This window comes from Glutamicibacter sp. BW80 (assembly GCF_002332385.1).
In the GTDB taxonomy this organism is placed as follows: domain Bacteria; phylum Actinomycetota; class Actinomycetes; order Actinomycetales; family Micrococcaceae; genus Glutamicibacter.
The window spans coordinates 1-56,885 of the sequence record NZ_NRGV01000025.1; the positions used below are offsets into that span (position 1 = coordinate 1).

The window sequence follows — 56,885 nt, forward strand, 5'->3', positions numbered from 1 at the left end:
TAGGCGAGTTTGGCTTGGGCTGCGCTGCAGCTGGCTTTGAGCCGTTCGAGGTCGTCGATGGTTTGGGTGAGGGTGGCTTGGTTGCCGTGTTCCAGGATGGTGGCTAGGCGGATGTTGAGGTCCTCGATGAAGGGCATGGGTTGGTCCAGGACGCCGGGGGTGGGTGGCCTGGGTGGGGGCTGGGTTTCGAAGTCTTTGTTGGCTTCGGTGTGTTCTTCGAACATATTTCCACTGTATAGGGGTGGTGTGGAGGGTTTGGGGCGGTGTTCACCAACTGTGGATAAGCGTGAAATTAAATAATTTTTTGGACGGCGACTGGCAGGTCAAGAAGAAGAGGGGCGCAACTTTTCCGTTGGAGCGTAGGGGGTAATTGAAGCCTTCCGCTCTGCGAGACGGGGGAGCGTGCTGGCGCTCTAAGCCTTTGGCGCAGGAAAGGGTTTCGTGGAAGTCCACATGGGGCTCGATCAAGTATTTATGCGAAGCAAAAAATGGCGTCCCGCTTTTACTGCTCAGAGTATTGCCGAGTTAGAGCAGGTTGCCATCAGGGTCGCAAGCGATGGATTCGTTGCCGCGACCCCTTCGGTATGCGTATTTAGGCCATCGCGTTGTTCGGAAAATATCCTGCAGGTTCTTTGATGACTCCAATTTCACTTGGTAGTGTTCATTCTAATGAATGGGCTTTAGGGTCTGGTAGGCGAAAGGGCGCCGTGGCGGAACAGAAGAAGACGTACAGCAGGAATTGGGCTATCGGAAGCATCGTCGGGTTGCTAGTCCTGGCGTTGAGCGCCTGCGGGTGGATGTACAGCGTGCAAAGCCGATTGCCTGCAAAACTTGCCGTTCACTGGAACGGCAGGGGTGAGGTTGACGAGTTTGCCACTCTTGCCAACGTGGCCATTTCGACCATGCTGCTGACGGTGTTTATTGGCGTTGCCATATGCTGGTCGGCGATCTTGCTCCGTGCGCATTCACTTATGCTTGCACGCATCGGATTGGGCTTCGGCGTCGCCTTGAGCACCATGGTTACCGGCCTGTTTCTCGCACTCGTGGCCGGGCAGCTTGATCGCCCGACCACAGAACATGCTGCGCTGTCCAGTCCGGTCATTGCCGGAGCTATTGTCGTTTCCGTTCTGGCTGGATTTGCAACCGTTATGGCCTACCGTCCCAAGGAGATCGTGCGCGAACAAAGCCTGGAAGCCGTTCGGGCGGATGAACTAGCCAATGATCCGGCTTCCGCGGCATCGCGAACCCAGGAGGACCGCGCCGCGCACCGCGTAGTCCACGAAATCCCGTTGCGGGTGGCACCGCTGCGCTATCTACTGGTGACGATTGCGCTGCTGGCGGTGCTTGTCGGCTGGTATATGGATCAGTTCTATCTCGTTTTTTCCTCGGTGATTGCGGGAGCCATCTGCTGGATCTTTTTCGCCGGGACCTTTGTGGTGGACGCGGCGGGAACCCGGTTCGTGGCCTCCGGCTTTTGGAAGGTCATGAAGCTGGACTATGGCGGCATCAAAGGCGTCCATATTAAAGACATCAAGGCGTTGGACTATGGTGGCTGGGGTTACCGGTCGGATATTTATGACAGGGGGTTCATCACCGGCGATGGTCCCGCGGTGCTGATCGATATGGGCTACCACCAGCAGCACGTCATCTCCATGCCCGACCTTAAAACTGCAATCGAAACCGCCGCGCTGATCAATGCCTACCGGGCGCTGGAGGCGGCGAAGAGCAGCAACTAGGCGGGCCCTGGCCTATTTCAAAGGCTCTGATCGAGCGTCACACTGCGCGCGTTGCGCGGAATTGGTGCAAGAAAGCCGCGATTTTCCGCGGGCAGACCGGTGGCAATCGGGGGCTCCGCGCTAGCCCCGCTGCTGGAAAGCCTTGCGGTATTCAGCCGGGGCCACTCCCTTGATCGCCCGGAATCTCTGGCGGAAAGAAACCGGTGTCGCATAGCCGACCGCCCGCGCGATCTCGGCAATCGAGTTGGTGCTTTCCTCCAGCAACGCGCTGGCCTCCTCGACGCGCCACCGCATCACCCATTGCTGCGGTGTCGTTCCCGTTTCGGCCGCGAAGCGTCGAAGAAAGGTCCGTTCGGTCATGCAGGCGTGCCTGGCATAGTCAGCGACCGTACGGGATTGGCTTGGATCTTCTTGCAGCAGGCTGCGCACGGCGTGAAGCGCCTGCCCATCGGCATCCTTGAGGGCTACCGGGGTGCGGACAAATTGCGCCTGGCCTCCGGCGCGGTGCGGGGCCATCACCATGGAACGAGAAACCGTTGTGGCGATCTTTCCGCCGCACAACTGGCGGATCAAGTGGATGCTTAAATCGATTCCCGCTGCCACGCCGGCCGAGGTCCAGAGGCGATTGCTGCCGACGAAGAGCGCCGATGGGTCCACGTCGACTTGCGGAAATCGTTGGGCGAATTCATCGGTCAAGGCCCAGTGCGTGGTTGCGCTCTGTCCATCCAGCAGTCCGGTCTGCGCCAGGACGAAGGCGCCCGAGCAGAGCGAAGCGACGATCGCCCCGCGTTGGTGCGCTGCGCTGATGGCTCGCAGGTATTTGGTATCTGGAATGCTGTCGGGATTGGCTAACCCGGGGATCAGCAAAACGTCCGCATTGGCTGCCCACGCGAGGGAGCCATCCGCAGCGCACCTAGCCCCGTCGGTCAGCTCTACGAGCCCCGATTCAGCGGAGCATCGACGAAGCTCCAGATCCAAGGGCGGCGACGAGATTCGTTCGGTTGCCCAGGTCTCGGCGACGATGGCAACGTCAAAAAGCCTGGATCCTGGCATTAGCAAAAGGGCTACGGTGAGCATTCCACAATTATTTGGCGGTAAATCATCGAACAGTGTCAAAACTGCCGCTCATGATCTGCGCCGTTCCGGCGGAAAAGTAGCAACCATGAATGAAATCAACATCGACCAATTCGCGCCATCGGCAAATCCCGCACTGATCATGATCGACGTGCAGCAAACTTTCGACTGCGCCGAGCACTGGGGGAGGCGAAACAACCCCGAGGCCGAATAGAATATGCAGCGGCTGCTCGCTTGCTGGCAAGAGCGCGGTTTGCCGATCGTCATCGTCACCCACATTTCCAAGCTCATCGATTCAACTTTCCACCCGCAGCACGCGACGTCGAAGCTGAAGCCCTTCCTGGCAAATGTCATTCCGAGCGTCAAGATCACTAAAACCGTGAATTCTTCGTTCTGCGGAACCCCGGACCTGGCAAGCTGGCTCAGCGGGCAGAACATCAGCCACATCGTCCTGTGCGGCATACAAACCAATATGTGCGTGGAGACCACGGCGCGGATGGCCGGAAACCTGGGCTTCAACACGCAGGTGGCCATCGATGCCTGCCATACCTTCGATCTCGCAGGGGACGATGGCTTGGAGATTAGCGCCGAACAGCTCACGCAGGTGAGCGCCACCAACTTATCGGGCGGCGGGTTCGCCTCGCTTGAGTCGACCGCGTCGATTATCGGGCGGCTATGACCTCTTTGTAAGCAGAAAACCTGAGCAGCTGTGGTGCCCGGCGCCGGGCGGGCGTAGCATGTGGACTTGCGCCACACGAAACCCGAAGGGACAGCGCCATGCCACGGATCAAGAAGTTCGACCATGTGGGAATCACCGTCGCCGATCTGGATGCGGTGACCGAATTCTTCGTGAGCCTGGGGATGCACGTCGCCGGGCGCGTGGACGGGATGGAGGGCGAGTTTCTGGAAACCGTCTGCGGGATCCCCGGATCGCGCACCGACGTGGTGATGCTGCTGGCCGAGGATGGTGCCACGGGGATCGAGCTGTCCAGCTTCGAGCGGCCCGACCACGGGCCCGGGTTGCCGGAGGCGATGGCCAACGAACTGGGCATCCGCAACGTCGCCTTTGAGGTGGAGGACCTGCGCGGCATGGTCGCCGGGCTGCAGGCCGAGGGCTATGAGCTGGTCGGCGGCATCGGCGAATACCAGGGCAGCTGGCAGATGGCCTACGTGCGCGGGCCCGAGGGGATCCTGGTCGCGCTCGCGCAGCCGATTTAAACGCCGCAGGCCCGCCGGCGGAGCATTCCGCCGGCGGGCCTGCTCGAGCAACTAGGCCTTGGCCTTCTTCAGCGACTTCTCGCTGACCGGGGCCTGGTCGCTGGCGCGCAGCTTGGCGAAGTACGCCATCGCCTCATCCTGGCGTTCGGCTTCGATGCCGCTGGAGATCTCCGCGCGCAGGTGCTCCTGGGTGTAGCCGAAGGCGTCGACCAGCTCCTGGGCGTGCGGGCGCAGGCGCGCGAGCAACCGGTTGATGTAGCCCGGCAGGGTGCGCGCGCGCTGCATGGACAGCCGCCCGTGCCCCAGGAACCAGCCCAGATCGTCTTCGATCACGCTCAGCGCGAAGACATCGCGCAGCCAGGTGAGCACCTCGCGGGTCGGCTCGTCGGAGATCTTCTCCAGCGCGGCGGTGAAGGCCTCCCAGCGCAGCAGCTCGCCGTGCGCGCGGGCGGCGGCGATGAGCAATTCCTGGTTCTCGTTGAAGGCGTTGGCGGCCTTGAGCTTGTCCTTGCCGGCGGCGCGCAACGCGGTGGCCACCTCGGCCACCTTCGCATTGATCCGGTCGGTGAGCAGTTCGCGCTGGTTCTCCGGATCCTTGAAGAAGTTCGCGCTCTTGCGCTCGTCGGAGATGTCCACGAAGGCCTGGCCGACGCTGCGCAGCCCCGAGCGGTGCAGCGCGGTGGTGCCCACCTGCTTGGCCACGTAGCGGGCCATCGCCCCGGTATCGAGCTTGCGGAATTCCGCGGCGTAGTCGGTGAGCAGACGCTTGCCCACCAGCTGCAGCAGCACGTTGTTATCGCCCTCGAAGGTCACGTAGACGTCCAGGTCCGCGCGCAGCTGGGTGAAGCGGTTCTTGGCGATGAAGCCGGCGCCGCCGCAGGCCTCGCGGGCCTCCTGGATGGTGTCCAGCGCATCCCAGGTGCTCAGCGACTTGAGCGCCGCGGCCAGGGTTTCCAGGTCCTGGCGGTCCTCGTCGGTGTCCTCGCGGCCGGAGAAGACCGCATCGAACTTGTCCAGCAGCTCGTCGTGGGCGAAGCTGGCCGCATAGGTGCGCGCCAGCCGGGGCAGCAGCCGGCGCTGGTGGCGCTGGTAGTCCAGCAGCGTGGTCTCCTCGGTGTCCGAGACGCTGTTGAACTGGCGGCGCTGGTTGCCGTAGGTCACCGCGATCTGCAGGGCCATCTTCGACGCGCCGGTGGCCGCGCCGTCCAGCGAGACACGGCCCTGGACCAGGGTGCCGAGCATCGTGAAGAAGCGCCGGCCCGGGGAGGAGATCGGGGAGCTGTAGCTGCCGTCGGCGGCGACGTCACCGTAGCGGTTGAGCAGGTTGCTGCGCGGGATGCGCACCTGGGTGAAGTGCAGCCGGCCGTTGTCGATGCCGTTCAGCCCGCCCTTGAGCCCGTCGTCCTCGCCGCCGATGCCTGCCAGGAACTCGCCGTTGGCGTCGCGGATCGGCACGTAGAAGCAGTGCACCCCGTGGTTGACGCCGTTGGTGATCAGCTGGGCGAATACGGTGGCGGCGGTGCCGTGCAGTGCGGCGTTGCCCAGAAATTCCTTCCAGGCCGCTGCGAAGGGGGTGTGGATGATGAACTCTTCGCTGGCCGGATCATAGGTGGCGGTGGTGGCCACCGCGGCGACGTCCGAGCCGTGGCCGATCTCGGTCATCGCGAAGGCGCCGGGTACCTGGAGGTTCATCGCACCGGGCAGCCATTTGGCGTGGTGCTCGGCGGTGCCCAGATGCATGATGGCTCCGGCGAACAACCCCCACTGCACCCCGGCCTTGATCTGCAGCGAGGGGTCCGCGGCGACGAGTTCCTCGAAGGCGGCGATGGATCCGCCGTGGTCATCCTGCCCGCCGAATTCCTTCGGGAAGGCACGCTGCACGGCCTTCTGCTCGACGAGGATCTTCAGCTGGCCGAGCACCTGCTCGCGGTGCTCGTCCATGGACCAGGCGGGGTCGCGCTGCAGCTTCGGGTCCGCGGCGCGGGCCCGGGAGGCCTTACGGATCTCGGCGTAGGGGCCGAGCAGCTGTTCGGCGAGGGCTTGGACATTGATGCTGGTCATAAGTGGGGCCTTTCGGATGCTAGGAGCGGGAGTTGGTGGAGATGCCGTGGGTGAGCCAGCTGCTCAGCGCCTCGGCTAGTTCATTCAGGCTCGGCTTGCCCGGGGCGTCGGGCTGGCGCAGCCAGAGCTCCCCGGCGGAGCGGATCATGCCCAGCGCCGCGCGCGGCCAGAGCGCGGTGGCGTTGGAGGGGGTGAGCGTGTGCGCGGCGAAGTGCGCGCTGAGCCGTTCGTTCATCAGCGAGGTGACTTCGTCGAAGAAGGCATTCAGCACCCCGGTGGAGCCGGTGGCCGCGCGGTCCGGGGCGGTGAGCACATCCGGGGTCTGCGCGGTGACGAAGAAGTACAGGTTCGGGCTGCCCTTGGCCAATTCCAAGTAGGCGGTGACCATTGCGCGCAGCGCCCCGGCCTCGTCGCCCTCGGCGAGCCCGGCGGCGATGATGGAGTCGCGGAAGTCGGAGATGACCACGGCGCCCAGCGCCTGGCGCAGGCCCTCCTTGTCACCGAAGTAGCGGTAGTACACCGGCTTGGAGGTTTTGGCGTGCGCCGCGATCTCCTCCATGGAGACCTGCGGGCCGAGCTTGTGCACCGCCTTGCGGGCGAGCTTGAGCAGCTCCTCGTGGCGCTGGCTGCGGTGCGCCTGCCAGCGGGCCGAACGCCCGTCGGTAGCCGAGTCGATATCTGGGGTGATCTTGTTCACGTAACCCAGAGTATCATGTACTCTTGGTTACAGTAATACTTCTCACAACCTCCAGGAGTTCCTTCATGGCCGACCAGCCAGTGCGCAATGCAGTCATCATCGGTGGCAACCGCATTCCCTTCGCCCGTTCGAACACCGCCTACGTCAACGTCTCGAACCAGGACATGTTCACCGCCGCACTGGAAGGGCTGGTGGCCCGCTTCGGCCTGCAGGGTGCGCGCCTGGGCGCCGTGGCCGGCGGCGCGGTGCTCAAGCACTCCAAGGACTTCAACCTGGTCCGCGAGTCGGTGCTCGGCAGCTCGCTGGACGCCGCCACCCCGGCCTACGACGTGCAGATGGCCTGCGCCACCGGCATGGAGGCCATCGGCTCGCTGGCCAACAAGATCAAGCTCGGCCAGCTCGACTCGGCCATCGGCGGCGGGGTGGACACTACCAGTGACGCGCCGATCGTCGTCTCGGAGGGGCTGCGCGCAGTGCTGCTGGAACTCTCCCGCGCGCGCAGCACCAAGGCCAAGCTGACCGCCCTGTCCAAGCTGCGCCCGGCGCATCTGGCCCCTTCGGCGCCGGGCACCGGCGAGCCGCGCACCGGGCTGTCCATGGGCGAGCACCAGGCGATCACCACCCACGCCTGGGGCGTCACCCGGGCGGAACAGGACGAGCTGGCGCTGGCCAGCCACCAGAATCTGGCCGCCGCCTACGAGCGCGGCTTCTTCGACGACCTGCTCACCGCCTTCAACGGCCTGGCCAGGGACAATAACCTGCGGCCCGACTCGAGCATGGAAAAGCTGGCCAAGCTCAAGCCGGCCTTCGGCAAGAACCTGGGCGAGGAGGCGACGATGACCGCGGCGAACTCCACCCCGCTGACCGACGGGGCCTCCGCGGTCCTGCTGGGCAGTGAAGAGTTCGCGGCGGCCAACGACCTGCCGATGCTGGCGAACTTCGTGGACTTCGAGGCCGCCGCGGTGGACTTCGTGCACGGCGCCGAGGGGCTGCTGATGGCCCCGGCCTACGCCACCGCCCGGCTGCTGGCGCGCAATAGCCTCACCCTGGGTGACTTCGACTTCGTCGAGATCCACGAGGCCTTCGCCGGCACCGTGCTCGCCACGCTGAAGGCCTGGGAGTCGGAGGAGTTCTGCCGCGAAAAGCTCGGGCTGGATGCGCCGCTGGGCTCCATTGACCGGGCTAAGCTGAACGTCAACGGCTCCTCGCTGGCCGCCGGGCACCCGTTCGCCGCCACCGGCGGGCGGCTGATCGCCAGCACCGCGAAAATGCTGCATGAAAAGGGTTCGGGGCGCGCACTGATTTCGGTGTGCGCCGCCGGGGGACAGGGCGTAGTGGCAATCTTGGAGGCACGAAGCTAAATGGCAGATAAGTACCTGGAACTAGTTAATAGCGGAATGACCAAGAAGCTGGCCAAGCTGCTCGGGCTGCCCCGTCCGCCGCGGCTGCGCCGCTACACCCCGGACACCGCGCTGCTGCCCGGCCCGGTGCTGGTGCTCGGCGCCTCCGCACGCGCCCAACAGCTGTGCGACACCCTGGTCTCCTGGGGGCTGGACGTACGCCGGCACGACGCGGGGCAGAGCAAACTCGGCGGGATCGTGCTGCTGCTCGATGAGCTCACCGACCCCGAACAGCTCTCGGAGCTGATGCTGAGTACCGGCGCCGCGCTGCGCCAGCTGGTCCCCGGGGCGCGCCTGGTCTCCTTCTCCCGTCCCGCGCTGGCCGAGAATGCTCCCGCGGTGGCCGCGGTGCGCCAGGGCATCGATGGTCTCATCCGTTCGCTTGGACGCGAAATGCGCGCCGGGGCCACGGCCAACGGCATCGTGCTGGAAAACGAAACCCAGCTGGACAGCCCGAGTGCGCTGGGCGCCCTGCGCTTCTTCTTCTCCGGGCGCAGCGCCTATGTGGACGGCCAATTCCTTCGCGTGCGCACCGAGTACGGGGAGCTTCCGGCAGATTTCCGTGCCCCGCTGCGCGGCAAGGTGGCGGTGGTCACCGGCGCCGCCCGCGGCATCGGCGCGGACATCGCCCGCACGCTGGCCCGCGATGGGGCGCAGGTGGTGCTGGTGGATATGCCGGCCGCCGGGGATGCGCTGGCCAAGGTGGCCAATGAGGTCGGCGGCACCACCTTGCAGCTGGATGTCACCGCCACGGACGCCGGGGCGCGGATCCTGGATCACGCCCTGTCCCGCCACGGCGAGCTGGATCTGGTGGTGCACAATGCCGGCATCACCCGGGACAAGCTGCTGGCGAATATGGACGCCGGGCGCTGGGACTCGGTGATCGCGGTGAACATCTCCGCCCAGCTGCGCATGAACGAGGTCTTCCTCGCCGCGAAGCTGCCGGGTCTGCGCGTGGTCTCGCTGGCTTCCACCTCCGGGATCGCCGGCAACCGCGGGCAGACGAACTATGCGGCGAGCAAGGCCGGGGTGATCGGCATGGTGCGCGCCAGCGCGGGGCTGTTCGCCGAGCACGGCGGCTCGATCGCCGCGGTGGCCCCCGGGTTCATCGAAACCGAGATGACCGCGAAGATCCCGCTGGGCACCCGCACGGTGGCGCGCTTGGTGCTGCCCTCGCTGATGCAGGGCGGATTGCCGGTGGACGTGGCCGAGGCCATCGCCTTCCTCGGCTCCGACGCGGCGGCCGGGCTGAACGGTTCGACCTTGCGCGTCTGCGGCCAGTCGCTGGTGGGTGCCTAGATGGGCGCCGAGCTAGTCACCGAAATCCCGACTATGGCCGCGGTCTATGCCCGGGCGGTGAAAACCCTCACGCGCAAGCCGAAAAATCCGGTGCTGCCCGAGGTGACGCTGATCTTCCAAGGTGCCCGAGCGGATCAAGCGAAACTGGCCGCCTACCGCCAAGCGGTGAGCGCGCCGGCCAACGGCAAGCTTCCGAGCCTGTACGTGCACTCGCTGGCCTTCCCGCTGGCGATGTCGCTGATGCTGCGCGGCGACTTCCCGCTGCCGCTGCTGGGCATGATCCACCTGGGCAACCAGGTCTCGGTCACCGAGCCGCTGGGCCAGGAGGAGGTCTTCGACGTCGAGGTGAATGCCGAAAACCTGGTGGCGCACGCCAAGGGGGCCTGCTGCGATCTGGTGGTGAAGATCGTGGTCGCCGGGGAAACCCGGCTCACGCTGCGCAGCACCTTTCTGGCCAAGGGCGTGACGCTGGGCGGAGACACGCCGGCTAAGGCCCATGAGCGCTTTGTGCCGCCGCAACGCACCGCCGCCTGGAAACTGGACGGCGGCACCGGACGGCGCTGGGCCGCGGTGGCGGGGGACTACAACCCGATTCACCTCAGCGCGCTGAGCGCCAGGGCCTTGGGCATGCCCGGGGCGATCGCGCACGGCGTCTATCTGGCCGCCCGCGCACTGGCCGCGATCGAGCCCGCCAGCGGGAACTACGAGTGGGAGATCGAATTCCGGACGCCGGTGGTGCTGCCGGCCGCGGTGGATTTGGCCTTTGTGCCCAGCGCAACGGGGTTCGCGGTGCAGGGCTGGAATCCGCGCAAGGGCAAACCGCACTTCGAGCTTCGGCTGGCCCGCGAGGTTTAGCGCCCGGTGGCGGCGGGCTCTAGCGGGGGAAGGCCTGCAATGCCATAATGTGCGTATGAATGCAGATAAGAGAGTTTGTGCGCTGCAGGTGGACAGCCAGTATGTGGAACTCGCGGTAGAGGTCTTCTCCATGCTCGCCGACGCCACCCGGGTACGGATCATCCTGGCCCTGCGCGAAGGCGAAATGGCCGTGGGCGCGCTGGCCGGCATCGTGGGCAAATCCCCGGCCGCGGTCTCCCAGCATCTGGCCAAGATGCGGCTGGCCCGGATGGTTTCCACCCGCCAGGACGGCACCAAGGTGCTGTACCGGCTGGAGAACGAGCATGCCAGGAAGCTGGTGGCCGACGCGATCTACCAGGCCGAACATGCCCTGGGCGGCGTGCCCGCGCACCACCGCGGCGAGCGAGGCACACCGTGAACACCACCGCTGACCACGTGCACACGCACCGCACCGGATTCAAGGGGTGGCTGATCGAGCTGTTCATGCCGCATAGCCACGATGCCGCCGATTCCATCGACGACGCCATGGAGGCCAACCGGGAGGGCATCCGCGCGCTGAAGCTGAGCATGGTGATCCTGCTGGCCACCACGGTGCTGCAGGTGATCGTGGTGGTCTTCAGCGGGTCCGTGGCGCTGCTGGCAGACACCATCCACAACTTCTCCGATGCGCTGACCGCCGTGCCGCTGTGGATCGCGTTCATCCTGGGCCGCAAGGCGGCGGGCAAACGCTATACCTACGGCTACGGACGGGCCGAGGACCTGGCCGGGCTGTTCATCGTGCTGGTCATCGCGCTCTCCGCGGTGCTCGCCGCCTGGCATTCAATCGAGCGGCTTGTCAACCCGCAGCCGCTGCAGAACCTGTGGTGGGTGCTCGCCGCCGGGGTGATCGGCTTTGCCGGCAACGAGCTAGTGGCGGTCTACCGGATCCGGGTCGGGCAGAAGATCGGCTCGGCCGCGCTGGTGGCCGACGGGGTGCATGCGCGCACCGACGGCTTCACCTCCCTGGCCGTGGTCTTCGGCGCGGTGGGCGTGATGCTCGGCTTCCCGCTGGCCGATCCGATCATCGGCCTGCTGATATCCGCGGCGATCATCGTGCTGCTCGCCGGGACGGTCAAAAGCATCGGCCGGCGGCTGATGGACGGGATCGAGCCCGAACTGGTTTCCCGCGCGCAGACCGCGCTGGCGGGCGCTCCCGGGGTGCTGGAAGTATCGCGGCTGCAATTGCGCTGGGTGGGGCACCGGCTGCAGGGCAGCTCAACGATCCTCGTCGCCGACGCGCCACTCTCGCAGATCCAAGGGATCACCGCCGAGGCCGAGCTCCGTTTAGCCGCGGCGCTGCCCAAGCTCGAGGACATGGTGATCACCGCGTCCACCGGCGAGCCGCGGCGCTGAACCGCTTAGGAACGGCATTGGCAGGACATGCGGTAACTGGCCAGCGTGGACACCGCGGCCCGCTCCCAGGTGAATTCGCCCGAATGCTCCAGGGCCGCATGCCCGGCCCGGGTCACCCGCGCCGGATTGCGGGCCAGCTCGATCAGCTGCTGCGCCCACAGTTGTGCCGAGGGTTCGGGAATCAGCCAGCCCGAAACCCCATCGTCCACCGCGTAGCCCAATCCGCCGACCCGATTGGCCAGCACCGGAGTGCCGCAGGCCTGCGCCTCGGCGGCGACCAGCCCGAAGGTCTCCGAAAGCGAGGGCACGGCCACCACATCGGCGTTGGCGAAAACCGCTGCCAGTTCGGCCGGCTGCAGCGGACCGAAGAAGCTCAAGCGCTCGGCGACGCCTTCGCGGCGGCCCAGGGCTGGCAGGTCGTAGTCCCCGCCGCCGGACAGCGCGCCGAAGAGCGAGGCGGTAATGCGCAGCTCGGGTGCGCTGCGCTGGGCAATGCCCAGCGCCTCGATGAGCAGATGCGCGCCCTTCAGCCGCTGCATGCGCCCGGCATAAACCAGATGCAGGTCATCCTCGCCCAGGGGGCGGGCAAGCTTGTCCTGCTCCGGGTGGAAAATGCGGTGGTCGACCCCCGGGAGCACCACGTCGAGCCGCTCGCGTTCGAGCCGGTAGAAGCGCTCGAGCTGGGCGGCCTCGACGGGGGTATTGGCGATCACCCGGTCGGCCTGGGCCAGCAAGGTCCGCTCGGACTCCTTGCGCAGCTCCGGCTCGGGTAGTCCGGACTCGAACTCCTTGGCCGCCGCCGAGGTGTGCATGGTGAGCACCAGCGGCACCCGCCACGCCGCGGCAAGCTGCCGCCCGACCAGGCCCGAAAGCCAATAGTGCGCGTGCACGATGTCGATCTTCAGCTCGCTCAAATGCTCGGCGATCCGTGCGGCGGCCGGATCGATGATACCCGGCAGTTCGTCCTTGCTCAGCGCCTGGCCGGCGGCGACCTGCACCTGATGCATCCACACGCCCGGGGTTACTTCGGCGCTGCTGCTTGGCTCGGCGGTGCGGGTGAGCATATGCACCTCGTGCCCCAACGCACCGAGGGCATAGGAGAGATTCTGGATGTAGACGTTCATGCCTCCGGCGTCTCCGGACCCGGGCTGCTGCATGGGGGAGGTGTGCAGGGAGAGCATGGCGATGCGCATGAAAAGAGGCTCCAGCCGGATCGAGAATATGACCGTAGGACAATTGAGGGTCGAGTCGATATTACCAATAGCCGCCTTGCGTTGGCTCAGGCAGGCTCGCCGTGCAGCAGATCGGGGACGGGGAAGTGGCGCAAGCAGAACACCCACGCGTATAGGGCTGCTACCCGTCGACTCGATAAAGCAGGGCGATGAGTCGATTCCGGCAACTTTTCACTCAACTGCATGCCCACTTAGCGAGTTCTGGAGAGTGGACCTTGGGTTCGGTGAGCATTCAAGGGTCGGTATGTCCGGTCAGTTGAAGCGAATGCCCCGTACGAATTCGATCGCGATATCGAAGCGCTGATGGTTTAGGCAGCGCCGGGCATGCCATAGCAACTGGGCTGGCCATGCCAAGGGTGGTGCATACTTCGGGGCCAACGTGGAGGCTAGTCGCCGTCATCCATTTCGATAACACTTGCCACGGTCACGCTCGCAATGTCGACGCCGGTCAGGTCGGCCACCACCGAACGTGCCATATGCGGCACTTCCTCCCAGGTTTTTGCCTGAGTCAAAGCGCCTTCAACCTCGGGAACGCTGACCGCATAGACGTCGTCGGCGTGTACGTACCGAACTTCAATCTCCATGACCAAGGTATGGCCCTAGCGGGCAGCTGAATCAAGGGGCGAATTCACTAAATAAGCGCGGTGAATTCTTAGGGTTTGCAACTGAACTATTGCAGCGCGATTGGAGCCATCCTGCCGCAGTGGTTTCAGTGGAAAATGAAAACTCTCGTGAACCAAATGTAACAAGGCTTTTTGTGCTGAACCGGAATGTTTGGGACCAGCCGCGATTGTTGAAGTGGACGTCCGTGGCATTTATGCAGCTAATTTCGAAACGTGAACGCGACGCTGCCGGCTATTTCCCGCACCGAGCCCATGACCACGCAGACGAACTGAACCTTATCGGTGAATCGAACGTGCCGGAAGTCCGCAAAAAGTTATTCGAGGGCTACCTGGACTTCCTAGACGCCTAGCAGGGTTTCCCATACTTGCACCATGGCTAAAACAACTTACACGACGGTCACGGACGTTGCGGTGCTCGGAGTAGATCAGTGGTCGCCCTCCCGAGGAGTCAGCGAAGTCAAGCAAGACCTACTTGGACAGCTGGCAACCGCTAGCTCACCTGATCCCACGCATCGACGGGCAGACCGAAGTCGGGGACTCAGGGCCAATGAAAGTAGCAGGTGCGGTAAATGAATCACCGTGCAACGGTACGTGGAACAATTCAGGTTCTTAAAACCGGGGGTACGGCCGTGACACATTTATCCAGAGCCCGACGCAAAGGCTCTAGATTCAGATCTTCCCTTGCGATTCTACTTGTCTCGTTCAATTCGTTACCTTGTATAGGCTGCCAAACCAAATACCAACCGGCGGAAAACGCTATTCTCGACCAGTAAGTTCGTTGCATTCTGCCATTTCCTTCACGGAACGGGTGAATGTGGTTGAGCTCGTCGTAGAATTTCGCAAGTGAATCAATGAATTCTTCTTTCTCCAAGTCTTTGAGATGGTTGCGATTCGCCAGCTCGGACATGACATTGTCGATAAGAAAGGGAATGTGAGAACTGGGCGCAAAAAATTGCCCTGAACCCCGCCGCATATTGATGGTCCGGTACTCGCCGGCCCAATCGTAAACATCTTGAAATAGATGCCTGTGGAGGCCTCTTATTTCCCAGGCATCACGAGTTTGTTCCACTAGTTCATGGTCGCGAAGTTGAACGACACGTGCGTGGAATAGGTCGGCTTCAGCCTCAGCGAGCGCTTGATACGAGTCGGCCCCGACTAAGTTCCTCAGAACTCCATCGGGGCTGGTCAAATATGGATCCTCGATACTACTACTTGAGGCCATATCGTTCCCGGGTAATTCTCACTAGCTCATCTGCAGTGATATCACCCGCAACGTAATTTTTTGATTCTTCAGCATATTCCGAGCTGACGGTCAAACCTTCAAGGTAAACGCTGTGAGTGGCTTCTTCCACCCAACCAGATCGCATTTCAAGTGTAGACATGTGCGCTCCTGCAAGTGTTGGTGTCTACTATTCTACCGGCGCCGGGATGCTAATCCAACTAAGACGAGCGGGTTTTCGCCTGAATAACTGAGCCGGAGCTGAGATGAATCCTCGGTGATCGCCTAGTTGGGACTTAACCCTCAGATTGCCGACGGTAGTAGTTATAAAAAATCCCCGGTTGACCGAAGTCAACCGGGGATTTCACCTGTGCGCGAAAGGGGACTTGAACCCCTACCCCCTTGCGAGGACTAGCACCTCAAGCTAGCGCGTCTACCTATTCCGCCACCCGCGCAGGTTATGCGTTGTCTGCGTTGTTATCGCTGGCAACGAAGTAAAACTTTACCACCGTCCGGCGACGTTTGCCAATCGGGCAGGATTGGCCGCCAGGGCTCCAAATTCCGCGGAATCATGCGGGAAACTCGTGTTTGATCAGTGGTTTCGCATTAATTTTCACCGAATCAGTGTTGAGCGTCACAGCAAAACGGCCGATTTCTGGGGTTCGGCGAAGGATTTGCGCCACCCCTTAGCGAAAGTGCAGTTTGTTCTGCCGGATGCAGCTTAGGCCTGCACAATCGCCCGTAGCTGCTCGGCGCCGAGTACCTGATTGAAGATCTCGCCCTCCGGTTCCATCCAGCGGCCGGCGGCAAGATCCGCCAAGCGAACCGGTTCGTACCCCAGTGCGCTGATCAAAGCCGCGGCGAGCCCAGCACCTTCGGGATCATCGGTGGCGAGCGCGAGCGCACGCCGCTGGCCGGCTTTGGCCGATCCGTCCGAGTCCAAATCCCAGTGGCTGATGTGGTTCAGCGCCTTGACGATCCGGGACTCCGGGAAATGCGCGGCAATGGCCTCGGAACTGGATAGCCCGGCCCGCAGGCTGAGTTCGAGCCAGTCTGGCAACGGCTCGTCCTGCCACCGGTTTGTCGCATCCAGCAGCACCAGATCCGCCAGGCTGTCCCGCGCCACCTCATCCAGGTCCTCCTGGGGGACCATGAGGACGACGAGGTCGACACCCGCACCGATGTCTTGGGCCGGCACCGCCTGGGCCTGCGGAGCGTACTGGGCCAGATGGTATTTCATCTGGCTCACGGGCCGCGAGGAGGCGATATTGACCGCGATGCCGGCCGACGCGGCCGCACGAGCCAACGCGGTGCCCGCGCGGCCGGCACCCAGGATGCCAATGCGTTCAATTCGTGCCACCGCTGGGTGTGGACTCTGGCCCATATGGATCCTCCTAGCTTCGTACTTGAAGCCTAACCGCAGTTGCCGGGTTGGCGCATGAAAAAGGCCACCGGCCCGAGTGCGGAACTCGGGCCGGTGGCCTAGATGGAGATTGGCTAACCGCCAAAGAGCGGAGCGATGTTCTTCCAGAGCTGCTGGAGGCCCAGCGAGATGAACAGCAGCGCGGTAATTCCCAGTGCGATGTTTGTGTGCCAGCGGTTCGCCCATCCCTTGGGGATGCGCTTGCCGTTGAGCAGGCCCAGCAGGGTGATCGCCAGGAACGGCATGAACAGCGAGCCGAGTACGCCGTAGGCGAGAATCAGCGCGATGGGCTTGTCCAAGAGGAACAGCACCATTGGCGGGAAGGTCAGCCAGAGGACGTAGAACTTGAAGTACTTGCCGCCGGTCAGCGTGTCCTTGTGACCGGCGGGCTTCTTGCGCATGTGGCCCCAGAAGTCGGCGAACATCAGCGAAACGCCGTTCCACACGCCAATGATCGAGGAGAACGAGGCGGCCCAGAAGCCCACCAGGAATCCGGTGCCGACGAAGGTGCCGTAGCGCTCGTTCAGCACTTCGCCCAGGTCCAGCAGGCCGCGGTCGCCAGCGGAGATCGATACGCCGGCCGAGCGAACGACCTCGGCGCCGACCACGAGCATGGCGAGCACGAAGATGCCGGTCATCACGTAGGCCATCGAGTTGTCGATGCGCATCACGCGCATCCACTTCGGGGTGTTCCAGCCCTTTTCACGCAACCAGTAGCCATAGGCGGCCAGGGTGATGGTGCCGCCGACGCCGCCGGCCAGGGCGAGGGTATAGACCACGCCGCCGGATGGGATCATCGGCACCAGGCCCTTGAGCATTTCCGGAACGTTCGGCACCGCGATAATCGCCAAGCCGACGACGGTGACGAACATGATGCCCACGAGGACCGCGGTGACCTTCTCGAAGAAGGAGTAGCGGCCGAACCAGACCATGGCAAAGCCGGCAAGGCCCATCAGCACGGCCCATATTTTCAGGTCCACCGCGGGGAAGAGGGCCGCCAGCGGCATCGCCGCCGAGCTCATCGCGGTGGCGCCGTAAACGAAGCCCCAGAGGATGATGTAGGGACCGAAGTACCAGGTGGTCCAGCGGCCCAAGGACTTCCAGCCCTCGAAGATCGTCCGGCCGGTGGCCAGCGTGTAGCGTCCGGCGCCTTCGACCAGAACGATCTTCAGGATGACGCCCAGGATCACCGCCCACAGCAGGGCGTAGCCGTACTGGCTGCCGGCCACCAGGGTCGCGACCATATCTGCGGCGCCCACACCGGTTGCCGCAACAACCAGTCCGGGGCCGACAATCTTCCATTTTGGTGCTCTGCCGCCGTCGTGGTCGGCGTGCACCGGCGCGCCCTCGGCGCCCGGTTGATGCTGTTCGGCCATGAATGAAGTCCTTAAAGTTTTTGCTCGTATCCGGTGCGAGTACCGGGATGCCTCGGAGCTGTGGGTGTGAGCAAGAATCGACGTTGATCTTCATCACTGCCACTAGAGAGACAGATCTAATGTATGGGTGATGCGCGACATAACCAAGGCGTGCGCCAACTCTTAAGTGAATCTTAGGAAAGCAACGGGCCGGTAAGCCGCCGAAACCAGCTGATAAAGTGCTTCACAGTGCGTGGTGCACCAAGAATTGAAAGGACGTGGCCTTGCAGCTGCTCATCGTCGAGGATGACGACGCCGTCTCCACGGCCCTTGCCGACGCCGTCGCAGCTGCCGGGCACACCTCCGAATGCGTCACCCGCGGGGAGGACGCCCTGCTGCGGCACCGGGAGGCGGATATGATCCTGCTGGACCTCGGCCTGCCGGATATGGATGGGCTGGAGGTGCTGCGCAAACTGCGCCTGGTGACTACCACTCCGGTGGTGATCCTCAGCGCTCGCAACGACGAACGCAGCGTGGTGCGCGGTTTGCGCCAAGGCGCCGACGACTATCTGGTCAAGCCGATCGGGTTGACGGTGCTGCTCGCGCGCATCGAGGCGGTGGCCCGCCGGTCGCGGATGAGCTCGCCGGTCAGCGCACTGCTGCAGGTAGGGGAGCTGGGCATCGACCTGGACAAGCGCGAGGCCCAGTTGGGAGCGCGGGCGCTGAACCTGACCGCCAAGGAATTCGACCTGCTCGCGCTGCTGGCCAAGCATGCCGGCTCGGTGGTCACCCGGGAGCAGATCCTCGATGCCCTCTGGGGAGATGCCTTCGTGGCCGTTTCCCGCTCCCTGGATGTGCACCTGACCGGATTGCGCGCCAAGCTCGAGCGTCCCGGAATGATCATCAACGTGCGCGGAGTTGGCTACCGCCTCGAGGCAAGCCTCCCGTGAGATTGCGCGTCATCGCCATTCTGGGCTCGCTGCTGGCCCTGCTGGTCGTGATCGTCTCCGCGGTGCTGATGCAGAGCGCGAGCGTGGATGCGGCCCAGGATCTGCGCCTGAGCCGCGAAGCGTCGCTGAATAGATTCATCCAGTTGGGCGCCCAGGCCGAAGCCGAGGCCGAGGCCGAGCACGGCAAGCTGCAGCTGGAGATGGACACCTATTCCAAGCTCTATGACGAAGCGCTGCTGGTGCGCCTGGGCAGCGAAACGCTGACCTCCGGCCAGCTCGACCCCACGGCTCCGGAGGTGGTGCGGGCCTTGGAGAATACCGAGCTGAACCTCGCGCATACCGACATCCCCGCGATCAACCCCTTCGCCACCGGCAATGCGCTGATCGCCCGCCCCTTCGGCAACTCCACCCAGGTGCTCGGCTCGGCGCTGCTGGAGATCAACCTGGACATCTCCCGCCAGCTGGTGCTGGAACGCTGGATTTGGGTGGTGCTGTTGAGCATTGCGGCCGGGGCGGGGCTGCTGCTGCTCGCGGACCGGGTCACCGCCTGGGTGCTCAAGCCGATTCACCGGCTCAATGAAGCCACCAAGGAACTGGCCAGGACAAAGACCTCGTCCCCCTTGGAAGCCGCCGGGCCTCCGGAGCTGCGCGAGTTGGCGCACTCCTTCAGCAAGATGTCCGATGTGCTCACCGCCAGCCTCGCCGCGCAGCGGGAGCTGATTGCCGAAACCTCGCACCAGCTGCGCAATCCCGTGGCGGCGCTGCGACTGCGGGTGGATCTGCTCAAGCTGCGTCTCCCAGCGGCGGCGGACCCGCAGGCGGTGCAGGCAGTGGAGAAGGAACTGCACCGGGTGGAGTCGCTGCTGGACGCGGTGCTCCGACTGGCCAGCGCGGATCATCGGCTCTCCGAGCAGGCCGCGGGCCGCGCCCTGGCTGCCCGCGCGGCGGAGGTCGAAACGGTGAAGGTGCGCGAACTGCTGATCGAGGAAATCGAGCGGCAGTCGACGGCGGCCCGGCAAAGCGGCACCGAGCTGCTGCTGGAAACCGGGAACGAACCGGATGCTCTGCTGGCCTGCAACGGGTTCGAGCTGCAGCAGATGCTCGCCGAACTCTACGAGAATTGCCTGAAATATGCCGCCGGGGCGCCCATTGAAACTACCCTTCGGGCCGCGCCTGAACTCGTCGAGATCAGCATCCGGGACCACGGCCCCGGGCTTGGCGAAGCCCAATTGGCGCAGGTGACCGAACGGTTCTGGCGCGCGGACCCGTCCGGGGCGACCCCCGGCACCGGGTTGGGCATGGCGATCGTGGAGCGCCTGGCCCGCGCCAACTCCGGAGAGCTGCGCGTCGCGGCGGCCGAAGGCGGTGGGCTGTGCTTCAGCCTGGTGATGCCGCGCGGCCAGGCGCCGGGCGGGGGTGGCCAAGGTGGCTGAGCACGGGAACCCGAGCCGGCGCAGCGTGCTGCGCTGGGCCGGGCTGGGCGCCCTGGGTCTGCCGGCGCTGGCCTCCTGCACCAGGGGCGCGCTGATCGAGCGGCTGGATGTGGCCGGCGGCGAAAGCGGGGGCATGTACTTTGAATTCGCCAACCTGCTCGCCGCGGCCCTGGTCCGCTACGGCATCGCCGCGCACTCGGAAGCCCTGGTGACCGAGGCGAGCGTCGAGAACCTCGAGCTGCTGGAGAACGGGAAGGCCGGGCTCTCGCTGGCGCTGGCGGACACCGTGGCCCAGCACGAGCGCTCCGCGGATTCCTCGCTGGTCGCCCTGGGCCGGGTCTACCAGAACTACTACCACTGCATCGTGCGCCGCGGGAGCCGGATCCGCTCGCTGGCGGACCTCTCCGGCCAGCGGCTGGGTACCGGGGCGCCGGGTTCGGGCACCTGGGTGACCGGGCAGCGCATCCTATCCGCCGCCGGGCTGGCGGAGGAAGGAACCCAGCCCAGAGAACGCCAGTTGGGCTATGTGGCCGGACTGCAGGCCCTGGAAGCCGGGGAGATCGATGCGCTCTTGCTCTTCGGCGGAATCCCGGTCAGCTCCATCACGGCGTTGGGGCGGGAGGTGGACCTCCGGCTGATCGATCTGGCGGGGGTGCTGCCGGCCTTGCGGGCGGAGTATCCGCGGCTCTACGAGCATGTGATCATTCCGCGTTATACCTATCCGGGGGTGGCCGAGGTGGACACCGTGGGTGTAGCGAACCTGCTGATGGCCAACGCCGCGCTGCCGGCTCCGGTGGCGGCGGGAATCGTGGAGCTCTTGGTGGACCATGCGCGAGAACTGATCCCGCGCAATAGCGCCGGCATCCAATATCTCACCCCCGATACGCTGATCTCCACCGGCGGGCAGCGGCTGCATCCGGCGGCCGCAACCACCTACCGCAGGCTCCATGGCTAGCGCGGCCAACGCGCCATGGGCCGTGGGGAACTAGGGTGGATAGCAACTACGGCCGCCACCGCGAACAGAGGATCCAAAGATGCCGAGCACGCACGCCTATGAGCTCATGCAAGAAGAAGTGGTGCAGATCTGCCGCAAGCTGATCAGCATCGACACCACCAACTTCGGCGAGAACAACAGCCGCGGCGAACGCGAGGCCGCCGACTACATCGCGGGGCTGTTCGCCGAGGTCGGCCTGGCCTCGACAATCCACGAATCCGCGCCGGGACGCGCGAACCTGATCGCCAGGATCCCCGGCAGCGACCCGAGCCTGCCGGCGCTGGTGGTGCATGGGCACCTGGACGTGGTCCCGGCGATCGCCGCGGACTGGTCCGTGGACCCCTTCGGCGCCGAGCTCATCGACGGCATGATCTGGGGCCGCGGGGCGGTGGACATGAAGGGCATGGACGCGATGATCGTCGCGGTGATCCGGCGGCTGATGCGCGAGCGGATCAGCCCGCGCCGGGATCTGGTCATCGCCTTCTTCGCCGACGAGGAGGCCGGCAGCGACTGGGGCTCGATGTGGATGGTGGAGCAGCATCCGGAGGTCTTCGCCGGGGCCGGGGAAGCGATCAGCGAGGTCGGCGGATTCTCCACCGAGATCGCCGGGCAACGCGCCTACCTGGTGCAAACCGCGGAGAAGGGCATCGCCTGGATCAAGCTCGCCGCGCACGGGGTGGCCGGACACGGCTCGCAGCTCAATCCGCGCAACGCGGTGACGGCCCTGGCCGCCGCGGTGGCCCGGATCGGTGAATACCAGTGGCCACTGTCCTACACGAAAACCACCCGCGCGCTCTTCGAGGAGCTGGCGGTCATCTGCGGCACCGAATTCGACGAAGCGAACCCCGCACCGCTGCTGCAGGCCTTGGGGGATACCAGCCGCTTCGTCGGCGCCACCCTGCAGAACACCTCAAACCCCTCGGTGCTCAAGGCCGGCTACAAGCACAATGTGCTGCCCGGCTATGCCGAGGCGCTGATCGATTGCCGCACCCTGCCCATGGAGCACGAATCCACCATCGAGAAACTGCGCGAGCTGGCCGGCGAGCACGTGGAGCTCACGCTGCTCCAAGACCAGCAGTCGCTGGAGGTGCCCTTTGGCGGCGAGCTGGTCGATTCGATGGTGCAGGCGCTGGTGGCCGAGGACCCCGAGGCGGTGGTCCTGCCCTACATGCTCTCCGGCGGCACCGACAATAAGGCGCTGGCGAAGCTGGGGATCACCGGCTACGGTTTTGCCCCCTTGCAGCTGCCCAAGGATCTTGATTTCACCGGAATGTTCCACGGAGTTGACGAGCGGGTGCCGATCTCGGCGCTGCAGTTCGGAACCCGCGTCCTTGACCGACTATTGCGCAACTACTAGGAGTAGCCAACGTGCCTATCGAACAAATCCTCAGCGATGAGCTGCTGTCCCGCTTCCGCGAACGCGCCGGCGGCTATGATGCCGCCAATGCCTTTGCCACGGAGGACTTCGAGGAATTAGCGGCCCTGGGCTATCTCAAGGCCCTGGTGCCCGAATCCTCCGGCGGTTTGGGCTGGAGCTTCGAGCAGCTGGTGCTGGCCCAACGCCGGCTGGCCACCGCCGCGCCGGGCACCGCCCTGGCGATCAATATGCACCAGGTCTGGGCCGGCGTCGCCTATCTGCTCGCCGCCCGGGGGGACGCGCGCCTTCAGATGGTCACCGAGTGGATCGCCGCCGGGGAGATAATGGCCTTCGGGATCTCCGAACCCGGAAACGACTCGGTGCTCTTCGATTCGAACACCGCGGCGAGAACCCTGGCCGATGGGTCCGTCAGCTTCACCGGCACGAAGATCTTCACCTCGCTGTCCCCGGCCTTCACCCGGCTTGGCGTATTCGGCAAGGACGAGGCCAGCGGGGAACTGGTGCACGGGTTCGTCTCCCGCGGCGCCGGGGTCCGCTCGCTGGAGGACTGGGATACCTTGGGCATGCGCGCCAGCCAGTCGCACACCACCAAACTGGAAGGCGCAGTGGCCCCGGCCAGCTGGGTGCACACCCGGCTCGAGGTGGGTCCGAACGCAGATCCGCTGGTCTTCGGAATCTTCGCCTCGTTCCTCACGCTCACCGCGAGCGTATATGTCGGGATCGCCGAACGCGCCGTGGAGCTTTCGCAGGCGGCGCTGCGCCAGCGCACGCACCAGGACGGGGGCAGCTACACCCAGGACGTGCGCGCCAGGGGAGTGCTGGCCCAGGCCGGGATGCGAATGCTCAGCCTGGACGCCCTGCAGCGCGCGATCGCCGCGGATCTGGAAGGGCAGGTAGCGCACGGGCCGGGCTGGTTCCCGCGCCTGGTCACGCTGCGCACCCTCGCCGGGCAGAGCGCACGCGAAAACGTCGAGGCCGCCGGGCAGCTGCTCGGCGGCGGCGGATATTTCCGCGGCAGCGAATTCGAGCGGCTCTACCGCGACGTGCAAGCCAGCTGGTATCACCCATCCAATGCCGCCTCGGCGGAGAATACCGTGGCCAGCTGGCTGGTGGGTCCCCTAGAGCCCTGAGCGCTCCAAGGTGCTGACCACCCGGATCACCTTGCGGCGCAGCCAATATTTGCTCGCTCCGCCCTCGTAGCGCAAGGTGCGCATCAGCTCCCATTTGCCGTTATCCGAATGCTCGCGCAAGGCGGCCCGTGCCACCTGCTTGGATTCTGCAGGGAACGCGGTGATCACCAGATACTCGTAACGGTCGTCATTATTCAAGTGCAGCGGAGCCTTGATTAATTCCTGAAGCATTACACCCCTATCGAAAGAATGATTTCGGTTGTAGCGTGTGACTCATGAGCACCGAACCGAGCTACGCCCTGCAACTGCTGATCTCACGCCTCGAGCAGCACCTGACCGTAGTTTCCCAGAGCCGCGGGTCGGCCGACGCCGCGGTTGATGCGGCCTTCGGCTCGCTCGCCGAAGCGTTCGAGAGCTATGAGGATGCACTCTACGAGCAATATTCCGAACTTCTTCCGTTCACCATACCTACGGATGACGACGATGACGAGTGAGTACGGCCACGGTTTGAATTTCCCTGCGAAAGCCGTGTAATCACCAATACGCCCCTCGAAATGACGTAGTGTCAAGGGGTGAATTGGTTTGAAGCAGCTTTCCTCGGATTAATCCAGGGCCTGACAGAGTTCTTGCCCATCTCCTCATCGGCCCACTTGCGCATCGTGGGCGAGCTTTTGCCCAACGCGCAAGATCCCGGTGCGGCCTTTACCGCGATCACCCAGTTGGGGACCGAAACCGCGGTGGTCGTCTTCTTCTGGCGCGATATCGTGCGGATTATCGGCGCCTGGTTCCGGGCGATCACCGGCAAGATCCCGCATTCGGACCCGGACGCAAAAATGGGTTGGCTGATCATCGTCGGTTCCCTGCCGATCGCCATCCTGGGCCTCCTGCTCGAAGACTATATCGACTCGAACTTCCGTTCGCTGTGGATCGTGGCGACCATGCTGGTGCTCTTCGGCCTGTTCCTGGCCATCGCCGACCATTACGGCAAGCAGGAGCGCACGCTGGATAAGCTCACCGTCAAGCACGGCGTGTTCTACGGCTTCGCCCAGGCGATGGCCCTGATCCCCGGCGTGTCGCGCTCCGGCGGCACGATCACCGCCGGGTTGCTCATGGGCTATACCCGGGAAGCCGCCGCACGCTATTCCTTCCTGCTGGCCATCCCCGCGGTATACGCCTCGGGGCTGTACAAGCTGGCCAAATCCTTCTCCGAGCCCGGGGTCTACACGCTGGCGCAGACCGGATTGGCCACCGCGATCGCCTTCGTCGTGGGCTTCCTGATCGTGGGCTGGTTCCTGAAGTACGTCTCCACCCACTCCTACCGGCTCTTCGTCTGGTACCGGATCCTCTTGGGCCTGGGATTGTTCGTATTCCTGAGCCTCGGAATGATCAGCGCCTAAAACTCTGTAGCCCGCGCGGGAATAAACCTTGCGCTCGTTGACTTGCCCTTAAAGGAAGATCGTCTATACATCTGCGAAAGGATGTACTCAGTGCTCGCGTGGAAGTCTCCGCAAGTGCCACATGTTGTTGGCTCCGCACCTATTCTGGAGGTCTTCGACACCTCCAGCGGAACCAAGCAGGCCACCGCTCCGGCCGATCAGGCCAACGCCCCGGCAAGCATGTATGTCTGCGGGATCACCCCGTACGACGCCACCCATATGGGACACGCCGCCACCTACGTCACCTTCGACTTGCTGCACCGCACCTGGCTGGATAACGGCCGCGAGGTCACCTACACGCAGAACATCACCGACGTGGATGACCCGCTGCTCGAGCGGGCCACCGCCACCGGGGTCGACTGGCAGGACCTCGCCGAAGACCAGATTCAGCTCTTCCGCGAGGATATGGAAGCGCTGAACGTGATTCCGCCGCAGCACTACATCGGCGCGGTCGAATCGGTGCACTGGCTGGTTCCGGTGGTCGAGCGGCTGCTCGCCGCGGACCTGGCCTACCGGGTGCCGGCCGACGCGGACGGGGTGGAAGGGGATATCTACTTCGATACCCTGGGTTCGGAGAACGGCGCCTGGAAACTCGGCCAGGTCTCCAACTACGACCGCGAGACGATGCTCGGCTTCTTCGCCGAACGCGGCGGGGACCCGGACCGCACGGGCAAGCGCGACCCCTTGGATCCGCTGCTCTGGCGCATGGCCCGAGAAGGCGAACCCTCCTGGGCGGGCGGCGAGCTGGGCACCGGGCGCCCGGGCTGGCATATCGAGTGTTCGGTGATCGCGCGCAGGACCCTTCCGGCCCCGTTCACCGTGCAGGGCGGCGGATCGGACCTGATCTTCCCGCACCACGAATTCTCCGCGGCGCACGCCGCAGCCGATGACCAGACCGCCTTGGCCCAGGCCTATGTGCACACCGGCATGGTGGGCCTGGACGGCGAGAAGATGAGCAAGTCCCTGGGCAACCTGGTGCTCGTCTCCAAGCTGCGCGCCGCCGGGGTGGAACCGGTGGCCATCCGCGCGGTGCTGCTTTCGCAGCACTACCGGACGAACTGGTCCTGGACCGGGCAGCTGCTCGCCCAAGCCCAGGAACGCGTGGCCACCTGGCGGGCCCGGATCGCCGGCGCCGGGCTGGCCGAAGCCACCGCGCTGCTGACCCGGATCCGCTCGCGCATGGCCGATGACCTCAACGCCCCTGCGGCCTTGGAAGCCATCGACCAGTGGGCCGCCACCGCGGCCGAAGGCAGCGGGGAAGGCAGCGAGCTGCTCGCCCGCGGAATCGATTCCCTGCTGGGGCTGAAGCTCTAGCGGCAGCCTGGCTCCCCACAAACCGGTCCGCGGCGTTCGGCACCGGCTTGTGGGGAGTTTTTTATGCCCGAAGAATCAGATCTCGAAGTCCGGGCCGTGCTCTTCGCCGCGGGCGCGTCCCCGGCGGCGCAGGTAGCGTTCGAATTCGCGGGCGATGGATTCGCCGCTGGCCTCGGGAAGTTCGCTGGCATCCGAGGCCTGCTCGAGCTGCTGCACGTATTTGGCGACCTCCGGATCCGCGGCCGAGAGCTCGTCCACCCCGCGCGTCCAGGCGCCGGCATCCTCGCGGAGCTTCTGCGAGGAAACCTGCATCGGAACCAGCTCCTCGATCATCTCCACGATCGCCAGTTCCACCCGCGGGCTGGGCGCTTGGGCCACATAGTGCGAGAGCTGCGCCCAGAGCGACATGGTGGGAATGCCGTGTTTTTCGAATTCGGCCCCGAGCACCGCCGGAATCCCGGTGGGCCCCTCATAGCGGGAGGCCGAAAGCTTGAAGTACTCCTGCAACTTCGGATGATCGCTGTTGAGCACCGTGGGCACCGGCCGGGTGTGCGGCACATCGGCCAATAAGGCGCCCAGGGAGAGCACCACATGGACGTTTTCCGCCTTGGCGTGCTTCACGATCTGCGCGCAGAATCCCTGCCACCTAAAGGTCGGCTCCACCCCGACGACGAGCAGCAGATCCGCCGGGGCGAGCGGATTGTCCAACCGGTAGAGCTCGGTGGTTGGCCACTCGATGATCCGGCCTTCGGCGGTCACCCGCGACTGCGGCCGGGTGAACTGGTAGTCGTAGTAGTCGTCCTCGCCCACGGTGGCCAGATGCTTCGGGGCGCCGCTGTTCAGAATGCGGCGCACCGCGTCGCTGGCGGCCGAACCGGCATCGTTCCACCCCTCGAAGGCCGAAATCAGCACGGTGGGACGCATCTCATGTTCGGTTTGCGCAACGAAGCCGTTCAGCGTTGGTGCGTGGTATTCCTCGCTCATGACTTGCCCCTCTCCAGCCTGCGCACCGCCCCGGCAGAGGCGGCGAAGCGGTTTAGCCCCACTCTTCCATCTAGAATGGACTCATGCCAAGCACCAAATCAGCGTTCGATGCAAAAGTTCCAGCCCCCGGCCCCCACGCGGTGCTCTGGGATATGGACGGTACCCTCATCGACACCGAACCCTATTGGATCGCCGCGGAGATGGAACTGGTCAAATCCCACGGCGGAAGCTGGAGCGAGGAGCAGGCGTTCAACCTGGTCGGCCAGGCACTGCCCAACGGGGCGAAAATCCTCCAGGAGGCCGGGGTGGACCTGGGCGTCCGGGAGATCATCGATCACCTCTCCGGTCAAGTCGTCGCCGGCCTGACCAGCGACGTGCCCTGGCGGCCCGGCGCCCTTGAACTGCTGCGCGCACTGCATCGGGAGGGAATTCCGCAGGCGCTGGTGACCATGAGCGAGCGCAGCATCGTTCACGAGCTGATGGCGGCGCTGCCCGAAGGGATCTTCACCGCCAGCGTCACCGGCGAAGAGGTCACCCACGGCAAGCCGGACCCCGAACCCTACCGGCGCGGATTGGCGTTGCTCGGCGAGCGGCTCGGCCGCCGGTTCGACCCCGCACGCTGCATCGGCTTCGAGGATTCCAAGCCCGGAATCACCTCGGCCGCCGCGGCGGGACTGCACGCGGTGCTGATCCCCAACGCTACGGACCCCGGCGTGGGGAACTGGCGGCGTATCGATACGCTGGTGGACATAAATCTCAAGACGATGACCGATTGGCTGGTGCAGGTTAACGCGTGAGCGAAGCTACTGAAAAAGCCCCGGGGCTGAAACTTGGCCGCATCGGCGGGGTGCCGGTGTACCTGTCGAATTCCTGGTTCATCATCACCGCGGTGATCACCGTGGCCATCGGGGTGCAACTGTCGAATAATGCGCTGATCCCGCCGCTGGTGGCCTACCTGCTGGGTTTTGCCTGCGCCGTGGTGATCGCGCTGGCCGTGCTCGTGCACGAGGTGTCCCACGCGTTGACCGCCCGCGCCTTCAAATGGCCCGACGCGCATATTGTGCTGACCCTGATGGGCGGGCACACCCAATTCGGCTCCTTCAAGGCCAAGCCCGGGGCCTCACTCGCGGTGGCCATGGCCGGGCCGCTGTCGAATTTTGTGCTCGCCGGGCTCGCCTGGCTGGCGCTGCAGCTGCCGAACCTCGGGTTGTATCCGGGCTTGCTGCTGAACTTCTTCGTCTACGCGAACCTGCTGCTCGGCGCGTTCAACGCCCTGCCCGGCTTGCCCTTGGACGGCGGCCGGCTGGTGGAGTCCGCGGTCTGGAAGCTGACCGGCTCCCAGTTCAAGGGAACGATCGCCGCCTCCTGGGTGGGCCGTTTCATCGTCATCGGCGTCCTGGCCTGGTTCATCGTGGTGCCGTTCCTCAAGGGCGAGCAACCGCAGCTGCTGACCATGGTGGTCGGGGTGATGGTGGCGGTCTTCATGTGGCAGGCGACCACGGCGCTGATCAACCACGCCAAGATGATGCTGAACCTGCCCAAGGTGATCGCCGGGGACCTGATGTCCCCGGCCAGCGCGATGATGTCGGTGGCCACGGTGGCCGACGTGCTCACCCGCAGGCGGAACCGCGGCGGTCAGATCATCCTGGTCGACCCGCAGGGCATGCCCTGCGGCGTGGTCGACGAGCAGGCGCTGAGCCGGGTGGACCCGGCCTCGGCCGCGCAGGTGTCCGCGCTGGCGGTATCCCGCGCCCTGGGCCGCGGCGCCGTCGTAGCCCAGGACTCCGACGGCCGCCAGCTCATCGACTACCTGGCCAGCGTGAGCACCGCAGAGTACGCGGTCATCGATGCGCGCGGCACCGTGGTGGGTCTGCTGCACCAACGCAAGATCATCGCGGCCGTCACCGGCCGCAAAGCCTAAAAGCTCTACAACAAAGGAAAACTCAGTGAGTGCTCAGAACACCGCAGCGCCGCATGGCGCGAATGCCCGGCGCGGACCCTTCCGCGTCGGAGACCGCGTCCAGCTGACCGACCAGAAGCGCCGGATCAACACCATCACCCTGGAGGACGGCGGAGAATTCCACACCCACCAGGGAGTGCTGGGACATGACGCGATCATCGGGGCGCTGGAAGGCAGCGTGATCGAAAACGTCGAAGGCGTGCGCTACCAGGTGCTGCGTCCGCTGGCGAAGGACTTCGTGCTGTCCATGCCGCGCGGCGCGGCCGTGGTCTACCCCAAGGATGCCGCGCAGATCATCCAGTTCGGCGACATCTTCCCCGGTGCGCGCGTGGTGGAGGCCGGTGTGGGTTCCGGAGCGCTGTCGATCTCGCTGTTGCGCGCGGTCGGCGACCAGGGCTACCTGCATTCCTATGAGCGCCGCGAAGAATTTGCGGATATCGCCCGCGGCAATATCTCCACGGTCTTCGGCGGTGAGCACCCGGCCTGGCATTTGTCCATCGGCGACTTCCAGGAGAAGGTGCTCGAGCTGGAGGAACCGGGCAGCGTGGACCGCGTGGTGCTGGACATGCTTTCGCCCTGGGAATGCCTGGACGCGGTAGCGACAGTGCTGGCTCCGGGCGGGGTGTGGACCAACTATGTGGCCACCGTGACCCAGATGTCCCGCGTGGTGGAGGCGATTCGCGCCTCGGGGCAGTTCACCGAGCCCGAATGCTTCGAAACCATGGTGCGCGGCTGGCACGTCGATGGCCTGGCGGTCCGCCCGGATCACCGCATGGTGGCGCACACCGCATTCTTGATCACCGCCCGCCGCCTGGCCGACGCCCAGGATGGCATCCCGAAGGCCAAGCGCATCAAGGAGCACGGCTACTCGGCCGAGGACCTGAACGCCTGGACACGGGAGCATGACAAGGAGCAGTGGACCGAAACCGCGCTTGGCGAACGCGGCATTTCGCCGAAGAAGCTGCGTCGTGCCGCCAAGGACGCCAACCGTCCGAACCGGATCCGCGAAGGCGAAAACGTCTCGGATACCGAGAACTAGCGTTTCAATATGTGAACTAAAGCCCCGGGAAATTCAATCCCGGGGCTTTACGTTCATAGGATGGACTCAGAACGACCCGCACAGCCAGCACCAGTAGCTGGCCATGCGTGGCGAACGGCGAGGTTTGGGAGAGTACAACGTGAGCGAAAACAACGAGGCGCAACGCGTCGCCGAACGGCTTCAGATGACCGAACGCCAGGTCAACGTGCTGCGCGAGAAGAACCGCAACCTGGACAAGCAGCTTGCCGGGATCAGCGGAAACAACCAGCGCCTCGTGGCCCTGTTGGAGCAGACTCGCGAACAGATCATCAACCTCAAATCCGCGCTGGAAAAAGACGGCGATACCCCGTTCAGCCACGGCACCATCGTGGCCAAGCACCCACGCAAGCATCCCGAAGCAGGCATGGGCATCGAAACCACCGCCGCGCAGGCGGTGGATGTGATCCACTCCGGACGCAAGATGCGTGTGGCCATCAGCCCGCTGCTGGATTTCGCCAAGCTGCACGTTGGCCAGCAGGTGCTGCTCAACGAGGCGCTGGTGGTCGTTGCGGGCCTGGGCTACGAGCAGTCCGGCGACCTGGTCACGATCAAGGAAATCCTCGAAGACCACCAGGCGGTGGTGATGGCGCGCGGCGATGACCAGCGAGTCATCGAATTCGCCGAACCGCTGCGCGGGGAACACCTGCGCGTCGGGGACCAGCTCACCATCGATGCCCGCACCGGTCTGGCGGTCAACCGGGTGCAGCTGACCGATATGCAGTCGCTGGTGCTCGAAGAGGTGCCGGATATCGACTATTCCGATATCGGCGGCCTGAATTCGCAGATCGAAGCGATCCAAGACTCGGTGGAGCTGCCTTTTGCCCACCCCGAGCTCTACCGCGAACACGGGCTGAGCGCACCGAAAGGCATCCTGCTCTACGGCCCTCCGGGCTGCGGCAAGACGCTGATCGCCAAGGCCGTGGCCAATTCCCTGGCCCAGCGCGCCGCGGCCCGCAAGGGCACCGGCCAGGCGAGAAGCTACTTCCTGAATATCAAGGGTCCGGAACTGCTCGATAAGTATGTGGGCGAAACCGAACGGCATATCCGGCTGATTTTCGCCCGAGCCCGGGAGAAGGCGCTGCACGGGGACCCGGTGGTGGTGTTCTTCGACGAGATGGAATCCCTCTTCCGCACCCGCGGGTCCGGGCTGTCCTCGGATGTCGAAACCACCATCGTGCCGCAGCTGCTGGCCGAAATCGACGGGGTGGAACGCCTGGATAACGTGATCGTCATCGGCGCGTCCAACCGCGAGGACATGATCGACCCGGCGATCCTCCGCCCGGGACGGTTGGATGTGAAGATCAAGATCCGCCGCCCCGACGCGCGAGGGGCCAGCGAAATCTTCGGCAAATACCTGACCACCGAGCTGCCGCTGCACGAATCCGAGGTGGCCGCCGACTCCGGGGACGCCCAAGAGACCGTGGACCGGATGATCGCCGGCACCGTGGCGGCCATGTACTCCACCGAGCAGTTCAACGAATTCTTGGAGGTCACCTACGTCAACGGCCAGGTGGAGGTGCTCTACTTCAAGGACTTCTCCTCCGGCGCGGTCATCCACAATGTGGTGGACCGGGCCAAGAAGCACGCGATCAAGGCGCTGATCACCAGCGGCGAACGCGGGTTGAAGATGGAATACCTCTTGCGTGCGGTGCGCGAGGAATTCGCCGAGCACGAGGATATGCCAAATACCACCAACCCGGATGACTGGGCGCGGATCTCCGGGCGCAAGGGCGAGCGGATCAGCCACATCCGTTCGCTGGTCAAGGCGAAGGACGCCTTGTGAGCGCCCGGCGCCTGGTCGGCCTGGAAACCGAATACGGGATCATTCGACCCGCGATGCCGCAAGCCAACTCGACGGTGCTCTCGGCGCAGATCGTCGACGCCTACGCCCAGCTGGTGCGCGACTCCGGCTCCGATGCCCGGGCCGCGCGCTGGGACTACTCCGATGAATCGCCGCTGGCCGATGCGCGCGGGCATTCGGTGGATCGTGCCCTTGCGCATCCGAGCCAGCTGACCGACTCCGAGCCCACGCTGGGGGACTCCGCGGTCTGGACGGCCGAATCGATTGCGCTGGACGGCAACGACGCCCGCGTCGGCGCCACGCTGTACCAGGAGAAGGACGCCACCGATGTGGTGATGAACATGGTGCTCGGCAACGGCGCGCGGCTCTACGTGGATCACGCGCACCCCGAATATTCCAGCCCCGAGGTCACCTCGCCGCGCGCCGCGGTGCTCTGGGACCATGCCGGGGACGAGGTGATGCGCCGGGCTGCGGCTAGCGCCGCAACGCTGGGCAGCGGCGAATTGCTGCTCTACAAGAACAACACGGACAACAAATCCGTCTCCTATGGTTCGCACGAAAACTATCTGGTGCCACGCGAGGTGGAATTCTCCGCGCTGGTCAGCGGGCTGACCGCCTTCTTCGCGACGCGGCAGATCTTCTGCGGCGCCGGACGCGTGGGCCGCGGCATGCTCGGGCGCGGCGCCGAATTCCAGATCTCCCAGCGCGCCGACTTCTTCGAGGCCGAGGTGGGCCTGGAAACCACCATCAACCGCCCGATCATCAATACCCGCGACGAACCGCACGCCAACTGGGACAAGTACCGCCGGCTGCACGTGATCATCGGGGACGCGAACCTTGGACAGATTTCCACGCTGCTGCGCGTGGGCACCACCAATCTGGTGCTCAGCCTCATCGAAGCGGGAATGTCCCCGAAGCTCGAGCTGGCGGACCCGGTGGCCGCGCTGCAGCAGATCAGCCACGACCCCACGCTGCGCGCCACGGTGGCGCTGCGCGGCGGCCGCAGTCTCACTGCAATTCAGATCCAGCGCAGCTACCTGGAGGCCGCCGAAAGCTTCTGCGCGCAGCGGGATCTGCAAGATCCGGATACCAACGAGATCCTTCGCCGCTGGCGCGACATCCTGGACACGCTCGAAAGGGATCCGCTGGAAGCGGCCGCGCAGGTCGATTGGGTGGCGAAGTACAAGCTGATGAAGTCCTTCACCGAACGGCACTCGGTGGGCTTCGACGATGCCCGGGTGGCCCTGATGGATCTGCAATGGGCGGATCTTCGCCTGGACAAGGGCCTGTACTACCGGATGGCTTCGCGGGGGCTGATCGAAACCATCTTCAGCCAAGCAGAAATCAACGCCGCGGTGGATCATCCGCCCGAGGATACCCGCGCCTACCTGCGCGGCATGACGCTGCAGCGCTATGCGTCATATGTGGTGGCCGCGAACTGGGACGCGCTGTCCTTCTCGGTGCCCGGCGCCCGCAAGGTCAGCCGATTCCACATGCCCGAGCCGCTGGCCGGCAGCCGGGCGCAGGTGGGGGAGCTCTTCGACGCCGAACTGGAAATCGCCGAGTTCATCGAGCAGTTGGCACGACGGCGCTAAACGGCGCAGAATGAAAACCAGAGGCGCGCAAAAACGTGGCGTTTCGACAGACTTTAGGAGAAGACCATGACCCAGGAAAATTTCTCGGCTCGCCGCGAAACCCAAGCGCAAGCGCTCGAAGCCGAGCAGGTGCAGGCGAACACGACCGGCACCAGCGCAGGCGTCGATGACCTGCTCGATGAAATCGACTCGGTGCTCGAGTCGAATGCCGAAGAGTTCGTGCGTGGATTCGTCCAAAAGGGTGGCCAGTAACCCGCGGGTGCAGCAGGTAACCGTTGCCTATGGGCAACATCATTGAGGGGAAGTAACTTCTGGTGGATCGCAGAATCTTCGGTCTGGAGACCGAGTTTGGGCTGAATTACGTGCCGTCCGACGGGCGGCGGCTCACCCCGGAAGACGCGGCACGGCACCTTTTCCGGCCGGTCGTCGCCTGGGGGCGTAGCTCCAACGTGTTCCTGAACAACGGTTCGCGGCTCTATCTCGACGTCGGTTCCCATCCGGAATACGCCACCGCCGAATGCGATCAGCTCCTGCAGCTGATCGCCCATGACCGGGCGGGGGAGGCGGTGATGCTCGATTTGGTCGAGCAGGCCGAGGAGCAGCTGCTCGAAGAAGGCCACGAGGGCCGTTTGTTCCTGTTCAAGAACAACGTGGACTCGGCCGGCAACTCCTACGGCTGCCACGAGAACTACTTGATTCCACGCAAAATCGAGTTCAAGCGGCTCGCCGACATGCTCATTCCATTCTTGGTCACCCGCCAGCTGCTCTGCGGTGCCGGGCATCTGGTGCAGGTGGCGGATCAAACCAAATTTGTGTTCTCCCAGCGCGCGGACCATATGTGGGAGGGCGTCTCCTCGGCGACCACCCGTTCGAGGCCGATTATCAACACCCGCGACGAACCGCATGCCGATGCCGAATACCATCGCCGCCTGCATGTCATCGTGGGGGATTCCTCGATGAGCGAAACCACGCAGCTGCTGAAGATCGGGGCCACCGACCTGGTCTTGCGGCTGATCGAGTCGGGGGAGATCTACCATGATCTGCGCCTGGAAAATCCGATCCGCTCGATCCGCAGCATCTCCCATGAATTCACCGGCCAAACGGTGGTGCGTTTGATGTCCGGCGACGAGCCGACGGCCTTGCAATTGCAGTGGAAGATCCTGGAACTGGTCAAGGCGTTTGTGGCCCGCCATGGGGCACACCACGACCAGGTCGAACGGGTTCTCGAATTGTGGGAGCGGGTGCTCGTCGCCATCGAAAGCCAGGACTTCTCGCCGATCGACCAGGATATCGACTGGGCGATCAAGCACAAGCTGATCACCGGATATGCGAAGAAGAACGACTTGGCACTGGATTCGCCTCGGATCGCGCAGCTGAACCTGACCTATCACGACATCGACCCGAACCGCGGGCTCTTCCATCTGTTGCGCCGCCGCGGACTGGCCAGTTCGGTGCTTGATCCGGCGATGATCCACGACGCGGTGGAGAACCCGCCGGCCACCACCCGTGCGGCTCTGCGCAGCAAATTCATTCGCGCCGCGCGCGTCACCGGCCGGCGCTACTCAACCGACTGGGTCCATATGAAGTATGAGGAAGGCGAGGGCGGGGTCGTGTTGTGCAAGGATCCCTTTGCCACCTCTAATTCGGCGGTTGATGAGCTCATTGAAGTGATGCGCCGCCCCGTATGACCAGCTGAAAACAAGTATTTTCACAGTAAATACCCCTAAGCTAGATGCAGATCGTCGCGCGCCCTTGCTTCGGCAAGATGCGTCAGCAGAACAAATAATTCTTATCGGAAAGAAGATTCGTGCGAAAAGTTTTGGCAGTATGTGCAACCGCGTCCGTCTTGGCCCTCGTCTCCTGTGGTTCGGGCTCCAGCTCCGTGAGCAAGGTCGAGGTGAAGCCAGCCGCAGACGAGCAGACCGCGCCCGAGGTCAATTTCAAGGCTCCGCTGCTTACCGAGAAGGAAGAGGCAGTCACCGTCGTCGAGGGTGATGGTCCCGATATCAAAGATGGCGACACCATCGACATCCAGTCGGGCCTCTACAAGACCATCGATGGGCAGCTGACCAACGAAAACTTCACTGGCGCCACCACGCAGATGCCGGTGGACGCCACGCTTAAAGAGCAGATGCCTGAACTCTATGAGACCCTGCTGACCTCGCAGGTCGGGGACTGGATCGCCTACGCGGCCATCGACGGAGTGCAGCAGCCCGATGGCAGCATCGCCGAGCCTGCCGAGGGCGCTCGCGCCGAACGCCTGATCGTCATCAAGATCGCCGACTCCGTCGGTGCCAGCAAGCCGCTGACCCAGGACGAGGTCAAGAAGCTGAAGGACGACGGGAAACTGCCAACCGTAAAGACCGGCAAGGGCGACCCGATCATCACCATTCCTGAGGACACCGAAGCACCCGAGGGCCTCGTAGTGGATGTCCTCGAAGAGGGCACCGGTCCGGAAGCCACCGAAACCGCCAGCGCCAACGTCCACTACCATGGCGTGCGTTGGGAAGACGGCAAGAAGTTCGACGGAAACTTCGGCGACGACAAGGGCTTTGACATGAAGATGTCCGGCGGCGTGATCGAGGGCTGGCTCGAAGGCCTGAAGGGCCTGAAGGAAGGCAGCAAGGTCTTGCTGACCATCCCGTCGAATATGGCCTACGGTGACGACGCTTCCTCCGGACGTCCAACCGGACCGCTGGTGTTCTACGTAGAATTAGACAAGGTAACCGAAAGCAAGTAACAGAAAGGCCGTAAACATGTCCTTTGGAGAACGTAATTACGACCGCACCAAGCCTGAAATCGACTTTCCAGGTACCGACGCGCCCACCGAGCTGGTCATCACCGACCTGATCGAGGGCGACGGCGCCGAGGTCACCCCGGGCACCACCGTCCAGGCGCACTATGTAGGCGTATCCTGGTCCACGGGCGAAGAGTTCGACGCCTCCTGGAACCGTGGTTCGACCCTCGACTTCCCAGTGGGCGTCGGCATGGTCATCCAGGGTTGGGACCAGGGCCTGTTGGGCATGAAGGTCGGCGGCCGCCGCCGTCTGGAGATCCCTTCCGAGTTGGCCTACGGCGAACGCGGCGCACCGGGCGCCATCGCGCCGAACGAAGCCTTGATCTTCGTGGTTGACCTGATGGGCACCAAATAATTCATTGAAGAAAGCCCCAAGAGTTGCGTACATTTTCGCAATTCTTGGGGCTTTCCTCGTCTTCAAAGTCTTAGATCGGCGCGGAAGTTCGTTAGGGTAGGCACGTGAGCACAAAGCAGAGTGACGGACCCAGCAAGGCGGAACGCCTGACAAGTCTCATCTACGCGTTGGCGACTACCGAACGGAAGTTCAATGCCGAACGCATCGGAGACTATCTGAACCCCGGCGGCAACCCGGAGGCCCGTGAAAAGGCCATCGAACGGTTGAAGGACGAGATCCGCAACGAGTTCGGGCTGCGGCTGATCTCCGAAAGCGTCGACGGGACGGCGTACTACCGGATCGATACCAGCGACTGGTTCCTGCCCGCAGTGAACTTCACCGTCGCCGAAACCGGGCTGATCGCCCTCGCGGCGAGCCTCTGGAAGGATTCGAAACTCCAAGCCCTCGCGCTCAGCGCCGCCGCGCGCATCACCGGCACGCAGAGCACCGAGCTGAGCATCGCACCCTATGCCGCGGCAATGCTCCCGCGGCTATCCATGGACGACCCAAATTTCAAGACCTGCGCGCTGGCGGTCTTCAACAGGAAAACGCTGAAGTTCGACTACCAGGACGCCCAGGGAAACACGAGCAAGCGTGTGGTGGATATGTGGGGGATCGGCCAACGATTCGGCAATTGGTACTTCACCGGCTGGGACCACTCGCGCGCCGCGCCGCGCGTTTTCAGGCTCAACCGCGTGCAGGGAAACTTTGCCACCCAGGTTCGCCGCGACGGCGCGTCCAGCGGGGATTACCGGGCACGGCCAAAAGATTTTTCGATGACCCGGGTGCTGCAGGATTTTGACCTGCGCAACCCCGGGCATCTCGCGGTGGTGGAACTGCTCGACGAGCGGGCCACCCCGCTGCGGGCCCGGGCGATCAATGGGACGCGCAGCTCCGCGACGCTCAATATCGGATATGCCGACCGGCATTCCTTTGCGGCCGAGCTAGCCAGCTACGGGGCGTCCATCAGGGTCCTGGAACCAGCACCACTGGTTTCCCAGGTGGCCGCTATTCTCCGCCAGGCCCGTGCGGCGCAGGCCGATATTCCCACGCGCCCGGCGGTGCAGAGCGCAAAGTTCACGCCGCACCGCGCCATGGGACGAAGCTCAACCGCCCAGCAGGTGATGCGGAATATCGACATGATCCAGTTCGTGGTCGCCCAGGGCTCGGCGACCATCGGCGAGTTGAGCGAACGCTACTCGTTGACGCAGGCGAAGGTCCGCGACGAGCTGGCGATGATCATGATGTGCGGTGTGCCAAATGGCCAGCACGATGAACTGATCAACGTGAACGATGGCGATCTGGATTCGGACGTAGTCACCATCTCCAACGCGGCCCTGCTTGCCGAACCGCAAAAGCTTGCCCCGCTGGAAGCCGTGGCGGTGCTGGGCGGTTTGAACGCCCTGGGCAGCATCCCGGAATTTGAACACCGCGACGTGCTGCAGACCGCGTTGGAGAAGATCAATGCCGCGGTGGCACGCTTCGAGGGGTGGAATGGCGCGTTGGGCTTTGCCTTGACCCAGGTCCGCGAGCATGACACTCCGGGCCAGCTGATCCAGGCGCTGCGCAACGCCGAGGTTGTGGAAATCGACTACTATTCGGCGAATTCGCAAACCCACCAGTTGCGCGTCATTGAACCCTTGCGGATCATTGAAGACGGTCCGGTCCAGTACCTGCGTGCGTGGTGCCGTACCCGCGAGGCAATCCTCACCTTCCGGGTTGACCGCGTGCTCGAAGTCACGCTCACCGGGGAGCGCTTTGAACTCACCGAGCGCCATCGGGATGTCGAGAAGCTGGATTTCAGCTATTCGGCAAACAGCGATGATCTAGTAGTTGAATTTTTCGTGCATCAAGACGTTCTGCCGGTGATCGAGGCGTTCAACCCGGTAGCATGGTCTCAATCCAAGGTTGACTCGGGTCATCTCGCGAAAGTGCAGCTATCGGACCATCTCGTTGCGGCCCCTTGGGTGGCCCGCAACGGCGGTAAGATTGCTGTAGTCGCCCCTGACGCTACACGCGAACGCGTGACTAAGTGGTTGGACGACGCTATCAGAATGTATGAGGATTGATAGATGCTTCCTTGGTGGTTTTGGGTTCTCCTATGGACCGTCCTAGTCCTTGCAACGCTGCTCCTGGCGGTGTTTGCCGGCTTCCGTTTGTTCCGCCGCGGCATGGCCGTGCTCGGCAGCGCCTCGGACGCGGCTGACCATATTAGCGGCGAATTCGCCAAGCCCGGCAGCGTAGTTGACTACGCGCCGGTGGGACGGCGGTACCCCCACGGAACCGATGCAACTCATGGCGATCCAGAGAAGATCTCCAAGAAGAGGCTGAAGGGCAAAGCCGAACGAATCGAGGCGCGACGTGTTAAGCGCGTGGCTCGTCGCAGTGATCGAGGACAGGCGCAAAACATGCGCGATCTGAATCTGTTCTGACGTAGACTTAAGTTTGAGAGAAGGGAACCAACATGTTTGGTGGTTTACAGGGATGGCATTTGGTCATCATTATCGTTTTGGCATTGCTGCTCTTCGGTGCGCCGAAGCTTCCGGGTTTGGCGCGCTCAATGGGTCAGTCACTGCGTATTTTCAAGTCTGAGGTTCGTCAGATGAAAGACGATGACAAGCCGGAAACCGTTGACGGGACCGTGAATGAACCGAATCCCGACGAAAAGAACAACTCGTAGACCTTTTCAGTGGTAAATAGCAAAGATAAGGCACCGCGGTCCAAGAAAAAGACGCGGTCCAAAGACGCCGAGGGGCGGATGTCCCTCAAAGACCACCTGATCGAAGCGCGCAATCGGCTCTTCAAGTCGTTGATCGCCCTGGCGATCGGTACCGTGGCAGGGTTCTTCCTCTACGACGAACTCCTCGCGCTGCTCATCGAACCGGTGAAGGCAGCCGGGGGATCGGTGAACTTCACCGCGGTAATGTCTCCTTTCGACATTCTGCTGAAGGTCGCGATCTTCGTTGGCATAGTCGCTTCCTCCCCGGTCTGGATCTACCAGATCTGGGCCTTTATCGTGCCCGGATTGAAAAAGAAGGAACGCCGCCTGGGCTATTCCTTCGCCGCCGCAGCCGCACCCTTGTTCCTCGGTGGCGTGGCCATGGCCTACTTCGTGCTTCCTTTTGCATTGCAGTTCTTTATCGGGCTGGCTCCGGAGAATTCCGAAACTCTGTTCACCATCGATACCTACCTGCCATTTATCTTCCGCCTGCTGCTCGCCTTCGGCCTGGCCATGCTGGTACCGGTCTTGATGGTGGGTTTGAACATGGTCGGAGTGCTGCATTCAAAGGTCATTCTCAAGAACTGGCGGATTACCGTCTTCCTCATCGCCCTCGTGGCAGCCATGGCGGCACCAGGCGGCGACGCGATCACCATGTTCGCGCTAGCTGGACCGCTCTTCCTGACCTTCGCAGCGGCCACGCTGTTCTGCTTCCTGAACGACAAGAAGCGGGCCAAGAAGCAGGCGGCACAAGATGCGGCAAACGAGAATATGGCGGACGGGACCGCCTCATCGATCGATGAACCAAGTACCGAGGTCTAGCACCAATAGCTAAGTGTTTCGGAACGGCGATCCCGTTCCAGAAAGTGAACGGCCGATAGTGACTTCACCCGCGGAGCGATACGCGAATTCCAAGGAACGACAGGTCGAAAGCGGCACCTATTTGCCCGACTTCCGTGCCAGCGTGTCCTTCAACCTCGACGAATTCCAGTCCCAAGCCTGCCAGTCGGTGGCCAACGGCCATAGCGTGCTGGTCGCCGCGCCCACCGGTGCGGGCAAGACGGTAGTCGGTGAATTCGCTATCTATCAGGCGATTCACGAGCACCGCAAGGCCTTCTACACCACCCCGATCAAGGCGTTGAGCAACCAGAAGTATTCCGAACTGGTCAAACGCTACGGGCCGGAGCAGGTCGGGCTGCTCACCGGCGACACCTCGATCAACAGCGAAGCCCAAGTGGTGATCATGACCACCGAAGTGCTGCGCAATATGCTCTATGCGGACTCCCGCACGCTGGACGGGCTGGGCTACGTGATCATGGATGAGGTCCATTACCTCGCCGATAAGTTCCGTGGCGCGGTGTGGGAAGAAGTCATCATCCACCTGCCCTCGAACGTACAGACAATTTCCTTGTCGGCCACCGTATCCAACGCCGAGGAATTCGGTGGTTGGCTGGACACCGTGCGCGGGCAGACCGACATCATCGTCTCCGAGCATCGCCCCGTCCCGCTCTTTCAGCACGTGATGGTCGGCCCTGAGCTCGTGGATCTCTTCGCCGAAGACGTCGCCTTTGACCGGGCGGCGGACGAAGATGCCAAGATCAGCGTCAACCCCGAATTGCGCAAGCTGGTTCGCAGCAACCGTCCGGCCGGACGCCCCCAGCGTGGCGGACGGGGTCCGCAACGCGGCCGTGCCCAAGGACCGGGCCAGAGCCGCCGGGTCAGCCGCCGCGACGTGATCTCCCGGTTGGATAAGGCCGAACTGCTGCCGGCGATCTTCTTCATCTTCTCCCGCAAGGGCTGCGACATGGCCCTGCAGCAGTGCGTCTCGGCGGATCTGCGGCTCACTACGAACGAGGAAGCCGCGCAGATCGCCGAGGTGCTGGATGAGGTCGCCTACCGGATACCCGGTGAGGACCTCGATGTGCTCGAATTCTGGTCCTGGCGCGACGGACTGCTGCGCGGGATCGCCTCGCACCATGCAGGCCTTCTGCCGATCTTCAAAGAAATTGTGGAAGACCTTTTCGCCCGAAATCTGATCAAGGTGGTCTTCGCGACCGAAACGCTGGCCTTGGGTGTTAATATGCCGGCCCGTTCGGTGGTGCTGGAAAAGCTGGTGAAATTCAACGGCGAATCCCATGTGCAGATCTCCTCGGGGGAGTACACCCAGCTCACCGGGCGTGCAGGACGCCGCGGCATCGATGTTGAGGGCCACTCGATCGTGCTGTGGAATCCGGATATCGAACCGGAAGCCTTGGCCGGGTTGGCCTCCCGGCGTACCTACCCGCTGAACTCTTCCTTCCGCCCGACCTACAACATGTCCACCAACCTGCTGGCGCAGTTCGGACGCGAACAGACCCGCCAGATCCTGGAGTCGTCTTTCGCGCAGTATCAGGCGGACCGTTCGGTGGTCGGCATGGCGCGGCAGGTGCGTTCGCGCGAGGAGTCGTTGGCCGGCTACGAGAAGTCCATGGAATGCCATCTGGGGGACTTCCGCGAATATCTGAAACTCCAACGCGACCTTTCCGAAGCCGAGAAGCGGGCGGCCAAGAACCGCAAGAACCTGCGCCGCTCGGCCGCAGAAAATTCCCTGCAGTCGGTGATCCGCGGCGATGTCGTTGATCTGCCCGGCGGACGACGATTCGGGCGGGCGGTCATCGTCGCCCTGGACGAGTCGCTGTACAAGCCGCGCCACACGGTACTGACCGAAGAAGGCCAACTGCGCCGGCTCTCCGTCGATGACCTCAACGGTCCGATAGAGATCATCTCCCGCATCCGGATCCCCAAGGGGTTCACCGGAAAGAGCCCGAAGGAACGCCGGGATCTGGCCACCGCCCTGCGCAATGCGATCGCCGATGAACGCCCTCCGCGACAGGACGCCCAGAGCTTCAATTTTGACGGTGCGGACTCCGTCGAACGCGAGAGCGACAAGCTGCGCCTGGCCATGAAGGACCACCCCTGCCACGCCTGCTCCGACCGGGACGCGCATATGCGCTGGGCCGATAGGTACTGGAAGCTGAAGAAGGACACGGACAAGGCACGCCGCGCGATCCGCGGGCGCACCAATACGATCGCCACCGAGTTCGACAAGGTCTGCAAGGTCCTCGAGCGGTTCGACTACCTGATTCCCAGCAATGACGGCGAAGACTACGAAATTACCGCCTCGGGCCGTCGGCTGCGTCGCATCTATGGCGAACGCGACCTGTTGACCAGCCAAGTCCTGGAAACTGGCAAGCTCAACGGGCTGCACCCCGAAGAGCTCTGCGCGGTGGTTGCGGCGCTGGTCTACCAGGGGCGCCGTGACTACGACAGGCCCGATCCGAAGATGCCCACCGACCGGGTCGGCGATATCTGGACCCAGACGATCAATATCTGGGGCACGCTCTCGGACGCCGAGGAGGCACTGGGGCTGAACCCCACCGCACCGCCCGAGGCCGGACTGATCTGGCCCATGTACAAGTGGTCGCGCGGCGCTTCGCTCAACAGCGCACTGCGCGGGGGAGATATGGCCCCGGGCGACTTTGTGCGCTGGGCCAAGCAGGTGATCGACACCCTGGACCAGTTCGGCAAAAACACCGACCTGCCGGTGGAGCTGGTCAGGTCCGCACGCCAGGCAGTTGACCTGGTCAAGCGTGGGGTCATCGCCTATTCGAACGTCCTTGATTAATCGCAGCCGGTTTGAGAACAAAGGAAAATAACTCGTGGCACTAACCCTGTACCGCAATGGATCCATCTATTCCGCGGCCGATCCTTTCGCAACGGCTCTGGTCATCGACGGGGATACCGTCGCCTGGCTGGGCGGTGAAGAGGCCGCCGACCGTTATGCGGCAAAGGCCGATCGGGTGATAGATCTCCAAGGCGCCTTGGTGACCCCGGCGTTTGTGGAGTCCCATGCCCATTTGGCGGCCCTTGGCCGCAGCCTCGGGGGAGCGGACCTGACCGGCGCCGGCTCTGCCACCGAACTGCTCAGCCTGCTGGCGCAGCGTGCCAAAACCGCCGAAGATGTGGTGGTTGGCCAGGGCTGGGACGAAACCGCGTGGTCCGAGCCTTCGCTTCCGAACGAAACGGATCTGACCTCGGCCGCCGCTGGCCGGCCATATTACCTGTCCAGGCGCGACGTGCACAGCGCCCTGGTGAACCGGGAGCTGCTGGACCGCCTCGGTCTGGGCTCCATCACCTCGGGCCTGGTCCGCGGCGCCGAGCACGACGAGGTACGCCGGGCGTTGCTGACCCAAGGCCCAGCGGTGGAGCAATTCCAGCAGCTGGCCCTGGAGCACTACGCCTCGCGTGGCTTTGCCACGGTCGTGGAGATGGCCGCCCCGCAGCTCGAGGGCCGTGCGGCGCTGGACCAGCTGCTGGCCAAGGACCTCACTGCTTTGCCGCAGGTCTACGCTTACTGGGGCGAGCTGGTGGACAGCGCCGAGCAGGCCGATGAACTGATGCGCTCCTTCCCGCCGGGCCGGGTGCTTGGACTTGGCGGAGACCTGAGTGTGGATGGATCGCTAGGCAGCCGCACCGCGTACTTGCGCGAAGACTACAGCGATCAGCCCGGCCACCGCGGCCAGGCCTATCTGAGCGTCGAGCAGATCGCCGGACACCTGATCGCCTGCTCGGAGCAGGGGATCCAGGCAGCGTTCCACGTGATCGGCGATGCGGCCCTGGATCTGCTGCTCGCGGGCTTTGATGCGGCGGCGCAGCGGATCGGTGTAGCCAAGCTGCAGTCGGCGCGGCACCGCTTGGAACATGTGGAGATGGTAGATGAGCCAACTCGTGCACGGTTGCTTTCCTACTCGATCACCGTGTCCATGCAGCCGGGCTTCGACGCGCTCTGGGGCGGCCCTGAAGGCATGTACGAGCAACGCCTAGGCGAGCGCGCGGCAACGATGAACAATCTTTCTGCCATGCTTTCCAGCGGCGTTCCGTTGGTGCTTGGCTCTGACGCCCCGGTCACCGAGGTCGATGGTTGGGCCGTGGTGCGCGCGGCCATGTCCATGAGCAACCCGGAGGCACGTATTTCGGCTCGCGCCGGATTCATGGGCCAAACCCGCTCGACCTATCGTGCGATGGGGGAACTGAACCCGTTTGCCGGGCAGCTGGTTATCGGCGCTCCGGCCACCTTCGCGGTGTGGAGCGCGTCCGAATTGGCGATTCAGACCCCGGATGAGCGGATTAGTTCCTGGAGTACCGATGCCCGGGCGGGAACGCCGATGCTTCCGGTGGTTGATGAAGAGATTCCGCGGTGCTTGCGAACCGTGCGTGCCGGTGCCACGATCTTCGACCGGATGGATTAGCGGAATTAGCCCTCAGCATAATCCCCTCTGCTTCAAGTTCTTCGATATCACAAATCTAGGCTTTGACAAGTATAGATTTAGTGAAGATTGTAGTCACCATATGGTTGACAGCCGGGGTAGGGGAACGACTAGGCTGGGGGACAGCGCCTCATCGTAATGCACTGCATTGCGTTCGAAACGACGCAGTACGATAGCGATCCCCGGTGACCTTAGATAACATTTCGCACGCTTCACGTATGTGAGATTGGGCCGAAGTCACCGGGGATTGCTGTGTCTAATAGTGCTGCGGGTTTCCGGGTGACTATACTTTGAATTTGGCTTTACTCTCCGCCCTGTTCGCAGGTTGGAACTTCTGTTGTATATCTAGAAAGGTGCCGCCGCGTGCGCGTCATTACGATCATTCCGACTTATAACGAATTGGAGTCGCTCCCACTGACGGTGGGGCGTCTTCGACAGGCCGTTCCGGATTCGGATGTTTTGATCGTGGACGATAACTCCCCGGACGGCACCGGTGAACTTGCGGACAAGTTCGCGGCCGAGGACTCATCGGTCCACGTCCTTCACCGGACCGGCAAGGAAGGCCTGGGCGCCGCCTACATCGCTGGCTTCCGCTGGGCGCTGGAACGCGACTACGACGTGCTGGTGGAAATGGACGCCGATGGCTCGCATATGCCTGAGCAGCTTCCACGCCTGCTGGAGGCCAGCGCCGCCGGCGCCGACCTCGTCATTGGTTCACGCTGGGTCAAGGGCGGTGAGGTCGTCAACTGGCCGCTGCACCGCAAGCTGATCTCCCGCGGTGGCAGCTTCTACGCTCGCACCATGCTCGGCCTGCCGCTGCGCGACATTACCGCCGGATACCGCGCCTTCAAGCGCACCACCCTCGAAGCGATCGATTTCGACGCGGTAGAGTCCCGCGGCTACGGATTCCAAGTCGACATGACCTTCCGTGTGGCGATGCTGCGCAAGAAGATCGTCGAGGTTCCGGTGACTTTCGTGGAACGTGAACTTGGCGATTCGAAGATGAGCGGAAACATCGTGTTCGAAGCAATGTGGAACGTGACCCGTTGGGGACTAGGCGCACGTTGGAAGAAACTGACTTCCAAGAAGTAGCGCCAAGAGCGTAGAAAAGGGAGGCGGTTTCCAACTCATCGAGTTGGAAACCGCTTCCCTTTTCTGCAGAAGACTCGAAAACTACGCTGATTCGCCACGCGAAACGCGCAGGTGGGTCAGGCGGTCGCCCAAGATCTTCTCAAGTTCTTCCGTGCTACGACGCTCTAACAGCATGTCCCAGTGGGTACGTACCGGCTTTTCGTTCGCTGCTTCAGGGGCGTTAGCCTCGCCGTGGACCAGCTTTGCCTCTTTGCCGCTCTTGGTGAGCCAAGTGGCAGGAATTTCGGCTTCGGCTGCGAAGACGATGAAAATACCTTCGCCCTCTTCGGTACGGTACTCCACACGCTGACGGGCAGCCGGCTCCACACCTGCCTCAGATTCCATGCTCTGTGCACCCAGGCGCATGCCTCGTAGGCTGCGATCGCTCATGATTTCCCTCCGCGGTGTTTTAAAGAATTCGCTACACGTACCAACGATTGGTCTCACTAAATAATTCCCAGGGAATATTCGCGACACCAAAACATCCATTATACGCGTCGATGGCGGGGTACGTCATGCGCACCCCGCCATCGAACTGATGATATTCACCCTACATGCTCTGAAATTAGATTCCGGAGTTGTTTTTTGGCGATTCTACCGGTCCTTCGCCCGGGTTCTGGCTGTTGCTGAACGCACCGCCAATGCCCTTCAAGGCCTCGGTCAGCTCGCTAGGGATAACCCAGAGCGTATTGCTCGTACCCTCGGCCAGTTTTGGCAAGGTCTGCAGGTACTGGTACGCGAGCAATTCGGAATCCGGCTTACCGGCGTGAATTGCATCGAAGACCTTCTGAATAGCTTGGGACTCGCCATCAGCACGCAAGATCGATGCCTGGGCATCACCTTCGGCCTTCAGGATCGAGGACTGGCGCTGGCCTTCGGCGGTCAGGATCGAGGACTGCTTGACGCCTTCGGCGGTCAGGATCGCCGCACGGCGATCTCGATCCGCGCGCATCTGCTTCTCCATCGAATCCTGGATCGAGATGGGTGGATCGATGGCCTTCAGCTCGACGCGCGAGACACGAATGCCCCATTTGCCGGTAGCTTCGTCCAAGACACCGCGCAGCTGGCCGTTAATCTGGTCGCGGCTGGTCAGAGCCTCTTCCAGGTTCAAGCCACCGACGACGTTACGAAGCGTGGTGGTGGTGAGCTGCTCTACCGCCTGAATATAATTCGCGATTTCGTAGGTGGCGGCGCGTGGTTCGGTGATCTGGTAGTAGATCACGGTATCGATCGAAACCACGAGGTTGTCTTCGGTAATCACCGGCTGCGGTGGGAAGGAAACAACCTGCTCACGCAGATCAAGCATCGGCAGGAGTCGATCCACGAATGGGATCAGTAGCGTCAGCCCCGGGTTGAGGGTTCGATTGTATTTGCCGAGACGTTCCACAATGCCTGCGCGTGCTTGCGGCACGATACGAACACTGCGCAACAGAACGACGATCACGAAGATCGCCAGGACGACAAGTACAATCGTCGTGCCAAATCCATTTTGCATGGTGTGTACTCTCTTTCCTAGTGCGTAGTAATAGAGGTGTTAAGCCGTGATGAGATTAAGCTTCGTCTTTCGGTGCGGGGGTGAGGTACGCAGTAGCGCCCTGGATGCGGCTGACTACCGCATAGGAACCCGGAGACATGGTTGCTGCATTCGCTTCGGCTCGGGCAGTCCAGATTTCACCGGCAATTTTTGCAGATCCGGATAGACGTGACGTCGGTTCCAGAATCAGCGCATCCTGTCCGATCAAGCGTTCAATATTCGTTCGGAAGCCCTCGGGAGATTTCTTCAGATGTTTAATGGCAACCGGCCTGACCAAGAAGATCATCAACAGCGACATTAAACAGAACACGACAACTTGCAACCAGATAGGTCCGTCGAAAAGCGCTACGGCGACACCGCCCAACGCGCCCACGCCAAGCATGACGAAGTAAAGATCCAACGAGATCATTTCGATTATGGCCAACAGCAGGAATAGCGCGAGCCAAATGACCCAGGCATTGCTGATAATCCATTCTGCCGTTGTCATGGCATCCACCTTTGTTCAAAAGAGCAAGGGCCAATTGCGAGTGGCCTTTGCTCCATTCTGCCGTAAGGCGACAAGAAAAGCGGTAGTCATTTTGGGGTATTTTCTAGCCTTCGCGGACGAATATATGTACTCCAAAGGATGCGTTGACTCTTTGCGCGCCGAGGGATTCGGTCTTAGCGCGTAAATCCTCGGGGGAGAGATGATGTCCTGCCGGCCCCATGAAGGCCAAGTTGAACAGGTCGATGGTCTGCAGATCCATGGCATAGGTCAAGTTTGTCGACTGTTGATGCCGCAACCCCGCGGCACGGAACTTTTCGATCAACGAAACCTCCTTGTTTTCTGCGATCCCAAGCATTCCCAAAGACTCACGGATCTCTTGCAGATGGTCCTGCGCCGCGGTGACGACCAAGCAAACACCGTTTTCGCGTAGGACACGATGAAACTCTGCTGGATTATGTGGGGCAAAGCAGTTCAGGACCACGTCCCGCGATTGATCTGCCGACGGTAAGCGACGCCAGACGTCCCACACCATGGCCAGTGTATGCGGCAGTTTCGCCGCCCGACGCATGGCATAGCGTGAAATGTCCAAGGCCAGCGCGTCGATCTCGGTTGCGTATGCCGAAGCGATCATTTCACCCAGGTAGTAGCCAGTTCCGGCGCCGGCGTCGAGCACCTCAAGCTTGCTCTCAGAATGGTGTCCGGCAATGGAAGCACTGAGCTCCTTCGCCAAGGGTGCGTAGTGCCCTTGGTTCTGGAAGTCTTCGCGGGCGTTGACCATCGGACCAGTATCTTCGATGAAGTTTGTCCCGCGGCCGGTTAAGAAGTTGAAATACCCTTGCCTAGCCGCATCAAAACGGTGTCCGTCCGGGCAGTGCAGGCTGCGTCGCGGCTCGGTGGATAGGACCAGTGGCTGATCACAGACCGGGCACAGAACCGTGGTGCTTTTCGACATTAGAAATTCAGCTCTTCTCGGGCCTGGCCCAGATCAAGTCCTGGATAGCGGTAGAGTTCGGCCTCGCCAACGAGCGAACGAGTGAGCGCCTTGTCGATGTAGACGGTGCCAGCTAGATGATCCGTTTCATGCTGCACAATTCGTGCCTGCCAACCGGAGAATTCGCGGGTGAACATTGCTCCCTCGCGGTTGCTGTAACTGGCGCTGATCTCGGCAGGACGGTGAACTACAGCCTGGAATCCTTCGAAAGACAGGCAGCCTTCATAGAAGACCGCCTCGCGCACACCAACTGCACGATAGCTTGGATTGAAGATTTCTAGGTATTCCAAGGGAGTGCGTTCGCGTAGCGCAGCAGATTCCTCGTCAATCGGGTACAAGTCTTCGAGCACCGCAATCTGCAGCGGGATGCCGATCTGTGGCGCGGCGAGCCCCACCCCGGGAGCGGCGTACATGGTCGCTCTCATGACCGCCAGCAGCTCGTCGAGCAGCGCTGCGGGGAGCTGGCCCTCGTAGTGCTGAGCTTGTTGTCGCAGCACCGGGTGTCCTAGCTGCACAATCGGGACTACTTGATCCTTGGACTCTGCCAAGATCCCCACCACCAGATCGGTGAGGTCTTTGGCATCTAGAACTTTGCGGTCATTCACTGGGTGATCCGATCAGTCGCTTCTTCTGAATATTGCAATTGCGCCAAACGCGACTCGAGCCGGGCGCGTTCTGTGTCGTGCAGCCTGTGTCCCAGATGTTCTAATCGATCTTGGGTGTAAAGGTGCACCTCCAGGTCCCGGTCATAGAACACGTCTATGAGGTTGGCGAAACGCCGTTCCTCGTCCATTGGCATGGCCTGGCTTGAGGGTACCGAGGTGATGTGCCAGCAGCTGAATCGGGAGGCGAGGGCGAGGTAGTCCGCGGTATTCCGGCGGGTGCGGCAGAGCTGGTCAAAAGAAATTTCAATGGTTGCTCCGCGGTATCTAGCGGGGCCGATTTTGTCGTAGCCAACCTCAATGTGCACATCAAAATCTGATTCGTCAATAGGGGAGTACCCCGGGTTGAGCGTGCCAGCGCGGTAGCCTTCGCGACGCATTCCAGCCGGTGCCGCTAGCGTGCGGTAATCCACGGCTGCATCCAGCTCGAAGACATCAAAAGTTGAACGAATTAGCTCAATGGTGGGCTCCGCGAGATGGTGGAAGTACTCGTCATCCAGAAGCTTCTCTGGCTCGTAATTCGAGGTCGTAACCAGGAAAATTTCATGTTCTTGGCAGTAGCTGACGAGTTTGGCCATGAACATGGCATCACCTGGTTCAACGCAATGGAACTCATCGAACAGCAATATTTTGATGCCGGTCAGTTCACGCTCCAACCCCTGCGCAAAAACCGAGCCAAGGCTCTGCTTCTCGGCATGCTCGCCTGGCTTGTTGATCGCCCGGAAGAACTCATGGAAGTGGTAGCGCGCGGTGACGGTCTGATCCAGATCCGCGCAGAAAGCGTCTAGCAGCATCGACTTGCCACGTCCCGGCGGACCATAAACGTAGACGCCACGTGTGGCTTGAGCCGACGGGTTTGCAAACTTTTGACTCAGCAGTTGGACGAGATCTCGCTGACGCTGATCGAGGCTGAAGCTCTGGCGTTGCAGAGCCGAAATTACACGCCGCCTACGTTGCGCGACTCGACGGGTGCGCAGCAATCTAGCAGGCAGAAGTGAAGGCATGACTAAATCTTCCCATTAGCTCTAGCGACTGCCAATTTTCTTCACGCCGATGTCAGCGAGCACGAGGGACCAAGCAGGTAAGGTGACCTTGACAGAAATTCGGCAATGTATGCAATGCACCATGTCAGCAAGCTATTTACAGTAATTTAAGCTTCAAGTATTATTAGGGGAGTGGCTCGCTCATTCGACGCGCCTATGATCAAGGCAATCATAAAGTCATGACTTGGCTATCGCTTTATTCGTTCTCGTGACCATAATGGTTGCACCGAGGCCTCTTTGTGCGGCGAGTCGTTGGCATCACAAACTCCGGCCAAGCGCCTAGTCGAGGAGTGAGGATCATGACCAGTGAATACGCTGGGTTGCCAACACGCGAGGACATCATATCCAATGATCTGCTCGACATGTCCATGACGATCCTCAAGACCTTGTCGGATCCAGCCAGGCTGCAAATGCTTTGGGCGCTGACCAAGGCAGAGCATTCCTTATCGGAGCTTTCGCAATTCGTTGGAGTCAGCCCAACTGTTGCTGGCCAGCTGCTTGCGAGGCTTCGGACCACCGGAGTGCTGCAGACGCGCAAATCCGGTCGGCACGTCATCTACTCGATGCAAGACGAGCGACTCAAGAAATTCATCGGGCAGACATTGGACTTCGCCGAATACCGACTTCGCATCAGCAATGAAGACGAGCCGGCCATCTAGGCGACGCCGAGTCACGGCGGTGCATTGCCCGAATCAATCCTGCGCCAAGCAGCTAGTAATCGCCCCTACTCAACCCTTGCCTATAGAGCCGATAATCTACATTATGTAAAGTAACGGAAATCTGGCACTCCCCATGGCGGTCTTGCTCATGGCATTTGCCCCGGCTAATTGCAGTTGGGGGCATTCTAATTTCTGTCTCATTTTAGTTGAGGCAGATCCAGTTCAATATGGGCGGATAATTCTCTCCGGACGGCAAGGATATCGGTTTCACGGATGCGGGAATCGATTGCCAAATAGCGACTGTTGGCAACTGTTTTTAGAAGCAAGGCATACAGATGGCGGAACTCATTTCTGCGGAAGCAAAATGCGCCAGCTCACGCGCTGTCAGATTGAACGGAATGCGCGAATTAAACACACGTAGTCTGAGCCGATAGTCTATAGGCAGAGATAATCTCGAAGTTGTTCTCCCCCACCACTCAAGGACTGAAATCAGCCCATGTCTCCAAGCGCCCTCTATCGCACCGTTGCCAGAGCCGAAGCCGTCACCTGGACTATGCTCATCATCGCAATGATCCTAAAATACGGGGTAAAGGTCGGCGATTGGCCCGTATCCATTGCCGGTTTTATCCATGGGTTTGTCTTCCTGTCCTACGTGGTCATGTCGGTTCTCGTAGGCATGAACCAGCGCTGGAGCAAACGTCTCATTATCGGCGCCGCGGCTACCTCGATCATTCCTTACCTCACTATCCCCTTTGATAAGTGGCTGGAGAACAAGGGAAAGCTCGTTGGCGCATGGCGCACAACTGCGAGCGACCATCCTGATGACAGAAAATGGACCGATGCAGCCATGCGTTGGATGGTGGGCCGTCCGGTGCTGACCGGAGCGATCCTGTTGCTTGCGGTAGTCGGGATTTTCTCGACCATGCTGGTCCTTGGCCCTCCGGGCGGACGCGGCTAGCACCCTGCAATAGACCATGGATGTGTCGGCCCGGCTGCCCAATGCATTTTGGTGCGAGGTTGTTTTGCTACACCCGCGACAACCACTAGTCCCGAACACTTGGAAGCGTTCTACCAAACGCGGGTCAATCGGGTCGATGTCCGGGATCGGCTCCGCGCTCCCCCGCCTCGGTTCAGATGACTCAGAACCTTCCAGACGGAATTAGTCCTAGTGGTGCTTAGACTATTAGGCATGGAACCGGCCCGCGACGATCCAAGAAGATTACGCTAGAATCCTGATCAGCCAGACCTCGACGTGGAACGCAGCAACACAGCTGATCCGCTGGCCCGGCACCCGGGACATCCGCAGCCATCAGTCAAACGATGGCTACGGCTAGGAACCAGCGATATTGCAGCTCTGTACTCAACCCGAATTTCCAGCTGTCTACCAACTAGGGCACAATCCCCTGCCTTCCCAAATGAAGAGGACCGCCATGTCAATTGAACTACCGACAGTAATCATCACTGGTGGGACCGGCGGCATGGGAATAGCAACGGCAAGACTCATGGGGCGCGACCACCGAATCGTACTGGCAGACCTCGACCAGACGCGCCTCGATGATGCAGTGCGCGAGCTGGATATGGCCGGAATCGATGCAACGGGCATAGTGTGCGATATTGCCGAGAAAGCGTCCGTCGAGCACCTTTTTCAGTGCGCGGTCTCTGAGGGAAGCCACGTTCGCGCGGTGGTCCACGCCGCTGGCATCAGTCCGCAAATGGGTACGGCTGAACGCATCGCCCGCATAAATGCAACTGGCACAGTCAACATTGCGCAGGCGTTTCTCTCCAGGGCGGCCACCGGCGACGCACTGGTCAATGTGGCATCAACCGCCGGGCATAGCATTCCCAAGCTGCTGATTCCGTCGCGTGCTTTCCGACGCGCCGAGCAACAGCCCGACGCCTTTGAGCAAGCGATCGTTAAGCGAGCGAGGCTCGTCGGCCCAAAGCTGAAAGCTGGTCTGGCCTACGCGATCAGCAAGAACTTCGTCCACTGGTACAGCCGTTTCGTTGCGGCGCGGTTCGGCGAGTTGGGAGCACGGGTCGTTTCGGTCTCCCCGGGGAGCTTCGACACCGCAATGGGGCGTCTGGAGGAGAACCACGGGGCCGGCGACCTCATCAAGTCGGCAGCAATCAAGCGATTCGGCAAGCCCGAGGAAGTCGCGGCTGTTATCGCGTTCTGCGCCAGTGAAGCACCTGGCTACCTGACCGGGATCGATATTCTGGTCGATGGCGGCACCAAGGCCGGACAAGAGTTCGCAACGACACAGAAGAAGGCAGGCTGAGAGGAATAGCGCTTTCTGCTTGTTGCCCACGGCGAACGCCCGTCCCAAGTCCAGACGTGCTTCCCTGCTGAACGGGGCGCGGGCTACTAGCCTCCGGTCCCGGCCTTCTTACTTGCAGAAACCGCCGACATGGCAGCGATTCAACAGCCCGGCACCGATCGGTAAACGAAATGTGGGGCGCGGCACCCCTCGATCGCGAGGCGCCGCCACCGAGCGCGGAGCTTCACAAACAACCGCATCGTCTTCAGTTCCCTCACCAATGATCTGCCTTCCGCAGCGAATCGCTGCCGCCAGCAAGTCCCTGTTCAGCTACGCATTACCAGGGCCGGTTGGTCACGCGCTGTTTCTCCGGATTCTACGGCGGTCCCTGGAATTCCGGCAGGAGTAGCATTGGCGGTGTGCCGGGAAGCCTGCTCGCCAGGTGGTCCCGTCGGGAAGGAACTAGCCATGCGCGTCTTGATCATGTCGTTCGGTACTCGCGGCGACATCCAGCCCTATGCCGCCCTGGCCGGTGAGCTGGCACGTTCCGGGCACGACGTCACCTTTGCAGTCCCCGAGCGGTTCGCGGATCTGGTACCGCAGGGCGGAGCCGGAAGCGTCACGCACTACCCCTGCGGTTCCGAGATGCTGCGTCTGCTGCGCGAGGTCTTGCCCGAGCTGCGCGGTCCGCGCGACGCGCTGAAGACCCTGGGAATCATGACCTCCGCGATGCGCGAGCTGAACTCGGAATGCTGGGCTGCCGCGCAGTCCTTGCGCCCGGACATCGTGGTGTACCACCCCAAGTGCTTGGCCGGGCAGCACATCGCGCAGGCGCTGGGTGTGCCCGGCGTGCTTTCCCTCCCGCTCCCGTTTTTCACCCCGACGCGTGCGCATCCGGTGCCTTTCCTCGGCGGCGCCTCCTTCGGGGCGTGGGGTAACCGTGCGACTTTTGAATTCAGGCGGATGACTGGGATCCTCTACGGCGCCATGATCAATGATTTCCGGCGCGAGGTCGGTCTGGGCCGCGTTGCACGCCTCGCGGACCCGCTCAAGAATCCCGACGGGAGCCCGGTCCACGTCCTGTACCCATACAGCAAACACGTGCTGCCAATCCCCCGCGACTACCCATCCTCGGCCCACGTCACTGGATACTGGTTCCTGGATCAAGGTGATGACTCCAATTGGGAGCCACCGGCACGGCTGGTGGACTTTCTCGCGAATGGATCCCCTCCGGTGTATGTCGGGTTCGGTTCCATGGGCTTTGGCAAGGGGGCAAACGAACGCCGGCAGGCGATTTTGGCCGCGCTGCGGATTAACGGTTTGCGCGGGATCGTTGCGACCGGGTGGGGCGGGATCACCGCGGGCGAGTCCGGGACGGACGATGTCCTCGTCATGGAGGGCGCTGCCCACCAATGGCTCTTCCCGCGCGTCTCGGCGGTAGTGCACCACGGCGGTGCCGGCTCGACAGCGGCCGGGCTGCGGTCGGGGCGGCCGACACTAGTTGTCCCGTTCCTTGGAGACCAGCCGTTCTGGGGCGCGCGATTGCACGCGCTGGGGGTCGGGCCGGCTCCGCTACCGGCCAGGAACTTGGTTACCGGCCTGAACGATCGTCTCGGCGACCTTGTCCGCACGGACTCCTACGCGATCCGCGCCGCCGGGCTAGGCGCGGCAATTCGAGCCGAAGACGGCCTCGGCGTCGGCGTGCAGGTGCTGGAGCAGATCGTCGACGGGTTTGCGCGTTGAGCCAAATTCGGCTGGCGTGGAGCCGAGTGCTCACCTAGTTCCGGACAGGATTTGTCTGCCGGAGAATTTTCGGAACCAAACGTATGAGTATCAACATGCACAGCAGTTCTACCAGCGTCTGGGTGACCACAACCGTGGGTGCCAGTTCGTATTTTGCCGGCAAGGCCAGAGCCAAGGGCAAAACGACTAACGAGTTTCGGGTGATTCCGCTGAAGACCAATGCGCGACCCGCAGCAACATCGGAATTCGATAATTTGGCGACAAGCGTTCCGGCGGCAGCCATGATGATCGCGAAAGCCACAAATATCGGCAGGACACGTAGCACTTGCTGCAGCTCCGTCGCCACGAGGGCGATCTGCGATCCTACGACCGCGGCAAGAGTCGCCATCATGAGAGGCACCATTAACCACTGGGCGGCCGAGATAAGGGTACCGGCTTGGGGTGATCGTTGGGCTAAAAACCTGGTCAGCGTAGCCGCAACCAGAGGGAGAACGATGAGCCCCAGAAAGGCGCCCAGAAACTTTCCTGGCGCGAACAGTTCCACTGCTTTTGGGCCCATTACCAAGAAGATAAACGCTGGTATCAGAAGCATCTGCAATATCATCAGCAACGGTGTTGCGGCCAGCAGCCGATGGCCTGCTCCCCCGGCAATGTTCGTGAACACAATGACATAGTCCACGCAGGGAGCCAACAGCACCAGCAGGACGCCAACCAGGAGTGCCTGATCGTTTTGCACGAAGCGCGATAGGCCAAAGACGACGAGGGGAACCAAGAGGAAATTCACGAGTACCAGCGCACCGAGAAACTTCAGGTCTTTGAACGCAGAGCCGAGTTTTCCTAGCGGCAAGGCCAAGAACGTGGCATAAAGCAAGAGCCCAATCAGTGGATTGATCGTGATTTCCAGAACGGGTTTGCCCGCGGGCAACCACAGTCCGAGCAGGCAGCCGCCGAGTATCGCAGCTAAATAGAGAACAATCTGGTGCCGTTCCATCCAAACTTCACCAGGCCAGCTTCTCATGCCTCTCAGTCTAACGATCTGCGGAGCCCGCCAGCAGCGCAGCGCTTTTGTGGCGAAGGCGACGGGGCTCGATGCTGATCGGAACACAATCCGTTCAGGCCATTGCCTAAGATGGAATCATGTCTGAAAATATTCGCAAATGGCCGTTGTGGGCCGGCATCGATCTTGTGCTCATTGTTCTCTTTGCGCTTCTGGGGCGACGCGAACATGAGCACGCGCTGTCAATCAGTGGAATATTGATGACGGCCCTACCATTCCTGATCGCCTACCTGATCATGACGCTGATTTCCCGGCCGTGGGTGACCATCAACCGACTATGGCCAACCGGTGTTCTCGTCTGGCTAGGCACCGTGGCTCTTGGACTTGCCTTGCGGGTGGCGATGAATTCGACAGCTGCCCTGCCGTTTATCATCGTGACGGTTTTGGCGCTTGGACTCTTCTTGATGGGGCGACGTCTCGTCTGCAAGCTCGTGGCTCTTCGCTCAGTGAAGAAGTAGTATGCCTAG

The 56,885-nt window shown here is 62.6% G+C and carries 59 protein-coding genes and 1 tRNA gene (1 of these 60 running past the window's edge); 39 read left to right on the plus strand and 21 right to left on the minus strand.

All coding sequences use genetic code 11. From position 1 onward, the window contains the following. The coding region (locus CIK76_RS05800; protein WP_141393491.1) for a hypothetical protein at positions 1–224 on the minus strand (224 nt) is incomplete at its 3' end. Between the two features lie 483 nt (positions 225–707). Between CIK76_RS05800 and CIK76_RS05805 the strand changes: the two genes are divergently transcribed. Continuing rightward, entirely contained in the window at positions 708–1,736 is a 1,029-nt protein-coding gene (locus tag CIK76_RS05805) for a hypothetical protein (RefSeq protein WP_096284375.1), read from the plus strand. Between the two features lie 120 nt (positions 1,737–1,856). Here the strand turns inward: CIK76_RS05805 and CIK76_RS05810 are convergent, their stop codons facing one another. Continuing rightward, positions 1,857–2,813, minus strand: coding sequence for a helix-turn-helix domain-containing protein (locus CIK76_RS05810; protein WP_096284377.1), 957 nt, complete (start codon positions 2,811–2,813; stop codon positions 1,857–1,859). Between CIK76_RS05810 and CIK76_RS19580 the strand changes: the two genes are divergently transcribed. The 3 genes from CIK76_RS19580 to CIK76_RS05820 all read left to right on the plus strand — a co-directional run bounded on the left by CIK76_RS19580 (position 2,806) and on the right by CIK76_RS05820 (position 4,028). Then, entirely contained in the window at positions 2,806–3,024 is a 219-nt protein-coding gene (locus CIK76_RS19580) for a hypothetical protein (protein ID WP_217990345.1), read from the plus strand. The two genes, CIK76_RS05810 and CIK76_RS19580, sit on opposite strands and share 8 nt — an antisense overlap. 3 nt (positions 3,025–3,027) lie before the next feature. After that, a complete protein-coding gene (locus CIK76_RS05815; RefSeq protein ID WP_217990346.1) occupies positions 3,028–3,489 on the plus strand; it encodes an isochorismatase family protein in 462 nt (153 codons plus the stop codon). A gap of 98 nt (positions 3,490–3,587) precedes the next feature. After that, positions 3,588–4,028: a VOC family protein gene (locus CIK76_RS05820; RefSeq protein WP_096284379.1), complete on the plus strand. Its 441-nt coding sequence runs from the start codon at positions 3,588–3,590 to the stop codon at positions 4,026–4,028. Positions 4,029–4,079: 51 nt separating this feature from the next. Here CIK76_RS05820 and CIK76_RS05825 read toward each other — a convergent pair whose 3' ends face one another. Together CIK76_RS05825 and CIK76_RS05830 are read right to left on the minus strand one after the other, a co-directional pair. Next, positions 4,080–6,089, minus strand: a complete 2,010-nt coding sequence (locus tag CIK76_RS05825) for an acyl-CoA dehydrogenase (RefSeq protein WP_096284381.1) — start codon at positions 6,087–6,089, stop codon at positions 4,080–4,082. A gap of 19 nt (positions 6,090–6,108) precedes the next feature. Further along, positions 6,109–6,786: a TetR/AcrR family transcriptional regulator gene (locus tag CIK76_RS05830; RefSeq protein ID WP_096284383.1), complete on the minus strand. Its 678-nt coding sequence runs from the start codon at positions 6,784–6,786 to the stop codon at positions 6,109–6,111. Positions 6,787–6,851: 65 nt separating this feature from the next. On the opposite strand from CIK76_RS05830, the gene CIK76_RS05835 reads away from it, so the two are divergent. The 5 genes from CIK76_RS05835 to CIK76_RS05855 are packed head-to-tail and all read left to right on the plus strand — an operon-like array spanning position 6,852 to position 11,732. After that, the gene (locus CIK76_RS05835; protein WP_096284385.1) at positions 6,852–8,147 is read left to right on the plus strand and encodes an acetyl-CoA C-acetyltransferase; all 1,296 of its coding nucleotides are present in this window, start codon (positions 6,852–6,854) and stop codon (positions 8,145–8,147) included. Then, positions 8,148–9,485: a 3-oxoacyl-ACP reductase gene (locus CIK76_RS05840; RefSeq protein ID WP_096284387.1), complete on the plus strand. Its 1,338-nt coding sequence runs from the start codon at positions 8,148–8,150 to the stop codon at positions 9,483–9,485. Next, entirely contained in the window at positions 9,486–10,340 is an 855-nt protein-coding gene (locus tag CIK76_RS05845) for a MaoC/PaaZ C-terminal domain-containing protein (RefSeq protein WP_096284389.1), read from the plus strand. A gap of 55 nt (positions 10,341–10,395) precedes the next feature. Then, on the plus strand, positions 10,396–10,758 hold the full coding sequence (locus CIK76_RS05850; RefSeq protein ID WP_096284391.1) for a metalloregulator ArsR/SmtB family transcription factor: 363 nt from the start codon (positions 10,396–10,398) through the stop codon (positions 10,756–10,758). Further along, positions 10,755–11,732, plus strand: coding sequence for a cation diffusion facilitator family transporter (locus CIK76_RS05855; RefSeq protein ID WP_255248363.1), 978 nt, complete (start codon positions 10,755–10,757; stop codon positions 11,730–11,732). The genes CIK76_RS05850 and CIK76_RS05855 overlap by 4 nt, the downstream gene beginning before the upstream one ends. Positions 11,733–11,737: 5 nt before the next feature. Here CIK76_RS05855 and CIK76_RS05860 read toward each other — a convergent pair whose 3' ends face one another. Both CIK76_RS05860 and CIK76_RS05865 read right to left on the minus strand, forming a co-directional pair. Beyond that, on the minus strand, positions 11,738–12,925 hold the full coding sequence (locus tag CIK76_RS05860; protein WP_096284393.1) for a glycosyltransferase: 1,188 nt from the start codon (positions 12,923–12,925) through the stop codon (positions 11,738–11,740). Positions 12,926–13,350: 425 nt separating this feature from the next. Continuing rightward, positions 13,351–13,548, minus strand: a complete 198-nt coding sequence (locus tag CIK76_RS05865) for a hypothetical protein (RefSeq protein WP_096284395.1) — start codon at positions 13,546–13,548, stop codon at positions 13,351–13,353. Positions 13,549–13,772: 224 nt separating this feature from the next. On the opposite strand from CIK76_RS05865, the gene CIK76_RS19320 reads away from it, so the two are divergent. Next, on the plus strand, positions 13,773–13,937 hold the full coding sequence (locus CIK76_RS19320) for a hypothetical protein (protein WP_176484107.1): 165 nt from the start codon (positions 13,773–13,775) through the stop codon (positions 13,935–13,937). A gap of 251 nt (positions 13,938–14,188) precedes the next feature. Here the strand turns inward: CIK76_RS19320 and CIK76_RS05870 are convergent, their stop codons facing one another. From CIK76_RS05870 to CIK76_RS05885, 5 genes are all read right to left on the minus strand, one after another. Beyond that, complete coding sequence (locus CIK76_RS05870; protein ID WP_176484108.1) at positions 14,189–14,776, minus strand: Fic family protein; 588 nt, start codon at positions 14,774–14,776, stop codon at positions 14,189–14,191. Positions 14,777–14,795: 19 nt separating this feature from the next. Next, the gene (locus CIK76_RS19325) at positions 14,796–14,969 is read right to left on the minus strand and encodes an antitoxin VbhA family protein (RefSeq protein WP_176484109.1); all 174 of its coding nucleotides are present in this window, start codon (positions 14,967–14,969) and stop codon (positions 14,796–14,798) included. Positions 14,970–15,177: 208 nt separating this feature from the next. Then, a tRNA-Leu gene (locus CIK76_RS05875) sits at positions 15,178–15,261 on the minus strand. A 266-nt stretch (positions 15,262–15,527) separates the two neighbouring features. Continuing rightward, a complete protein-coding gene (locus CIK76_RS05880) occupies positions 15,528–16,190 on the minus strand; it encodes an NAD(P)-binding domain-containing protein (protein ID WP_096284399.1) in 663 nt (220 codons plus the stop codon). 113 nt (positions 16,191–16,303) lie between these two features. Then, complete coding sequence (locus tag CIK76_RS05885; protein WP_096284401.1) at positions 16,304–17,605, minus strand: Nramp family divalent metal transporter; 1,302 nt, start codon at positions 17,603–17,605, stop codon at positions 16,304–16,306. Between the two features lie 263 nt (positions 17,606–17,868). On the opposite strand from CIK76_RS05885, the gene CIK76_RS05890 reads away from it, so the two are divergent. The 5 genes from CIK76_RS05890 to CIK76_RS05910 all read left to right on the plus strand — a co-directional run bounded on the left by CIK76_RS05890 (position 17,869) and on the right by CIK76_RS05910 (position 23,469). Further along, on the plus strand, positions 17,869–18,534 hold the full coding sequence (locus CIK76_RS05890) for a response regulator transcription factor (protein WP_096284503.1): 666 nt from the start codon (positions 17,869–17,871) through the stop codon (positions 18,532–18,534). Continuing rightward, a complete protein-coding gene (locus CIK76_RS05895) occupies positions 18,531–19,967 on the plus strand; it encodes a HAMP domain-containing sensor histidine kinase (protein ID WP_141393492.1) in 1,437 nt (478 codons plus the stop codon). The genes CIK76_RS05890 and CIK76_RS05895 overlap by 4 nt, the downstream gene beginning before the upstream one ends. Then, complete coding sequence (locus tag CIK76_RS05900) at positions 19,960–20,922, plus strand: TAXI family TRAP transporter solute-binding subunit (protein ID WP_255248364.1); 963 nt, start codon at positions 19,960–19,962, stop codon at positions 20,920–20,922. Before CIK76_RS05895 ends, CIK76_RS05900 begins: the two co-directional genes overlap by 8 nt. A 79-nt stretch (positions 20,923–21,001) precedes the next feature. Next, complete coding sequence (locus CIK76_RS05905) at positions 21,002–22,318, plus strand: M20/M25/M40 family metallo-hydrolase (RefSeq protein ID WP_096284405.1); 1,317 nt, start codon at positions 21,002–21,004, stop codon at positions 22,316–22,318. Positions 22,319–22,329: 11 nt separating this feature from the next. Beyond that, a complete protein-coding gene (locus CIK76_RS05910; RefSeq protein WP_096284407.1) occupies positions 22,330–23,469 on the plus strand; it encodes an acyl-CoA dehydrogenase family protein in 1,140 nt (379 codons plus the stop codon). Here CIK76_RS05910 and CIK76_RS05915 read toward each other — a convergent pair. Then, positions 23,458–23,700, minus strand: coding sequence for a DUF5703 family protein (locus CIK76_RS05915; protein ID WP_096284409.1), 243 nt, complete (start codon positions 23,698–23,700; stop codon positions 23,458–23,460). The two genes, CIK76_RS05910 and CIK76_RS05915, sit on opposite strands and share 12 nt — an antisense overlap. A 44-nt stretch (positions 23,701–23,744) precedes the next feature. Between CIK76_RS05915 and CIK76_RS05920 the strand changes: the two genes are divergently transcribed. The 3 genes from CIK76_RS05920 (at position 23,745) to mshC (ending at position 26,219) form a co-directional block, all read left to right on the plus strand. Next, positions 23,745–23,963 carry a hypothetical protein gene (locus tag CIK76_RS05920; RefSeq protein WP_096284411.1) on the plus strand — a complete coding sequence of 73 codons (219 nt, stop codon included), beginning with the start codon at positions 23,745–23,747 and terminating at the stop codon, positions 23,961–23,963. A gap of 78 nt (positions 23,964–24,041) precedes the next feature. Then, a complete protein-coding gene (locus CIK76_RS05925) occupies positions 24,042–24,866 on the plus strand; it encodes an undecaprenyl-diphosphate phosphatase (RefSeq protein ID WP_096284413.1) in 825 nt (274 codons plus the stop codon). A 90-nt stretch (positions 24,867–24,956) separates the two neighbouring features. Continuing rightward, positions 24,957–26,219, plus strand: coding sequence for a cysteine--1-D-myo-inosityl 2-amino-2-deoxy-alpha-D-glucopyranoside ligase (mshC, locus tag CIK76_RS05930; RefSeq protein ID WP_176484110.1), 1,263 nt, complete (start codon positions 24,957–24,959; stop codon positions 26,217–26,219). Positions 26,220–26,294: 75 nt separating this feature from the next. Here the strand turns inward: mshC and CIK76_RS05935 are convergent, their stop codons facing one another. After that, on the minus strand, positions 26,295–27,203 hold the full coding sequence (locus CIK76_RS05935) for a PAC2 family protein (RefSeq protein ID WP_096284418.1): 909 nt from the start codon (positions 27,201–27,203) through the stop codon (positions 26,295–26,297). Positions 27,204–27,286: 83 nt separating this feature from the next. On the opposite strand from CIK76_RS05935, the gene CIK76_RS05940 reads away from it, so the two are divergent. The 16 genes from CIK76_RS05940 (at position 27,287) to CIK76_RS06015 (ending at position 45,945) form a co-directional block, all read left to right on the plus strand. After that, positions 27,287–28,000: an HAD family phosphatase gene (locus CIK76_RS05940; protein ID WP_096284420.1), complete on the plus strand. Its 714-nt coding sequence runs from the start codon at positions 27,287–27,289 to the stop codon at positions 27,998–28,000. Then, the gene (locus CIK76_RS05945; RefSeq protein WP_096284422.1) at positions 27,997–29,124 is read left to right on the plus strand and encodes a site-2 protease family protein; all 1,128 of its coding nucleotides are present in this window, start codon (positions 27,997–27,999) and stop codon (positions 29,122–29,124) included. Before CIK76_RS05940 ends, CIK76_RS05945 begins: the two co-directional genes overlap by 4 nt. Before the next feature lie 25 nt (positions 29,125–29,149). After that, complete coding sequence (locus tag CIK76_RS05950; RefSeq protein ID WP_255248365.1) at positions 29,150–30,202, plus strand: tRNA (adenine-N1)-methyltransferase; 1,053 nt, start codon at positions 29,150–29,152, stop codon at positions 30,200–30,202. A gap of 184 nt (positions 30,203–30,386) precedes the next feature. Further along, positions 30,387–32,024: a proteasome ATPase gene (gene arc, locus CIK76_RS05955; protein WP_255248367.1), complete on the plus strand. Its 1,638-nt coding sequence runs from the start codon at positions 30,387–30,389 to the stop codon at positions 32,022–32,024. After that, the gene (dop, locus tag CIK76_RS05960; RefSeq protein WP_096284429.1) at positions 32,021–33,637 is read left to right on the plus strand and encodes a depupylase/deamidase Dop; all 1,617 of its coding nucleotides are present in this window, start codon (positions 32,021–32,023) and stop codon (positions 33,635–33,637) included. Before arc ends, dop begins: the two co-directional genes overlap by 4 nt. A gap of 66 nt (positions 33,638–33,703) precedes the next feature. Further along, a complete protein-coding gene (locus CIK76_RS05965; protein ID WP_096284431.1) occupies positions 33,704–33,889 on the plus strand; it encodes a ubiquitin-like protein Pup in 186 nt (61 codons plus the stop codon). 62 nt (positions 33,890–33,951) lie between these two features. After that, entirely contained in the window at positions 33,952–35,325 is a 1,374-nt protein-coding gene (gene pafA / locus CIK76_RS05970; protein ID WP_096284433.1) for a Pup--protein ligase, read from the plus strand. Between the two features lie 119 nt (positions 35,326–35,444). Beyond that, entirely contained in the window at positions 35,445–36,377 is a 933-nt protein-coding gene (locus CIK76_RS05975) for an FKBP-type peptidyl-prolyl cis-trans isomerase (protein ID WP_217990347.1), read from the plus strand. 16 nt (positions 36,378–36,393) lie between these two features. Next, on the plus strand, positions 36,394–36,789 hold the full coding sequence (locus CIK76_RS05980) for an FKBP-type peptidyl-prolyl cis-trans isomerase (RefSeq protein WP_096284437.1): 396 nt from the start codon (positions 36,394–36,396) through the stop codon (positions 36,787–36,789). A gap of 104 nt (positions 36,790–36,893) precedes the next feature. After that, positions 36,894–38,897 (plus strand): WYL domain-containing protein, encoded by a 2,004-nt coding sequence (locus CIK76_RS05985; protein WP_096284439.1) that lies wholly within the window; start codon positions 36,894–36,896, stop codon positions 38,895–38,897. 3 nt (positions 38,898–38,900) lie between these two features. Next, on the plus strand, positions 38,901–39,260 hold the full coding sequence (locus CIK76_RS05990) for a hypothetical protein (protein WP_096284441.1): 360 nt from the start codon (positions 38,901–38,903) through the stop codon (positions 39,258–39,260). Positions 39,261–39,292: 32 nt separating this feature from the next. Next, complete coding sequence (gene tatA, locus CIK76_RS05995; RefSeq protein ID WP_096284442.1) at positions 39,293–39,508, plus strand: Sec-independent protein translocase subunit TatA; 216 nt, start codon at positions 39,293–39,295, stop codon at positions 39,506–39,508. Between the two features lie 9 nt (positions 39,509–39,517). After that, positions 39,518–40,369 carry a twin-arginine translocase subunit TatC gene (tatC, locus tag CIK76_RS06000; RefSeq protein WP_105569070.1) on the plus strand — a complete coding sequence of 284 codons (852 nt, stop codon included), beginning with the start codon at positions 39,518–39,520 and terminating at the stop codon, positions 40,367–40,369. A gap of 58 nt (positions 40,370–40,427) precedes the next feature. Further along, positions 40,428–43,211, plus strand: a complete 2,784-nt coding sequence (locus CIK76_RS06005; protein ID WP_096284446.1) for a DEAD/DEAH box helicase — start codon at positions 40,428–40,430, stop codon at positions 43,209–43,211. A gap of 34 nt (positions 43,212–43,245) precedes the next feature. Next, the gene (locus CIK76_RS06010; protein WP_096284448.1) at positions 43,246–44,835 is read left to right on the plus strand and encodes an amidohydrolase family protein; all 1,590 of its coding nucleotides are present in this window, start codon (positions 43,246–43,248) and stop codon (positions 44,833–44,835) included. Between the two features lie 381 nt (positions 44,836–45,216). Further along, positions 45,217–45,945: a polyprenol monophosphomannose synthase gene (locus CIK76_RS06015; protein WP_096284450.1), complete on the plus strand. Its 729-nt coding sequence runs from the start codon at positions 45,217–45,219 to the stop codon at positions 45,943–45,945. Between the two features lie 81 nt (positions 45,946–46,026). Here the strand turns inward: CIK76_RS06015 and CIK76_RS06020 are convergent, their stop codons facing one another. The 6 genes from CIK76_RS06020 to zapE form a co-directional block, all read right to left on the minus strand. Next, the gene (locus CIK76_RS06020; RefSeq protein WP_096284452.1) at positions 46,027–46,374 is read right to left on the minus strand and encodes an RNA polymerase-binding protein RbpA; all 348 of its coding nucleotides are present in this window, start codon (positions 46,372–46,374) and stop codon (positions 46,027–46,029) included. A 175-nt stretch (positions 46,375–46,549) separates the two neighbouring features. Beyond that, entirely contained in the window at positions 46,550–47,479 is a 930-nt protein-coding gene (locus CIK76_RS06025; protein WP_255248366.1) for an SPFH domain-containing protein, read from the minus strand. Positions 47,480–47,534: 55 nt separating this feature from the next. Then, positions 47,535–48,005 carry an NfeD family protein gene (locus tag CIK76_RS06030; RefSeq protein ID WP_096284454.1) on the minus strand — a complete coding sequence of 157 codons (471 nt, stop codon included), beginning with the start codon at positions 48,003–48,005 and terminating at the stop codon, positions 47,535–47,537. A 103-nt stretch (positions 48,006–48,108) separates the two neighbouring features. Beyond that, a complete protein-coding gene (locus CIK76_RS06035; protein ID WP_096284456.1) occupies positions 48,109–48,957 on the minus strand; it encodes a putative RNA methyltransferase in 849 nt (282 codons plus the stop codon). After that, on the minus strand, positions 48,957–49,601 hold the full coding sequence (locus CIK76_RS06040; protein ID WP_096284458.1) for a peptide deformylase: 645 nt from the start codon (positions 49,599–49,601) through the stop codon (positions 48,957–48,959). The genes CIK76_RS06035 and CIK76_RS06040 overlap by 1 nt, the downstream gene beginning before the upstream one ends. Then, on the minus strand, positions 49,598–50,662 hold the full coding sequence (zapE, locus tag CIK76_RS06045; RefSeq protein WP_096284460.1) for an AFG1/ZapE family ATPase: 1,065 nt from the start codon (positions 50,660–50,662) through the stop codon (positions 49,598–49,600). The genes CIK76_RS06040 and zapE overlap by 4 nt, the downstream gene beginning before the upstream one ends. A 338-nt stretch (positions 50,663–51,000) precedes the next feature. On the opposite strand from zapE, the gene CIK76_RS06050 reads away from it, so the two are divergent. The 4 genes from CIK76_RS06050 (at position 51,001) to CIK76_RS06065 (ending at position 55,361) form a co-directional block, all read left to right on the plus strand. Further along, on the plus strand, positions 51,001–51,360 hold the full coding sequence (locus tag CIK76_RS06050; protein ID WP_096284462.1) for a metalloregulator ArsR/SmtB family transcription factor: 360 nt from the start codon (positions 51,001–51,003) through the stop codon (positions 51,358–51,360). A gap of 496 nt (positions 51,361–51,856) precedes the next feature. Further along, positions 51,857–52,318: a DUF3817 domain-containing protein gene (locus CIK76_RS06055; protein WP_096284464.1), complete on the plus strand. Its 462-nt coding sequence runs from the start codon at positions 51,857–51,859 to the stop codon at positions 52,316–52,318. Between the two features lie 472 nt (positions 52,319–52,790). Continuing rightward, the gene (locus tag CIK76_RS06060) at positions 52,791–53,639 is read left to right on the plus strand and encodes an SDR family oxidoreductase (RefSeq protein ID WP_096284466.1); all 849 of its coding nucleotides are present in this window, start codon (positions 52,791–52,793) and stop codon (positions 53,637–53,639) included. 447 nt (positions 53,640–54,086) lie between these two features. After that, positions 54,087–55,361 (plus strand): glycosyltransferase, encoded by a 1,275-nt coding sequence (locus tag CIK76_RS06065; RefSeq protein ID WP_096284468.1) that lies wholly within the window; start codon positions 54,087–54,089, stop codon positions 55,359–55,361. A 34-nt stretch (positions 55,362–55,395) separates the two neighbouring features. On the opposite strand, the gene CIK76_RS06070 is transcribed toward CIK76_RS06065, so the two are convergent. Next, a complete protein-coding gene (locus CIK76_RS06070) occupies positions 55,396–56,379 on the minus strand; it encodes a bile acid:sodium symporter (RefSeq protein WP_096284470.1) in 984 nt (327 codons plus the stop codon). Between the two features lie 119 nt (positions 56,380–56,498). On the opposite strand from CIK76_RS06070, the gene CIK76_RS06075 reads away from it, so the two are divergent. Further along, the gene (locus CIK76_RS06075) at positions 56,499–56,876 is read left to right on the plus strand and encodes a DUF3054 domain-containing protein (protein WP_096284472.1); all 378 of its coding nucleotides are present in this window, start codon (positions 56,499–56,501) and stop codon (positions 56,874–56,876) included. On the opposite strand, the gene CIK76_RS19770 is transcribed toward CIK76_RS06075, so the two are convergent. Continuing rightward, a protein-coding gene (locus CIK76_RS19770; protein ID WP_096284474.1) for a hypothetical protein crosses the window boundary here: on the minus strand, positions 56,862–56,885 show its final stretch. It continues 522 nt past the right edge of the window; the window shows 24 of its 546 coding nt (coding positions 523–546); the start codon falls outside the window, past its right edge — the gene reads right to left on this strand; its stop codon occupies positions 56,862–56,864. The genes CIK76_RS06075 and CIK76_RS19770 overlap by 15 nt on opposite strands.

Bases quoted from the DNA above. Each gene is read 5' to 3' on its own strand.
- CIK76_RS05810 (WP_096284377.1), bottom strand. From the start codon at position 2,813: ATGCTCACCGTAGCCCTTTTGCTAATGCCAGGATCCAGGCTTTTTGAC.
- CIK76_RS05815 (WP_217990346.1), top strand. From the start codon at position 3,028: ATGCAGCGGCTGCTCGCTTGCTGGCAAGAGCGCGGTTTGCCGATCGTC.
- CIK76_RS05820 (WP_096284379.1), top strand. From the start codon at position 3,588: ATGCCACGGATCAAGAAGTTCGACCATGTGGGAATCACCGTCGCCGAT.
- CIK76_RS05825 (WP_096284381.1), bottom strand. From the start codon at position 6,089: ATGACCAGCATCAATGTCCAAGCCCTCGCCGAACAGCTGCTCGGCCCC.
- CIK76_RS05835 (WP_096284385.1), top strand. From the start codon at position 6,852: ATGGCCGACCAGCCAGTGCGCAATGCAGTCATCATCGGTGGCAACCGC.
- CIK76_RS05840 (WP_096284387.1), top strand. From the start codon at position 8,148: ATGGCAGATAAGTACCTGGAACTAGTTAATAGCGGAATGACCAAGAAG.
- CIK76_RS05845 (WP_096284389.1), top strand. From the start codon at position 9,486: ATGGGCGCCGAGCTAGTCACCGAAATCCCGACTATGGCCGCGGTCTAT.
- CIK76_RS05850 (WP_096284391.1), top strand. From the start codon at position 10,396: ATGAATGCAGATAAGAGAGTTTGTGCGCTGCAGGTGGACAGCCAGTAT.
- CIK76_RS05860 (WP_096284393.1), bottom strand. From the start codon at position 12,925: ATGCGCATCGCCATGCTCTCCCTGCACACCTCCCCCATGCAGCAGCCC.
- CIK76_RS05865 (WP_096284395.1), bottom strand. From the start codon at position 13,548: ATGGAGATTGAAGTTCGGTACGTACACGCCGACGACGTCTATGCGGTC.
- CIK76_RS19325 (WP_176484109.1), bottom strand. From the start codon at position 14,969: ATGTCTACACTTGAAATGCGATCTGGTTGGGTGGAAGAAGCCACTCAC.
- CIK76_RS05880 (WP_096284399.1), bottom strand. From the start codon at position 16,190: ATGGGCCAGAGTCCACACCCAGCGGTGGCACGAATTGAACGCATTGGC.
- CIK76_RS05885 (WP_096284401.1), bottom strand. From the start codon at position 17,605: ATGGCCGAACAGCATCAACCGGGCGCCGAGGGCGCGCCGGTGCACGCC.
- CIK76_RS05905 (WP_096284405.1), top strand. From the start codon at position 21,002: ATGCCGAGCACGCACGCCTATGAGCTCATGCAAGAAGAAGTGGTGCAG.
- CIK76_RS05915 (WP_096284409.1), bottom strand. From the start codon at position 23,700: ATGCTTCAGGAATTAATCAAGGCTCCGCTGCACTTGAATAATGACGAC.
- CIK76_RS05920 (WP_096284411.1), top strand. From the start codon at position 23,745: ATGAGCACCGAACCGAGCTACGCCCTGCAACTGCTGATCTCACGCCTC.
- CIK76_RS05935 (WP_096284418.1), bottom strand. From the start codon at position 27,203: ATGAGCGAGGAATACCACGCACCAACGCTGAACGGCTTCGTTGCGCAA.
- CIK76_RS05940 (WP_096284420.1), top strand. From the start codon at position 27,287: ATGCCAAGCACCAAATCAGCGTTCGATGCAAAAGTTCCAGCCCCCGGC.
- arc (WP_255248367.1), top strand. From the start codon at position 30,387: ATGACCGAACGCCAGGTCAACGTGCTGCGCGAGAAGAACCGCAACCTG.
- CIK76_RS05965 (WP_096284431.1), top strand. From the start codon at position 33,704: ATGACCCAGGAAAATTTCTCGGCTCGCCGCGAAACCCAAGCGCAAGCG.
- CIK76_RS05980 (WP_096284437.1), top strand. From the start codon at position 36,394: ATGTCCTTTGGAGAACGTAATTACGACCGCACCAAGCCTGAAATCGAC.
- CIK76_RS05990 (WP_096284441.1), top strand. From the start codon at position 38,901: ATGCTTCCTTGGTGGTTTTGGGTTCTCCTATGGACCGTCCTAGTCCTT.
- tatA (WP_096284442.1), top strand. From the start codon at position 39,293: ATGTTTGGTGGTTTACAGGGATGGCATTTGGTCATCATTATCGTTTTG.
- CIK76_RS06020 (WP_096284452.1), bottom strand. From the start codon at position 46,374: ATGAGCGATCGCAGCCTACGAGGCATGCGCCTGGGTGCACAGAGCATG.
- CIK76_RS06025 (WP_255248366.1), bottom strand. From the start codon at position 47,479: ATGCAAAATGGATTTGGCACGACGATTGTACTTGTCGTCCTGGCGATC.
- CIK76_RS06030 (WP_096284454.1), bottom strand. From the start codon at position 48,005: ATGACAACGGCAGAATGGATTATCAGCAATGCCTGGGTCATTTGGCTC.
- CIK76_RS06035 (WP_096284456.1), bottom strand. From the start codon at position 48,957: ATGTCGAAAAGCACCACGGTTCTGTGCCCGGTCTGTGATCAGCCACTG.
- zapE (WP_096284460.1), bottom strand. From the start codon at position 50,662: ATGCCTTCACTTCTGCCTGCTAGATTGCTGCGCACCCGTCGAGTCGCG.
- CIK76_RS06050 (WP_096284462.1), top strand. From the start codon at position 51,001: ATGACCAGTGAATACGCTGGGTTGCCAACACGCGAGGACATCATATCC.
- CIK76_RS06055 (WP_096284464.1), top strand. From the start codon at position 51,857: ATGTCTCCAAGCGCCCTCTATCGCACCGTTGCCAGAGCCGAAGCCGTC.
- CIK76_RS06060 (WP_096284466.1), top strand. From the start codon at position 52,791: ATGTCAATTGAACTACCGACAGTAATCATCACTGGTGGGACCGGCGGC.
- CIK76_RS06065 (WP_096284468.1), top strand. From the start codon at position 54,087: ATGCGCGTCTTGATCATGTCGTTCGGTACTCGCGGCGACATCCAGCCC.
- CIK76_RS06070 (WP_096284470.1), bottom strand. From the start codon at position 56,379: ATGAGAAGCTGGCCTGGTGAAGTTTGGATGGAACGGCACCAGATTGTT.
- CIK76_RS06075 (WP_096284472.1), top strand. From the start codon at position 56,499: ATGTCTGAAAATATTCGCAAATGGCCGTTGTGGGCCGGCATCGATCTT.